Below are 57,671 nucleotides of genomic sequence, written 5' to 3'. Positions count from 1 at the left end.
CGGGTCCGCCGTGCACCTCACCGGGGACATCGTCGGGTCGAGCGGCGTCGAGGTCTGGGGGCCCCGCGGGATCACCTCGGTCACCTGGAACGGGCAGCCGGTACAGACCCGGGTGACCGTCTCGGAGAGCCTGGTCGCCCTCGCGCGGATGCCGGCGGCGCCGCGGCCGGCGCTGCCGGAACTGACCGGCTGGCGCCGGAGGACCGAGAACCCCGAGGCCGCGGCCGGCTTCGACGACTCGGCGTGGCGGACCGCCGACAAGAAGACGTCGTTCAGCACGACGGCCGTCCCGGCGGGCCGGCCGGTGCTCTTCGCCGACGACTACGGCTTCCACTACGGGGACGTCTGGTACCGGGCGCGGATCGAGGGAGGCATCGAGGACCTGGAGTCCGTCTCCCTCGCCTACAGCACCGGCACCCAGGGCATGCTGATGGCCTGGCTGGACGGGGTGCCGCTGGGCTCGCACCGGATGCCGGTGCCGGATGCGAAGACGGTGCGCAAGGGGAGCTGGACGGCCACCGCCGAGTTCTCCGCCGACGGGCTCAGGAAGAAGCTCGGGAAGAAGCAGCGCAGGAAGCCGGGGCACGTGCTGTCCGTGCTGGTGCGGCGGATGCAGCACGACATGGACGGCGGGTCGCTCGACACCCACAAGGCGGCACGCGGGCTGACCGACGTCTCCTTCAAGGGCGTCTCGCCGAAGGTGAGTTGGCGGATCCAGGGGGCGGTCGCACCGGATCCGGTGCGGGGGCCGCAGAACACCGGCGGGCTGTACGGGGAGCGGGAGGGCTGGCACCTGCCCGGGTTCGCGGACGGCGGCTGGGAGCCGGTCACGCTTCCCCGCTCCGACGAGGGGATGGGCGTCACCTGGTACCGGACCGGGTTCCGGCTGTCCGTGCCGGGCGGGGTGGACGCGTCGGTGGGGCTGGTCCTGGAGGACGATCCGGCGCGGGCCTACCGGGTGCAGATCTTCCTCAACGGGTGGAACCTCGGGCAGTACGTCAACGACGTGGGGCCGCAGCACACGTTCGTGCTGCCGAACGGGATCCTGCGGACCCGCGGGGCCAACACATTGGCGCTGGCCGTGCTTGCGGACGGGACGAGCGAGGCCGGGCCGGGGGTCGTACGGCTGGAGTTGCTGGGGAGTGCGGTCGGAGGAGTTCCAGTGACTTCGGTGGACTCCCCCGGCCGTTGACTGCGGGCCGGTGGGGGCTGGTCGCGCAGGTCCTCCCCCGGCCTTCGTCCGGGGGTACCCCCAGCGCCCCTGGCGGGGCGCTTCACCTCACGCCAGTCGAATCATGTTCCAGGAGAGAGGTTCGAGGACCGCGCTCAGCGTGCCCTCGTTCAGCGATGTGCCCCCCGCCGGACGAGGTGTCACCCGCTCCGGTTCCTCCAGGGTGTTGCGGGCGTCCGGGTCCTCGTCGGCCAGGACGCTGTGCTCCGCCACGGACGTCAGGCCGAGGCCGCTCAGGGCCACCTCCAGCGGCAGCGGCTCCGTGCGGCTGCGGTTCACGGCGAAGACGGTGACCGTGCCGTCGTCGGCCCTGACGGCGGTCGCGTGCAGCAGGTTCGTCTCGCCGTACTTCTTCGTGTCGTACGTCGGCGAGTCCACGCGTACGTCCAGGACCCGGCCCCTGCCGTACCGCGACGCCTGGGCGAAGGGGAAGAACGTCGTCTGGCGCCAGGCCGGGCCGCCGGGCTCCGTCAGGATCGGGGCGATGACGTTGACCAGCTGGGCCAGGCAGGCGACCGTGACGCGGTCGGCGTGGCGGAGCAGGGCGATGAGGAGGGAGCCGAAGACCACGGCGTCCAGGACGCTGTAGTTGTCCTCCAGGAGACGCGGGGCCTCCGGCCAGTCCCGTGCGTCGGAGTTCTCGATCTCGTGCCACCTCGACGTGTACCAGACGTTCCACTCGTCGAAGGAGAGGTTGATCTTCTTCCGGGACTTCAGCCTGGCGCCCACGTGGTCACAGGTGGCGACCACGTTCTCGATGAAGGACTCCATGTCGACGGCGGAGGCCAGGAAGGAGTCGAGATCGCCGTCCTGGGGCTCGTAGTAGGCGTGCAGGGAGATGTAGTCGACCAGGTCGTACGTCTCCGCGAGGACCGTCGCCTCCCACTCGGCGAAGGTCGGCATGGACTGGCTGGAGGAACCGCAGGCGACCAGTTCCACGGACGGGTCCATCTGGCGCATGGCGCGGGCCGTCTCGGCGGCGACCCGGCCGTACTCCTCGGCCGTCTTGTGGCCGGTCTGCCAGGGGCCGTCCATCTCGTTGCCCAGGCACCAGACCTTGATGCCGAAGGGGTCCTTGTCGCCGTGCGCGGCCCGGAGGTCGGAGAGGGCGGTGCCGGAGGGGTGGTTGGCGTACTCCTGGAGTTCCAGGGCCTCCGCCACGCCCCGCGTGCCGAGGTTGATCGCCATCATCGGCTCGGCCTGCGGGCCGACCTTCTTCAGGAAGGCGATGTACTCGGAGAGGCCGAAGCGGTTGGTCTCCGTCGACCGCCAGGCGAGGTCGAGGCGGCGGGGGCGGTCCTCGGCGGGGCCGACCGAGTCCTCCCACCGGTAGCCGGAGACGAAGTTGCCGCCCGGGTAGCGCAGGGTGGTGACGCCGAGTTCCCGGATCAGGCCGAGGACGTCCTGGCGGAGGCCGGCGGGATCAGCGGTGGGGTGCGTCGGCTCGAAGATGCCGGTGTAGACACAGCGGCCCAGGTGCTCGACGAAGGAGCCGAAGAGGCGGGGGTTGACTTCGCCGGTGGTGAAGGCGGGGTCGAGGGTGAAGCGGGCGGTGCGCAATGTTCGCCTTTCGGGGGTGGGTTGTTCTCTGTCGTGGGCGGGTGCAGGTTGTCCGTGGCCGGTCGCGCAGTTCCCCGCGCCCCTGACGCAAGCGGGGCCGTTACTGAAGAAGTCCTACCTGTTCGAAATGTCGTATGGCGCTCGTGACTTCGAACGGGACCGTAAAATCCAAGCGCTCGCGCGTCAATGGGGTGAGCAGGCTTCAACGGATTTCGGTCCGTACCCTCGCGCGCCTCCCCGACGTCGGTTTCCGGACACAGCGGTCGTTCGCGGTCCCACGACGGCCAGCGGAGGACATGACGCCGTCAGTTCCGGGCGCGTAACCTCGGACCGGCCGTGCGGCGGACGGCGGCGGACGGCCGGGGAGAGGGGGGAGCGTACGACGTGGTGATGACCTTCCTCGGCGAGCTGTACACGTCCTTCGTGTGGATTCCCACCGCGATCCTCGTCGCCGCCCTCGTGCTCAGACTGCCGAGCATCCTCCGGCTCTGGCGCGACCCGCTGCTGCGCGCGGTCGGCGGGCTGCTGCTGCTCGCCTGCGCCGTGTTCGTGTCCGTGACGCCGGCCACGATCACCTGGACCAACCGGGTCACGGGCGTGCCCAACATCTCGGCCCCCTGGGTCTACTCGCTGCTGACCGCGTTCAGCGGCTCGGGGCTGCTGCTGATCATCGCCTGGCGGGGCGGCCCCGCCGACCGCTCGGCCGCGGACCGGCGCGCCAGGCGCTGGGTGATCTCCGTCTACTCGGCCGTGATCGTGGCGCTGTGGGTGCTTTTCGCCCTCGCGGACGTACCCGTGGAGCGGGTGCGGGACCTCGACACGTACTACGCCAACACGCCATTCATGCGCGAGGAGATCCTGCTCTATCTGCTCGCCCACACGGTGGCCGTGGCGATCACCTCGTGGCTCGTGTGGAACTGGGTCCGCGCCGACGGTCTCGGCGCCCGGCTGCGCTGCGGGCTGACGTTCCTGGGGATCGGCTACGGCCTGAACCTCGTCTTCGACCTCGCCAAGTTCACTGCCGTGACGGCCCGCCTGACCGGCCACGACCTGGACCGGCTGAGCACGGACGTCGCCCCGCCGGTGGCCTGTCTGGCCGCCATCCTGATCGCCGTCGGCTTCATCCTGCCGCACGCCGGCCAGTACCTGCACGACCGCCGGCGTGTGCGCCTCGCCCACCGCGAACTGCGGCCGCTGTACCGGCTGTTGCGGACCGTCAACGGCGAGGGACTCCCCTTCCCGCCCCGCGCCACCCCCGAACTGCGCCTGGTCCGACGGGAGACGTACATCCGCGACGTACTCCTCCCGCTCGCCCGGCACCTCGACGAGGAGCTGCGCGCCAGGGCGTACCGGGCGGCGCTGCGGCTGGAGTTCCCGCCCGCCCGGGCCCGGGCCCTCGCCGCGGCGGTGGCGATCCTGGACGCCGTGGCCGACGGGGGGCGCTCCGCCCACGGCGACGGTGCGACGAGCCACCCCGACGCGACGGAGCTGCTCCAGGAGATCGGGGCGGTCTCACGGGAGTTGCGCCACCCCGACGTGATCGACGCCGTTCGCGTGGCGGCGGAGCCGGCCGGATCCGCGGAGGCGCCTCGTTCGGCGGAGGCGGCTCGTTCGGCGGAGGCGGCCGGTTCCTTCCTGCCGCGTCGACGGTGAGGTGGCTGAGGCGGATCATGTCCTGGCATATTGCAGCGGTGCGCACGAAGAAGGAGATGCGCCGGCTCGCCGGTGCCCTCGTCGAGCCCATGCGGGTTCCGGTGCCCGCCGACCCCGAGGCCCTGTTCGACGCACTGGTCGACTCCGTCTGCCGCTGGCGGGGACGTGAGGTCGTCGTCCGGCGTGAGGTGTTCCCGCCCCACACCGCGAGCGGGCTGTGGCTGGAGGGCGACACGTACGACGTCGTCGTCGTGGACAAACGGGCCGCCGTCTGGCACCAGATCGTGATCTTCTGCCACGAGGTGTGGCACATGCACCAGCGCGACGCCCGCCCCTCGCCCGCGCCGCCCGCGGACGGCGACCCGCGCCCCGTCGCCGCGCGCACCGACTTCAGCCTCGCCGACGAGCAGGAGGCCGACCGCTTCGGCATGTTGATGAGCGGGCGGCTGCGCCCCTGGCTGGAGGCCGCCGCGGGCTCCGCCGCCGAGGGCGGCGCGGCGGCCGGGGACGACGCCCAGGGCCTCGCCGGGCGCATCGGCGCCGCCCTCAACTACCGTGGCACGAGCGGCGGTCCGGGAAGCGGATCGGGAGACGGACCGGGAAGATGAACGGCCTGATCAACTACGTCAGCTGCGGTCTGCTGTGGCTGGGCCTGCTGGTGAAGGCCCCCGACCTGGTACGTCACTGGCGCGACCCCTACCTGCGCGTCATCTGCGTGGTGCTCGGCCTGGCCGGCACCTGCTTCTTCCTCGGGGCACCCCCCACCGTCGGGGCGGTCAACCACCTCAGCGGCGTCCCGAACCTCGCCGCCCCGCTGACCTACGCGTCGATCACCGCCTACAGCGCCTCCTCCCAGGTCCTGATCGTCTACTGGCGCGGCGGACCCCATGTGCACCGCACGGCCCGCCGCTGGATCGTGGGGTACGCCATCGTCCTCGTCGGCATCGCGGCGATGTTCGTGCTGGGCGACACGCCCGTGGAGCGCCGCACCGACCTGGACACCTACTACGCGACCACCCCGTTCACCGCCGAGATGATCGTGCTGTACCTGGCCGGGCACCTCGCCGCCGTCAGCGTCACCGCGGTGTCGTCGCTGCGCTGGGCCCGGCGGGTGCACGGCTGGCTGCGGGCGGGCCTGGTCATCCTCGGCGTCGGCTCGCTGTGCGGCGCCGGGTACAGCCTGCCCAAGCTCGCCGCCGTGGTGGCCCGCTGGTGCGGCCTCGACTGGTCCTGGGTCAGTACGACCGTGTCACCGGCCGCTGCCGGGGTCAGCGCGCTGCTGACCGTCATCGGCGTGCTGATCCCGCTGACCGGGCCCCGGCTGACGCAGCGGTGGCGGGCCCGGCGGACCTTCGCCCGCCTCGAACCGCTGGAACGGGAGCTGGACGAACTCCTCACCCGGCGCGCGCTGCGGCTGCCCCGGCCGCGCTGGTCCTCCGCCGCCACCCGGCTGGTGTGGCGCCAGACGAGCATCCACAACGCACTCGGCCACCTGAACGCGTTCTTCGACCGGGGCCTTTACGAACGGACGCTGGAGACCGCGGCACGGACCACGAACGACCCGGAATGGGCCGAGGCCACCGCGTGGGCGGCGGTGATCGCCGCGGCCGCGGTGGAGGAGCGCGGCCCGGGCCACCGGCTCGCGCCCGTCGGCGAACCGGACTGGTTCGCGGACCGCAACCCCGCTCCCGCCCTGCTGGTACGGGTGGCCGACGCCCTGGTGCTGTCCCCGCTCGTCGCGGCCGCCCGGCTCCGCGTCGGTACGACGGAAGGGATCAGCCGGGCATGAGCCTCGTGGTGTACCTCGCGGGCGCCGTCTTCGGGCTCTCCTGCGTCGTCCTGCTCCGCAGACCCCTGGCGGCCCCGCGCAACCCGCTCACCGTGTCCACCTGCGTCGCAATCGTCCTGGGCGCCCTGGTCTTCGTCTGCTCGGCCCCGCTGACCCTGTCCGCCGTCAACCGCCTCACGGGCATCGCGAACTTCGGCGCCCCCCTCACCTACGGCATGCTCTCCGCGTACAGCTGCTCCCTGCTGGTCCTGCTGATCAACTGGCGGGGCGGAACCCCGGCCCGGATCCGCCGCCTGGTGCTGCGCACCATGGCCGCCTACGGCGCGCTGATCGTCGCCATCGTCGTGCTGTTCACCCTGGCCGGCCCGAGCACCGAGCGGCTCACCGACCTCGACACGTACTACGCGAACACGCCGTACATGCGCGAGATGATCGTGCTCTACCTGCTCGGGCACAGCGCGGCCACCCTGGTGATGTGCGCCGTGTGCGTCACCTGGAGCCGTGAGGTCACCGGTCTGCTCAGGACCGGGCTGCGGCTGATCCTGACCGGGATCCTGCTGGACGTGGTGGGCTTCCAGCTCGCCAAGTACACGGCGCTCGTGGCCCGCTGGTCCGGGCACGACCTCGACTTCCTGTCCACCGGTGTCGCCCCGCCGATGGCCTCGCTGGGCGCCCTGACGTGCTCCCTGGGCTTCGTCCTGCCGAGGCTGCTGCCGGTGGCCCTGGCCTGCCGGCGTGACCTCGACGACCTGCGCGGCCTCGGTCCGTTGTGGTCGGAGGTGCGGTTCGCCTCCCTCGCGCCGAAGCCGCCCATGGCCGTGTGGCAGCCGCCCCGGGTACGCCTGCACTGGCGGGAGGTCTCCATCCACGACGGCCTGCTGGCACTGGCCCCCTACTTCGACGACGGGGTGCGCGAGCGCGCCCGGGACGCCGCCCTGCACGAGGGCCGCTCCGCGCACGAGGCCCGGGTCGCGGCCGAGGCGGCCATGGTGAGCGACGCGGCCCGCCGCGCCGCCGCCCACGAGGAGCCCCGCACCACCCCGAGCACGTACCGGCTCCACGCCACGGAGGTGGCCGGCACGGGCGGGCTGGTCGAGCTGGCGCAGGCGCTCACCCGGTCCCGGCTCACCGCCACGGTGCCGGAAGGTACGGTGAGGGCCACGCCGGGGTGAGGGCGGTCCCGGGGTGAACACCCCCCTGCAACAAGGGCGTCCGCCCCGGCCGTCCGCACCACAGTCCCCTGACCGCACACCCCTGACCGGACACAAGGAGCCCCATGCCGCGGAGAGCTGTCGTCATCGGTGCCGGACTGGCCGGCATGCTGGCCGCCGCCGCGCTGTCCGGTCACGTGGACGAAGTGGTCGTACTGGACCGGGACGAACTGCCCGACGGGCCCGACCACCGCCGCGGGCTCCCGCAGGGCCGCCACGCCCATCTGCTGATGTCCGGCGGACTGGCCGCGATGGAGGACCTCGTGCCCGGCGTGAGCATGCGCGAGCGGCTGCTCGCCGCCGGCGCCCACGAGATACCCCTCGGCTCGGGCATGCTGGCGCTGACCTCCGAGGGCTGGATGCACCGCTGGCGGCACGACGGCCCCCGGATGATCACCTGCAGCCGGGCACTGCTGGACTGGGTGGTCCGCACGGAGGTGCTCACCCACTCCAAGACCGAGATCCGCACGGCACAGGCCCTGTCCCTGACCGGCACCGCGCACCGTGTGACGGGCGTCCGCGTCTCCTCGAAGGCCCCGGCCGGCGACTCGGCCACCTCCGGGGAGACGGTGCTCGACGCCGACCTCGTGGTCGACGCCGGCGGTCGCGGCTCGCGCATCGTGCACTGGCTGGAGGCGCTCGGGGTGACCGGCATACCCGAACGGACCGTCGACTCCGGCCTGGTCAACGCGACCCGGATCTACCGCAGGCCCGAGGGCGCCGAGCACTTCCCCCTCACGGTGCTGCACGCCGACCCGTACGCGTCCCGGCCGGGCCGCAGCGGGATGGTCCTGCCCATCGAGGGCGACCGCTGGATGGTCAGCCTGGCCGGCACCAGGGGCGGCGAACCGCCGGCCGACCCGGACGGCTTCCTGGAGTACATCCGCCGGCTGCCGGACCCCATCCTCGGCCGCCTCGTCTCCGGCGCCGAACCCCTGACCGACGTCCACACCAGCCACAGCACGCACAACGCGCGCCGCTACCTGGAGAAGGCCCGGACCTGGCCGGAGGGCCTCGTCGTCCTCGGCGACGCCCTGGCCACCTTCAACCCCGCCTACGGACAGGGCATGTCGGTGGCGGCACAGGGCGCCCGCGCCCTCTCCCGCGAGCTGGACCGCTCCGGCCCCGCCGCACCTGGCCTGTCCCGCCGCGTGCAGCGCCGGGTCGCCACCGTCGTGGAGGGCCCCTGGGCAACCGCGGTGGGCCAGGACGTCTGGTACCCCGAAACCCGCGGCGGCGAGCCGAAAGCGGCGGACCGCCTGGTCACCCGCTACTCACGGCGCCTGCTGAAGGCGGCCACGGGTTCCTACCAGGCGGCGGCCGCCCTCTGGGACGTGAGCAGCCTCGAAACGGGCCCGTCCCGACTGCTGCGCCCCAGCGCGCTCCTGGCCGCGCTCAACGGCCCGCTGCTGCCACCGCTTTCGGGCCCGCCCCTGACTCCGGCGGAACAAAAACTGCTGGACGAGTTGAGCGCCCCGTAGGGGCGCGGGGAACTGCGCGACCAGCCACGACGGTGCCGCGGACGGTCTGCTGCCCGGGGCCGCAGGGTTGTCGTTCGCCCGCGGGCGAGTGGGGGTTGATCGCGCCGTTCCCCGCGCCCCTGACGGGGCGCTCAAGTCCGGGACGAATCCCGGGCGCTCAGCCCTGGAATGCCGGTTGGGCGACACCCTTCCCGGCGCCCGGGATCACCAGCAGCGACCCCGCCGTCGGGTGCGGCCGGTCGAGGCCCACCCGCGCCGTCGTGACGTAGAGGTCCGTCAGGTCGGTGCCCCCGAACGCGCAGGCCGTCGTCAGCGAGGCCGGCAGGCTGATCACCCGGTCCAGCTCGCCGTCGGGCGTATAGCGGCGCACCGCCGCCCCGCCCCACAGCGCCACCCACACGCAGCCGTCCGCGTCGACCGTCAGGCCGTCCGGGAAACCGGCGTCCTCCTCGATCGTCACCAGCGGGCGGCGGCCGACGGGGAGTCCGTCGGCGCAGTCGAAGACGTCCACGCGGCGGGTCGGCGTGTCGACGTAGTAGACGCGGCGGCCGTCCGGGCTCCAGCCGATGCCGTTGCTGACGGTGACGTCCGGCAGCAGCGTCGTCACCGTGCCGTCGGCTGCCACCCGGGACAGGGTGCCGCCCCCGGTCGCCTCGTCGTAGCGCATCGTGCCGGCCCACAGGGAGCCGTCGGGGGCGACGGCCGCGTCGTTGGCCCGGCGGCCCGGGACCTGCTCGCGGTGCAGCCAGCGGAACGTGCCGTCGGGGTCCAGGAGGCCGACGCCGTCCCGGAGGTTGAGGACCAGGCCGCCGCCCGCACGGGGCTTGACCGCGCCGACGTGCTGGTCCGTCGTGCGGACCGTGCGGCGTCCGGTCGCGGGGTCGTACGTGTGGATCCGGGAGCCGAGGACGTCGATCCACAGCAGGCGGCCGGTCGCCGGGTCCCAGGTGGGGCCCTCGCCGAGGGTCGCCTCCGTGGCGACCGCGACCTCGTACGCCGTCGTCGTCACCGTCGTCATGCCACACTCCGGTGGCCGAGGCGCTCGGAGAGTTCGGCGGCGCCCTTGGCGGCGAGCTGCTCCAGCTCGCCGCGGCGCTCGTCGCTCCAGCGGATCATCGGGACGGAGATGGACAGGGCCGCGACGACCTGTCCGGTGCGGTCGCGGACCGGCGCGGCGACGCAGGAGACGTCCGGGTTGGACTCCCGGCTCTCGACGGCGATCCCGCGGGCGCGGATCCCGGTGAGGGCCTCGCGCAGGGCGCCCGGCTCGGTGATGCTGTTCGGGGTCATCGCGACGAGGTCGGCGTCGTCCGGGATGCGCGCGGTCAGCTCGTGCTCGGGCAGCGAGGCCAGCAGCATCTTGCCGACCGAGGTGCAGTGGGCGGGCAGCCGGCGGCCGGCGGCGGAGACCATGCGGACCGCGTGGGTGGAGTCGACCTTGGCGATGTAGATGACGTCGGTGCCTTCGAGGATCGCCACGTGGACGGTCTCGTCGCAGGTCTCGGCGACGGACCGGGCGACCTGCTGGCCCTCGGCGGCGAGGTCGAGCTGCTCGGCGTATCTGCTGCCGAGCTGGTACGGACGGACGCCGAGCCGGTAGCGTCCGGGCTGTCCGGGTACGGGCACGATGTACGACCGGGCGGACAGCGTGGTCACCAGCTCGTGCACGGTGGTCCGCGGCAGCTGGAGTTTGCGCACTATGTCGGGGGCGGAGAGGGTCCCGTCCCCGTCCAGGAAGAGCTCAAGAATGTCGAGAGCCCGGGTCACGGCAGGCACGAGGCGTCCCACGTCCGGCCCCCTCCCTTGGGTCTAGGCGCCGGATATCGGTGCGGCGCGCGTCTCAGCTGCGGAGCCGTTCGAGATATCAACAGGCGATCGGCATGACGAACACAGGCTAGCCACCGGGGATTCCGTGGGCAATGGCCGGGAACCAGCCGGGTACCGGCGCGTGCACCATGGGAGGCATGCAACTGGACTTCCAGCTGGTGCTGCTGCGCCGCATGGCCGACCACAACCCGGACCTGGTGGACGACGCCCGGCGCACGCTGGGTGCGTCGATCGCGGACATGCGGGAGGCGAACAAGCGCTGGCAGGCGATGGCCCGCTCACCGCGGTCCCGGTCCGCGGCCGCCCGCTACCGCTCGGTCCTCGGCCCGCCCGAGTGGGAGACCAAGCGCATCGTCGGCGACCTGGAGTGCGCGGCCTGGCAGTGGCCGGTCCCCCTCTGGCCCACCCTGCGCTTCGAGGTCATGGCCGGTCCCGGCGGCGTGGTCTGGAACGAATGGCTGGTCCGTGCCCCCGACGCCCCCGCCCCGAGACTGGAGTCGTACGACGATCTCACCCCCTGGTCCTGCACGGTCGACGAGGCAGCCCGCGCCTTCGCCCCCGCCCGCCCCCTGGAGGGCACCGCCCCGACCCGCTGGGGGCTCACCTTCCGGGTGCCCGACGGCCGTCAGGTGGTCGCCGAGTTCACCTGGGGCCTGCTGCAGCGCACCGCGGTCATCGACGAGCCGCGGTGAGGATCGCCTCGGCCACCCCGGCCACCGACCCCGGGTGCAGGAACAGGAACAGGTTCGGCTCGACCAGCTCCAGCTCCATCACCTGCGGCCGCCCATCCGCGCCGTCGACCAGGTCCACCCGGGCGTACAGCAGCTCGGGCGCGTCCGGTACGGCGGCCAACGCGCGCTCCGCCACGGCGAGTTCGGCCGGAGTCGGGGTCCAGGCCGCCAGGTCCGGGTGGGCGACCTTGTCCGCGTCGTACGCCGTGCCCGGCGTGAGCACGGCCCGCTTGCGGCTGGCGTGCAGCAGCCGCCCGCCGAAGAACTGCAGCGCCCGCTCGCCGCTGACGTCGATCCCGGCGACGTACGGCTGGACCATCGCGGTCAGCCCCTCCTCGTGCATCCGGGCCAGGTGCCGTACGGCCGTCGCGTGCTCGCCGGGGGTGTAGCGGGCGGCGAACCGGGCGCCGGCGCCGAAGGTGGGCTTGACGACGAAGTCGCGGTCGGCCGGCAGGTCGGCGGCCAAGTCGCCGGGGGCCAGATACCGGGTCGGCACGACGGGCACCCCGGCCGCCGCGAGGTCACCGAGATACCGCTTGTCGGTGTTCCACCGCACGACCTCCGCCGGGTTCGCGATCCGGGTCGCCTTCCCCACCCGCTCCACCCACGGCACGAACTCGTCCGTCCGCCAGGCGTAGTCCCAGGTCGAACGGATGACGACCAGGTCGAAGCCGCCCCACTCCACTTCGGGGTCGTCCCACGGGCGGGCGACGGCCTGCGCCCCGGCGGCGGTCAGCGCCGCCAGCAGTACCGGCAGGTCCTGGTCCTTGCTGGGTTCCGTGCCGGGGTCGTAGGTGGCGAGGGCTATGCGGGGCACGGCGGGGGCTCCCTTGGCTGTCCGGGTCTGCGTTGCGTCCATTGGCAGGCTAACCCGCGAACACCGTTGACCTTCACCTTCGGTGAAGCCCCAGCATCGATGGCGGACGACGCGGAACATCAGCTCGCACCGGTAGGGAGACGGCATGGAGACGGCATGGAGTGGCTGACCATCGGGGCCTTCGCGAAGGTCAGCCGGCTGTCGCCGAAGGCGTTGCGGCTGTACGACGAGCTGGACCTGCTGAAGGCCGCCCGGGTCGACCCGGAGACCGGATACCGGTACTACGCCGGCGCGCAGCTGGAACGCGCCCGGCTGGTGGCCTGGCTGCGGCGGCTGGGCATGCCGCCGGCGCGCATCCGCGAGGTGTGCGCGCTGCCTGCGGACCGGGCCGCCCGGGAGGTGCGGGCGTACTGGGCCCGTGTCGAGGCGGACACCGCCGTACGGCGGGACCTGGCCGCGTTCCTCGTCGACCACCTGTCCGGAGAGTCGAGAAGGGATACCACGACCATGCTGGAACTGCGTTATGCCGCCCACTCGGACCGGGGGCGGGTCCGGCCGTCCAACCAGGACACCGCGTACGCGGGGCGCCGGCTGCTGGCCGTCGCCGACGGGTGCGGGCCGGCCGGGGCGTCGGCCCGTGCCGCCGCCGTGTCGGCGCTCAGGCCGCTGGAGGAGGCGGAGCCGTCCGCGGGGAACGTGCTGAACCTCCTGGAGGACACGGTGCGTTCGGCGGCCGAGGCGGCCCCGGAGGGTGGCGGCTGGTGTAGGAAGAGGCTGTCGGGGTTCCGAACGGTGAGGAGTCGTCGCGTGTCGTTTCTGTTTCCGGCCCTGGTGGACGGTCCGGGCGGGAAGGTCGCCCTGCGGTTCGGGGCGCGGTCGTTGACGTACGGGCAGCTCGCCGCCGCGGCCGGCGCTCTCGCCGGGCGGGTCGGGGACGCCGACCGGGTCGCGGTGTGGGCGACGCCGGAGCTGGAGACGGCGGTGGCCGTCGTCGGCACCCTGCTGGCCGGGCGGGCGGCCGTGCCGCTGAACCCCAGGTCGGGGGAGAAGGAGCTCGCGCACATCCTCGCCGACAGTGCGCCGGCCGCCGTGCTGGCCGCACCCGGCGCCGAACTTCCCCCTGCACTGGATGAGTTGCCGCGCATCGACGTCGACGCGGCGGCCGTGGGGCCGGTGCCCGAGGACCGTACCGACGAGTCCGACCCGGCCCTCGTCGTGTACACCTCCGGCACCACCGGGCCGCCCAAGGGCGCCGTCATCCCGCGCCGGGCGCTCGCCGCCACCCTGGACGCGCTCGCCGACGCCTGGCAGTGGACCGGGGAGGACGTCCTCGTCCACGGCCTGCCGCTGTTCCATGTGCACGGGCTCGTGCTGGGCATCCTCGGGCCGCTGCGGCGCGGCGGCTCGGTCCGGCACCTCGGCCGGTTCGACACCGACGGGGTCGCCCGCGAACTGAACGACGGCGCGACCATGTTCTTCGGCGTGCCCACCATGTACCACCGCATCGCGGAGGCGCTGCCCGCCGACCCCGGCCTGGCGAAGGCGCTCGGCCTGGCCCGGCTGCTGGTCTCCGGCTCGGCCGCGCTGCCCGTCCACGACCACGAGCGGATCGCGGCGGCGACCGGACGGCGGGTCGTCGAGCGGTACGGCATGACGGAGACCCTGATGAACACCAGTGTCAGGGCCGACGGCGAGGCCCGCGCGGGGACCGTGGGGGTGCCGCTGCCGGGGGTGGAGCTGCGGCTGGTGGAGGAGGACGGGACCGCGATCGCGGCGTACGACGGGGAGACCGTCGGGGAGATCCAGGTGCGCGGCCCGAACCTGTTCACCGAGTACCTCAACCGGCCCGACGCGACCGCCGCCGCCTTCACCGCCGACGGCTGGTTCCGCACCGGGGACATGGCGGTGCGCGAGCCGGACGGCTATGTGCGGATCGTCGGGCGCAAGGCCACCGACCTGATCAAGAGCGGGGGTTACAAGATCGGCGCCGGGGAGATCGAGAACGCGCTGCTGGAGCATCCGGGGGTGCGGGAGGCCGCGGTCACCGGAGAGCCGGACGCGGACCTGGGCGAGCGGATCGTCGCCTGGATCGTGCCTGCGGAGCCTCAGTCGCCGCCCTCGGCCGAGGAGTTGGCGGACCACGTCGCCGGGCGGCTCGCCCCGCACAAGCGGCCCCGCGTCGTCCACTACCTGGACGCCCTCCCCCGCAACGACATGGGGAAGATCATGAAGCGGGCCCTCGGTGCCTGAGCCGGTCCCGGTGCCGGCGCCCGGTCCGGCACCCGCGCGGCTCTCGGCCCGCCGCGTCCTCGCCCTCGTCGCCGACCCCGGCACCTTCGCCGAACTCCCGCACCCGGCGCGGCGGTCGCCGCCCGACGGCCCGCTCGGCTGGCAGGGGTACGACGCCTCGCGCGCCCGCGCCGCCGAGCGCACCGGCGAGGAGGAGTCCGTCGTCGTCGGCACCGCGCGGGTCGAGGGCACGGCGGCGGTGCTGATCGCCTTCGAGTTCGGTTTCCTCGGCGGCTCGCTCGGCGAGCGGACCGGCGACCGGCTGGAGGCGGCGTACGTCCATGCCCGCGCCCACCGGCTCCCGGTCGTACCGCTGGTCGCCACCGGCGGCAGCCGGATGCAGGAGGGCATGCTCGCCCTGTCCCAGCTGCAGCGGGTGGCGCGCCAGTCGGCGCTCACCCGGGAGGCGGGGCTGGCGCAGGTCGCGGTCCTGCGCGACCCGACGACCGGCGGCGGCTGGGCCACCCTGGGCGCCGGGGCCGACGTGATCCTGGCGCTGCCCGGCGCCCAGGTGGGCTTCGCCGGCTCCCGGGTCCGCCCGCCGGACGCCGACCCGGCCGCGTACACGGCCGAGGCGCAGCTCGCGGCCGGGGCGGCGGACGCCGTGGTGCCCCCGGCGGAGCTGAAGGCGTCGCTCGGGCTGTGGCTGCGGCTGCTGACCGCGCCCGCCCCGATACCCGCCGACCCGCCGCTCGCCCTCGGCGGCAGCGCGCTGCCCGCCACCGGCTGGGAGGCCGTCCGGCGCGCCCGCGCCCCGCACCGCCCGCGCGCCGAGGCCTACCTGGACGCGTACTTCACCCGCCGCGTCGCCCTGGTCGGCGACCGGTGCGGCGGGGCGGACCCGGGCGGGATGCTGTGCGGGTTCGGCGAGCGGGCGGACGGCCGTACGGTCGCCTTCGCCGCGCAGACCGGGACGGCGACCAGGCCCGCCGGATACCGCACCGCCGCCCGCCTGATACGGCTCGCGGACCGGCTGGGGATCCCCGTGCTGACGCTGGTCGACACCCCGGGCGCCGCGAACGACGCCGAGGCGGAACGGCAGGGCGCGGGCGCCGCCATCGCGGAGCTCTTCGGCGAGGTCGCGGCGGCCCGGACGCCGATCACCACCCTCGTCGTCGGGGAGGGCGGCTCGGGCGGCGCCCTCGCGCTGGCCGCGCCTGGCAACACCTGGGCCACCCCGGACAGCTACTTCTCCGTCATCGCACCGGAACTGGCGGCGGCGATCCTGAAACGCGCCCCCGAGGACGTCGAGACCACCGCCGGCCAGCTGCGGATCCGGCCCCAGGACCTGGTGGAGCTGGGGGTGGTCCGCGGCATCGTGGGCAACTCCCCGGACGGCCTCGCCGCGCCCGCGCCGCCCGCACCGCCCGGCTGACCCGCGGGCGGCCCGACGGGCCCGAAACCCCCCATTCAGCGGCGCCCCGCCCGGACCCTCCCCGCAGGCGCGCCGCTGCGATCCCCCGGAGGATGCGAAGCAGGCCGCCGACCGGCGGTGCCACCCCACACGGCCCGCGCACCGGGAGGATCTGCCGTGACCGTCAGTCTGGAGCAGTTGCGCCGCTGCCATTTCGCCGTCGATCTGGGGGCCTCCCGCACCCGGGTGTACGTGAGGGGCATGGGCCTGGTCGTCGACCAGCCCTCCGTCGCCGCGATGAACACGCGTACCGGTGCCCTGATCGCCGTCGGCGACTTCGCGGAGAGGATGACGGGCCGTACCCCCGACTACATCCGTGTCGTGCGGCCCGTCTCCGGCGGGACGATCGTCGACATCGAGATGGCCCAGCGCATGCTGCGCCAGCTGCTCGGCGACAAGATCCGCCGTTCGCTGCGCCGCAAGCCCCGGCTGCGGGCGGCGGCCTGCACCCCGCACGACGCCGACCCGCTGGCCCAGCGGGCCACCATCGAGACGCTGGTGGGGCTCGGGGCCCGGCGGGTGGAGCTCGTCGACACGCTGATCGCCGCGGCGGTGGGGTGCGGGCTGCCGGTCGAGCGGCCGGAGGCGAGCATGATCCTCGTCTGCGGGGCCGCCGCGACCCAGGTCGCCGTGCTCTCCCTCGGGTCGATCGTGTGCGCCGAGCGGATGCCCGTCGGCGGGGAGGCCGTGGACCACGCGATCGTCCAGCACCTGCGGCACGAGCACGAGCTGATGCTGCCGAACCAGGCGGTACGCCCCCTGCAGCTGGCCCTGGACGGCACCGGCCTCACCCCGGAGGGCCCCGCCTCCACCGAGATCCACGGGCGGGACGTGGTCACCGGGCTGGCCCGCAGCGTGCGGGTGGACACCGCGGCCGTCCGGGACGCCATCCAGACGCCCCTCATGTCCGTCCTGGACGGGATCGGCAAGGTGCTGCGCGACTGCCCGCCCGACCTGGTCGCCGACCTCGCCGACCGCGGGATCGTGATGGTCGGCGGCTCGGCGCTGCTGCCCGGCTTCGACCAGCTGCTGCGGGAGGCCACCGGCATGCCGGTGCACATCGCGGAGCGGCCGGACGTGTGCGCCGTCCAGGGCATCGGGGCGATGCTGGAGGGCCGGATCGAGCCGCTGGTGCTGGACCCGCTGGCCGCCTGAGCACACGTACCCGCCGACCGGCCCCGATGTGAGCCGACGCGCCCCGTGCGCGCCTCGTCACTCCTCGATTAGGGTGGACTCACCGATGGTGACGGGAGGGGACGGTCCGTGACAGCCGACATCACCGTGTTCACCGACCAGCTCGCCGAGACGGCACCGGTCCCCCGCCTCGCCGTCACCCGCGTCGGCGTGACCGGCCACCGGGTGTTCCCGCCGTCCGTCCTGCCCTACGTCCGCTCCGCCCTGCACCGGCACCTCAGCCGCACCGACGTGGCCCTGGAGGCACTCAGCTGCCTCGCCGCCGGTACGGACCAGCTCTTCGCGGACCTCGCCCTGGCGCACGGCGTCCCGGTGACGGCCGTGATCCCGGGCATGGACTACGAGGCCCACCTGGGGGACGAGGCGGCACGGGCGTCGTACCGCAGGATCCTGGGGCGCTGCGCGAACCGGGTCGAGCTCCCCGTCCAGCCCACCCACGAGCAGGCGTACTTCGCGGCGGGCCAGTGGATCGCGGAGCGCTCCGACGAACTGCTCGCCGTGTGGGACGGCCGTCCGGCACGCGGTCTGGGCGGCACGGGTGACGTGGTGGCCTACGCCCGGCACATCGGGGTGCCGGTGACCGTGCTGTGGCCGGACGGGGTACTGCGCGACTGACGGGGCGCGGCCGGCCCGCCTCAGGTGCCGAAGCGCACCAGCCACTCCGTGTGCGCCGGGGACATCAGGCGCTCCGCCTCCCCCACCGCCTCGGCCCAGCCCGCCTCCGTCACCGTGGTGGTCATGGCGATCCGGGTGGTCTCCAGATCCTGCTCGATGAGGGAGTGCGCGTACGTCAGCGGGCCGTGCCTGCGTACCTCCTGCCAGGCGACGCCCGCCGCGGCGGCCGCGCTGAGCAGCCCCGCGAGGTCGGCGCCGCCGAGCAGGTCGACGGTCCGCAGCAGGGCGGCCGCGAGGGCGCACAGGGTCAGCGCCGCGGTGACGGAGGACCAGCGGGCGGCGGCGCGGTGCGCGCGGGCGGCCCGGTTCTTGTACCAGACGGCCTGTTCCAGGAGCCGGTCGCGCAGGTAGAGGTCCCGGCGGGCCGCGTAGGACTTGGCCCGTTCCGCGCGCATCCGCGGGGTGATCTGCCCCCTGCGCCGCTCCTCGGGGTCGCGGGAGTCCTCCCAGCCGCAGGCCCGCAGCTCGCGCAGACGTTCCTCCAGCCGCTCCGCGAACACCGCGTCCGGGTCGACGACATGGGAGTGGAAGGGGCCGCCGTGCACCATGTACTGCCAGGCCAGCGACTTCAGCAGCTCGGCGGCCGCCCGGTGCGCCTGCCAGTGCGCCCGGGACCGGCGCCGGGAGGTGCTCAGGCCGAGGGCTATCGTCAGCCCGTAGAGCAGGGCCGCCAGCACCGTCATGACGTGCCCCGACGCCTGCTCGGTCAGGACGGCGGCCGCGGTGGCCAGCAGCAACAGGATCAGGTGCGTACGCACCGCCCGGAACGAGTCGCTCTGATGGCGTAACGCCCACTGGTCACTGAGTTGGAACAGCGGCGGCAGATCCTGCTCGCCCAGCGTGGTACCCGGTACAGGAGTGCTTGCGGCCCCCATGAACGCCCCCCGAATTCACCGCACGCCTCCGAAGACCTGCGCGCGCCCCCGACAAGATGGCCTAAGAACACAATGAGTGGGGAAAGCAGCCCCGTGCACAAGAGGTTCGCCGGGCATTCCTGGTATAGGGTCCGCACCATCGGGACCAGACTCGGTTCCACGCACCCGAACCGGAGCGACGAAACCATCATGAACCTCAGCACGACGCCCAAGAGGCGCGCCCCTCAGCCCGCGGGGCCGGTCGCACGGCACAAGCCCCTGTCGGAGATCGACCCGCTCGGGACCGCCGCGGCGCGCGCCGCGGGCCGCGTGACCGACGTCGCCGACCGCCGTTCGGGCCAGTCGACGTTCAACTCGGCGTTCTGACCGGGAACGACGACACGAGGACGTTCACACGGACGTGGGTGCGCCCCGGCGGACGGGCGTACCGCCCGCACCCACGTCAGTGCGCCGTTGGCGTCAACGCGCCCACCGATGAAGCGGTTTGGGGCGCCTTGGGCACGGGAAGTCTGACAGACTGCCTCCAGTGACGAGCCAGTCGCCCGACGCCCCACCTCTGAGACAGCTGGTCCTCAAGATCCACAGCAGGTGTGATCTGCTCTGCGACCACTGTTACGTGTATCAGCACGCCGACCAGAGCTGGCGGTCCCGCCCGACCTTCATCCGCCCGGAGACGGTGCGCGCCGTCGCCGCCCGACTGGCCGAATACGCCGGGTCCCGGGCCCTGGAATCCGTCTCGGTGATCCTGCACGGCGGCGAACCGCTGCTGGTCGGTCCGGCCCGGCTGCGCGACATCTGCGCGGAACTCACCCGCGCCCTCGCCCCACTGACCGCGCTCGACCTGCGCATGCACACCAACGCGGTCACCCTGAACCGGCGGCACCTGGACGTCTGCCGGGAGTTCGGGGTCCGGGTCAGCGTGTCGCTCGACGGCGACCGCGCGGCCAACGACCGGCACCGGCTCGACCGCAGGGGCCGCAGCAGCTACGACCGCGTGGTCCGCGGCATCCGGCTGCTCCAGGAGCCCGAGTACCGACACCTGTTCAGCGGAGTGCTGTGCACGGTGGACGTGGCGAACGACCCGGTCGCCGTGCACGACGCCCTCACCGAGCTGGCCCCGCCGCGGATCGACTACCTGCTTCCGCACTCCACCTGGGACAGCCCCCCGCCCAACCCGGCCGGCACCACCACCCCGTACGCCGACTGGCTGCTCGCGGTCTTCGACCGCTGGGAGCAGCAGGGCCGCCCGATGCCGGTGCGGACCTTCGACTCGGTGCTGAGCACGCTGCGCGGCGGGCCGCCCCTGACCGAGGCGCTGGGGCTGGCGCCCAGCGACCTCGCCGTGATCGAGACGGACGGGGACTTCGAGCAGGCCGACTGGCTGAAGTCCGCCTACGCCGGCGCCCCGGAGACGGGGTACGACGTCTTCCGGCACGGTTTCGCCGAGTTCGCCGCGCACCCCGGTGTGCAGGCCCGGCAGCGGGGGGTGGACGGACTCGGCGACACCTGCCGCGGCTGTCCGGTGGTGCGGTCCTGCGGCGGCGGCCTGTACGGGCACCGGTACCGCTCGGGGAACGGCTTCGACAACCCCAGTGTCTTCTGCGGTGACCTCCGCTCCCTGATCGAGGGCATCGCCGACCGGGTGACCGACCGCGCGTTCTCCCCCGCGGTCCTGGGCTCGGACCGGCTCTCGTGGGCCCAGTTGGAACTGGACCGGGTGCTGCTGCGCCGGGCACAGCAGCACCTGGCGTCCGAGCCGGACTGGGCGGACGCCTGGCGGCTGCTGCTGGCCCTGGACGCCGACGCCGCCACCGCGCCGCACCTGGACGAGGTGCTGGCGCACCCCTATGTGCGCACCAGCCTCCAGCGCTCCCTGCGCGGCCCCGCCGACACGGCCCGGTTCATGTCCCTGGCCGCCGCCGCGGCCCTGCGGGCAGGAGTACCGGCCACGCTCTCCTGGGACCAGCCCACCACCCGGCTGCACCTGCCGACCTGGGGCACCTACCGCCTCGACGCCCCCGGCCGCATCGAGGTCACCGTGACACCGGACGCCTTCCGGGTACGCGAGAACCGGGGGTCCGGCGCAGGCTGGGTACGCCTCGACGGGGTCCCCGTCTCCACGCACTGGCGCCCCGTGGACCGGCTGCCGGTCCAGGACGGTCCACTGGTCGACGACGCCGACCCCTACCGCGACTGCTACCCCGTCCCCGTCGCCCCGTCCCTGGAGTGCGGCGAGTTCGCCGAACGGATGGCGCGCGCCTACGAGCTGCTGGCCAAGGACCCCCCGGACCGGCCCTGCGCGCCGGAGGCGTTCCGCCCCACCGTCCTCACCCCGCTGACGGCGGGCAGCGGTCTGGCACTGGGCAGCCACGGGTTCGGGGCGCTGGGCGTGGCGGTCGACGTGACCCCCGAGGAGTTCGCGCGGGAACTTCCCCGCATCGGCCGCCGGGCCCGCCTCACCGCGCTGCGCGAGACGGCCGACCTGCACCGGCCCGGCAGCCCCGCCGGCGTTCTGCTGGACCGGGCGGACGACGGGCTGGGGCAGGGGGCGCACGAGGAGGCGGCACGCGCGCTCACCGCGCTCACCCTGCTGCCCGAGTCCGAACTGACGGCGACCGGGGCCGTGCTGGTGGCCCGCATGTGGTCGCAGTGGTCGAGCGTCTGCGAGGGATCATGACCGGGACGGCACAGACGTCGGCAGCTGAACTGGGCGGCCTGCTGCGCTCGTTGGGCGTCCGGCGGGGCGGGGTGCTGATGGTGCACGCCTCGCTGGGCGGCACCGGGGTCGCCCCGGAGCGGGTCCGGGACGGACTGCTCGCCGCACTCGGTCCCGGGGGCACCCTGATCGTGCCCGCGTTCACGCCCGAGAACTCCGACACCTCCCGCGCCTACCGGCAGGCCGTCGCGGGCCTGGACGAGGCCGAGGCGGCCGCGTACCGCGAGGCGATGCCGCCGTTCGAACCGGACGCCACCGGGTGCCCGACCATGGGGGCGCTCGCCGAGTGCGTGCGGTCGACGCCCGGCGCGGTGCGCAGCGCACATCCGCAGACCTCCTTCGCCGGACTCGGACCCGCGGCAGGCAGGTTGCTGCGCCGGCATGCGCTGCGCAGCCACCTGGGCAGGCTCTCCCCGATGGCGAGGCTGTACGCCGCCGACGCCCAGATCCTGCTGCTGCGGGTCGGGTTCGAGGTGTGCAGCGCGTTCCACTACGCCGAGTACCTGATGCGGCCCAGGCCGCCCCGGCGTACGTACCGGTGCGTGGTGGGCGACAAGGGGAACTGGGTCGAGTACCGGGATCTCGCCCTGGACGACAGCGACTTCGGGAAGATCGGCTCGCGGCTGCCGCGCCGCATGCTCACCGAGGCCGAGTGGGCGTCGCGGGCGGTCGTGCTCTGCGCCATGCGGGACGTGGTGGGCCACGCCAAGGGGCAGATGTCTGGATATCGACGACCTTTGGCCTGAAAGCAGTGAACCGGAAGCGGGGTCCGTCGGGCACATTGTTGAGTCCGGCGGAGGCACGCACCGTCGACGGGGGCGGTCCCGTGGCTTGCCGACGGGCAGGGGGACGTGCGGACATGGGGGAACGCGTGCAGGATCGGGCTCCGGACAACCGGCCCTATTTCTTCCTGTCGTACGCCCACACCCCGCAGTGGGGCCCGGACAGCGGGGACCCGGACCACTGGGTGCGCGTCCTGTTCAACGACCTGTGCAATCACATCGTGGCGCTCACCGACCTGCCCGCGGGGTCCCCGCCCGGCTTCATGGACCGGGAGATGCGGTCCGGGGAGGGCTGGCCGGAGAAACTGAGTGAGAACCTCGCCGTCTGCCGGGTGTTCGTACCGCTGTTCTCGCCGCGCTACTTCTCCAGCGAGATGTGCGGCCGCGAGTGGTACGCGTTCCACGAGCGGATGCTGAACGCCAGGACCACCGGAACGGCCACCGCCTCGGCCATCGTGCCCGCCCTGTGGACCCGCGTCGATCTGCGTGAACTCCCGGACTCCGTACGCCACATGCACATCGAGAGCACGTCGTCGGGCGGGCGGTACCTCAACAACGGGATCTACGGCCTGATCAAGCTCAGCAGGCTGCGCGACGAGTACGACGAGACCGTGTTCGGCCTCGCCGAACGCATCGTGCAGGCGGCCCGCGAGGCCCGGCTGCCGCCCGGCCGCCCCCGGGACTACGAGAGCACGCCGAGCGCCTTCAAACCGCGTGGCACCGGCCCCCGGCACATCCGGCTGACCGTGGCCGCCCCCACCGAGGACTCCGTCCCGCAGCACCGCGACGCCCGGCCGTACGGCGACGACGCGCTGGACTGGAACCCGTACCACACCGAGTCGACACGCGCGCTGTCCACGCACGCCGAGGAACTGATCCGCTCGCTGGACTACCGGGTGACGGTCGCCGCCTTCGACGACGAGAGCCCCGCCGAGGAGTCACGCGGGTCCGGCGAGCGGCAGCCCGGCATCCTGCTGGTGGACCAGTGGGCGCTGAGCGACGAGGAACGCCGGCGCAGACTGAAGACGTTCGACGCGTACGCCCGCCCGTGGGTGAGCGCGATCGTGCCGCGCTGCCGGGCCGACCTGCAGAACCACGGCCAGGAGGGGCGGCGGCTCGCGGAGGAGCTGGAGCGGGTGATGCCGACCATCCTGGAGCGGGCCCGGCGCAGCGACACCCGGATCGCCGTCAACGGCGTCCCCACGCTCAAGTCGTTCACCAGGGTGCTGCCCGAGGTCGTGGCCTACACGACCCGGCAGTTCCTGAAGAACGCCGAGGTCCGACTGCCACCGGGCCCACACTTCCCCAGACCCCGTCTGGCGGACCCCTACCCGCCGTCCGGCCCGGACGCGGGAGACGAACCCGGAGGAGAGGCATGACGGCCGCAAGGGACGGACGCATCATCACCTTCTACTCGTACAAGGGCGGCACCGGACGGACGATGGCGCTGGCCAACACGGCGTGGATCCTCGCCGCCAACGGCAAACGCGTCCTGGCCGTGGACTGGGACCTGGAGGCCCCGGGGCTGGATCGCTTCTTCCACCCGTTCCTGGACCCCAACGTGCTCACCGCCACCGGCGGCGTCCTCAACATCCTCCAGGACTACGCCTGGGCGGCGACCGACGGAATCAGCCGCACGGGATCCTGGCACCTGCAGTTCGCGGACGTGGAACAGCACGCCGTCTCGCTCTCCCCCGAACGGCAGGGGCTCGCCTTCGAGGACGGCGGCTCGCTCGACTTCCTCTCCGCGGGCCGCCAGTTCCGGGCCTACTCGGGCACGGCCTCCTCCCTGGAGTGGGACAACTTCTACGACCGCCTCAACGGCGGCATGTTCCTGGAGGCGCTGCGCGACAGCATGAAGGAGTCGTACGACTACGTACTGATCGACTCGCGCACCGGTCTGTCGGACACCGCGGACATCTGCACCCTCCAGATGCCCGACGTCCTCGTGGACTGCTTCACCCTCAGCGACCAGTCCATCGACGGCGCCGCCGAGGTCGCGCACAGCGTCGGCGACGACCACCGCAAGCGCCGGATCCGGGTGCTGCCCGTGCCGATGCGCGTCGACGACGGCGAGAAGGACAAGGTCGAGGCGGGCCGCGCGGTGGCCCGGATGAAGTTCGCCGGGCTGCCGAAGGGACCGGACGGGGAGCGGCTGAGCGCCGACGAGGTCACCGCCTACTGGGGCAGCGTCGAAATACCGTACAAGCCGTACTACGCCTACGAGGAGACCCTCGCCGTCGTCGGGGACAAGAAGGGCGACCCCAAGTCGCTGCTGGCCGCCTTCGAACGGCTCGCCGCGGCCGTGACCGACGACGAGGTCACCACGCTGCCGCAGATCCCGGAACCCGCGCGGCTGCGCAGCCGGGACGCCTTCATCCGGCGCCGGCCGCAGGCCAACGGGGCGCGGGTGGCCGTCGTGTACGCGGCCGAGAACCGGATGTGGGCCGACTGGATCGAGTCGCTGCTGAAGCGCGCGGGCTGCACCGTCACGCTGCGCGACGTGGCCGCCGGCCCGCTCGACAGCCCCGTCCCCGGCACCCGCGTCCTGCTCCTGTGGTCCAGGGCGCTGTACGGATCCCGGCACACGGGGAGTCTGCCGAGCCCGTCCATCAGCGGTGACGGGCTGCCCGTACCGCTGATATCGGTACGGGTGGACGAGGTCCAGCCGCCGGACTCGTACCGGCACCAGGCCGACCTCGTCGAACTCCACGGGCTCGACGAAGGAGGCTGCGAGGGCGCGCTGCTCGGCGCGCTCGAACTGCCCGGCCAGTTGCCCAAGGGCGGGCCGGCGGCGCCCCGGTTCCCCGGCCACGTACCGGACCACTGGAACGTGCCACAGCGCAACAGCACCTTCACCGGCCGGGGTTACATCCTCGAAAAGGTGCGGGAGCAGCTGCGCAGCGGCATGACCGCCGTACTGCCGCAGCAGCAGGCGCTGTTCGGAATGGGCGGGGTCGGCAAGACGCAGATCGCGCTGGAGTACGTGCACCGGTTCAGCGCCGACTACGACCTGGTGTGGTGGGTGCCGTCCGAGAACATCGACAACGTGGTGTCCACGCTCGCCGAACTCGGCTCCCGGATCGGCGCGCCCGGCGGCGAGGACATGGCGCTGGCCAGCAAGGAAACCGTCCGCATGCTCTCCCGGGGCAACCCGACCAAGCGGTGGATCCTCGTCTTCGACAACGCCGACGACCCGGACGACCTCGCCGGGTACATGCCCACCACGGGCGGCGGGCACATCCTCGTCACCTCGCGGAACCAGGCGTGGTCGGACAAGGGCGAGACGCTGCCGGTCGACGTCTTCCAGCGGCAGGAGAGCGTCGAGCACCTGTCCCGGCGCGCCCCGGGCCTCTCCCCCGCGGAGGCCGACCAGGTCGCGGACGCCGTGGGCGACCTGCCGCTCGCGGTGGAGCAGGCCGGGGCCTGGCTGGCCGAGACCGCCATGCCGACGGCCGAGTACCTGCGCCGCCTCAGCGCGGAGACGGCCGCGGTGATGGGGCTCAACCAGCCCGCCGACTACCCCGACACGGTGGCCGCCACCTGGAACATCTCCATCCGGCGGCTGAAGGAACGCTCGCCCGCCTCGGTCCGGCTGCTGCAGCTGTGCGCGTTCCTCGCCGCCGAGCCGATCTCCTCCGAACTGCTCTACGACAGCAACGAGATGGTCACCGCCCTCGGCCTGACGGAGAGCCTGCTGATCGGCCAGCTGGTGCGGGAGATCAGCCAGCTCGCCCTCGCCAAGGTCGACCAGATCTCCCGCTCGATCCAGGTGCACCGACTCGTGCAGGCGGTGATCCGCTCCCAGATGTCGGAACAGGAGCGGCGCATCGCCCGGCACGCGGTGCACAAGATCCTCAGAGGCGCCCGCCCCAAGGGCGACGAACCCACCGACAACCGCGAGAACTGGCCGCAGTTCGACATCATCTGGCCCCATCTGACCGCCTCCGACATCCGCAACTGCACCGAGTCCGAGCCGCGCAGGCTGCTCGTCGACCGCGTCCGCTACCTGTGGAAGCGCGGTGAGTTCCCGCGGGCGCAGCGCCTCGCCGAGGAACTCCTCGACCACTGGAAGGAGCCCCTCGGCGAGGACGACGAGCAGTACCTGTACCTGCGCTGCCAGCTCGCCAACGTGCTGCGCTCCCAGGGGCTGTACGTCGAGGCACGGGAGCTGGACGACGACGTGCTGCAGCGGCAGCGCCGGCTGCTCGGCAACCGGCACCCGCACACCTTCATCACCACCTCCGGCCTCTCCAGCGACCTCGCGGCACTCGGCGAGTACACCAAGGCCGTGGAGCTGGCGAAGGAGGCGCACGAGGGCTTCAGCGAACTCTTCTACGAGGCCCACCCGCGCACCCTGAACGCGGCCAACAACCTCGCCCTGGCCCTGCGCATGGTCGGCAGGTACCGGGACGCCCGGCAGATCGACGACGTCACCTTCGCCCGCCGCACGAAGGTCCACGGCGCCGATCACATCTACACCCTCTCGTCCGCCGAGAACCTGGGCCGCGACCTGCGCGAGGTCGGCGAGTACACGGCGTCGGTGGCCGTGCTGTCCCAGGCGTACGACCAGCACAAGCGCGTGCTCGGCAAGGAGTTCCCCGGCACCCTGCGGTGCGCGAAGTCGCTCGCGGTGTCGCTGCGCAGGGCGGGCCAGCTGGAGGACGCCCGGCGGCTGACCTCCGCGACCCTGGAGCAGTACCGGGCGCAGTACACGGTCTCCACCCCGGACCTCCTCGCCTGCGAACTGAACCACGCCGCGGACCTGTTCGCGGCCGAGGACCGGGAGCAGGCGCGCGACGTCGCCCAGAAGGTGCTCGCCGAGTACGTGAAGAAGCCGGGCGAGGCCCACCCCTACACCCAGGCCGCGATGAACAACCTCGGCGTCTTCCACTGGGGCTGCGGCGACAGCGAGCAGGCCGAGGACGTGTTCCTGAAGGTGCTCGCCCGCATGACCGACGTACTCGGCGCCCACCACCCGCACACCCAGTTCTGCTCCGCCAACTACGCGATCGTGCTCGCCGAGACCGGGCGGCCGGAGGAGGCCTGGGAGCGGGAGCAGCGCAGCGCCGACGCGCTCCGTGCCGACCTCGGAGCCCAGCATCCCGAGGCTCTCGCCGTCGTCAGCAACAGCGCCCTGACCCTGACCGCCCTCGGCCGCCTGGACGAGGCCCGCGCGCTGCGTGACGAGGCGGTCAGGGACCTGAAGGGGCTGCGCCGGCAACTCGGCGAGAACAACGGCATCACCCGTTTCGCGCTGGAGGAACGCAGGGTGTACCGGGACCTGGAGCCGCTCGCCGTGTGACCGCACGCGGCGGACGGCGCGCTGGGATCCCGCACCGTCAGCCCTTCGGCGTCCCCGCCAGCAGCCAGTCCAGTACGTCGGGCAGCGCGCGCAGCGACGCGAAGTGGGCCGCCTTCGGCTCGAGGACGGCCTTGGCGCGCGGAATGCGGGCGGCCAGCCAGGAGAAGTGGGAGGCGGGCGAGAACACGTCCTTCGCACCGGCCCACAGCAGCACCGGCACCCCGATCTGCGCCGGGTCGAAACCCCATGGGCTGGTCAGCGCGAACGCGTCGTCGATCCAGCCGTACGGCGAGGTGCGCAGCGCCTCGTGGTAGGTGCGCAGCAGCATGGACCGGATGCTGGTGTCGGAGACGATCAGCCGGTCCTCCTCGGTCAGATCGGCCCGCAGGTCCTCCAGCATCCGCGCCGGATTGCTGCGGATGACGGCCGAGCGCGGGATGAGCCGGGCCGCGTACCGCTCCGGGTCGGTGAAGGCGGTGTGGAACTCCTGGACGTTGAACGGTGCCATCCCGGCGAACCAGTCGAGCCCCTCGGCGTCCCGCGGCGCGAGCCCCACCAGGGCGGCCGCCCGGGTCACCCGGCCCGGCAGCAGCGCCGCACAGGCGAGGGCGTGCGGTCCGCCCCCGGAGCGGCCGGCCACCGCGAACCGGCCCAGCCCGAGGGCGTCGGCCACGGCCGCCACGTCCTCGACGACGTCCACGACCCGCCGCCCGGGGCGGCGGTCCGAGCCGCCGTAGCCCGGCCGGTCAAAGCTGATGAGGCGGGCGCCGCGCTGGTACAGGAACATCGGCCGGGGCCGCGGCCCCACCCGGCTGCCCGGCATGCCGTGCAGCAGGAACACCGGCCGCCCGCGGGGATCCCCCGACACCTCCACCCGCAGCCGCCGCCCGCCCGTCGTCCGCACCAGATCCGGCACGCCCGTGTCCCCCCTCCCGCGGCCATGGCCGGGGCCACGCCGCCCGACGACTGCCCACGAAGGGACGCGGGGAACTGCGCGACCGGCCACGACGGCGCCGCAGACGGCCGACACCACCCCGCGGCGCCCCCAGCGAAGCGCTCAGTACGGCAGGATGCGCCCGGAAGGCGTCCTGCGGTCGATCTCCTGCCCGCGGGGAGCGGGCCGACGAACAACGCGTACGCGGATCCGACCGTCCATGACGCCCTCCTCTTGCCGAGCCTGACCGGTACCTGCTGTCCGGTAGGAGGGCTCTGCCCCGCACATGACCGGTCCAAGCCTTGCGCGGGGCAGGAAAGTTGGCAGACCCCCGCCGTGGACGCCCAGCCGACGCCACAGCCGTGACGACGCCACAGCCGCTTCGCGGCCCGGTGCGGGGACGGCCTAAGGTCGTCCGGTGACGAACAGCAGCGCGACGCGTTCCCACGACCTCGACGGCATACGCCCGGCGCCGAAGTCCCCGGTGTGGCCGGACCGGCTGCGCCGGTTCGGTTACGCCGGGGCCCCGCGCGCGGACGCGCACGTCGGTGTCCGGGAACGCCTGGTCCCGCCCTTCCCCGAGCCCCCCACCCGGCTCTGGCGGCTCCTGGGCCTCGGCCCGGCCCGGGCGCGGCGGCTCGCGCGGGCGACGGAGTGGCTGGGCCCGCTGCTCGTCGCCGCCCTGGCCGGCGTCCTGCGCTTCTGGCACCTCGGCCGGCCGCGGGACCTGATCTTCGACGAGACGTACTACGCCAAGGACGCCTGGGCGCTGCTGCACCTCGGTTACGAGGGCACCTGGCCGGACCGCAAGATCGCCGACCCGCAGATCCTGGCGCACCCCCAGGTGATCTCGCTCTCCGACACCGGTTCCTTCGTCGCGCACCCGCCGACCGGCAAGTGGGTGATCTCCGTCGGCGAGTGGCTGTTCGGCCTCGACCCGGTCGGCTGGCGGTTCATGACGGCGGCCCTCGGCACCCTGTCGGTGTTCATGCTGTGCCGCATCGGCCGCCGCCTGTTCCGTTCGACGTTCCTGGGCTGTCTCGCCGGGGCGCTGCTGGCGATCGACGGCCTGCACCTGGTGATGAGCCGCACCGCGCTGCTCGACCTCGTCGTCATGTTCTTCGTGCTGGCGGCGTTCGGCTGCCTGCTGATCGACCGGGACCGGTCCCGGGCCCGGCTGGCGGCGGCCCTGCCGGCCGACGCGGAGGGCCGGGTGCGCCCGGACGCGGACACCGGCGACCGCGCCGGGACGGGCCGCCGGCCCTGGCGCCTCGCGGCCGGCGTCCTCCTGGGCCTGGCAGCCTCGACGAAGTGGAACGGCCTGTACGTCCTGGTCTTCTTCGTGGTCCTGACGCTGCTGTGGGACGTCGGCGCCCGCCGCGTCGCCGGGGCCCGCCACCCGTACCGGGCGGTCCTGCGCCGGGACCTCGGCCGGTCGGTCCTCTCCCTCGTCCCGACCGCGCTCCTGACGTACCTGCTGTCCTGGACCGGCTGGTTCCTGTCCGACGACGGCTGGGGCCGGCACTGGGCGGACGGCCGGGGCGGCACCTGGTCGTGGATACCGGCACCGCTGCGCAGCTTCTGGCACTACGAGTACCTCGTCTACCAGTTCAACGTGAACCTGCACACGCCGCACAAGTACCAGTCGAACCCGTGGAGCTGGCTGGTCCTCGGCCGTCCCGTGCTGTTCGCCTACGACTCCCCGCAGCCGGGCCAGGACGGCTGCTCCACCGCGGCCGCCTGCTCCCGCACGGTCCTCGCCCTGGGCACCCCCATGCTGTGGTGGTCGGCCTGCCTCGCTCTCGCCTACCTGCTCTACCGGTGGGCGCTGCGCCGCGACTGGCGGGCCGGCGCGATCCTCTGCGCGGTGGCGGCCGGTTACCTCCCCTGGTTCCTCTACCAGGACCGCACGGTCTTCTCCTTCTACGCCGTGGTCTTCGTGCCGTACCTGTGCCTGGCCGTGGCGATGACGGTCGGAGCCCTGCTCGGGCCGCCGGGCGCGTCGGAGCGGCGACGGCTGCGGGGCGCGGTGGCCGCGGGGGTGCTGGTGCTTCTCATCGCCTGGAACTTCGTCTACTTCTACCCGGTCTACACCGGGCAGACGATTCCCTACAGCGGCTGGCAGTCCAGGATGTGGCTCGACACCTGGATCTGAGCGCCGCGCGGATCCGCCGGTCAGCCGGTGCCGCGGCCGCCGCTCAGCGCGGTGCCGCGGCCGCCGTCTCGCCGGTGCGGACGGCGCGCAGGACCCGCTCGACGGTCTCCTGCTTCTCCCCGACGGGTGCCGTGTAGCCGATGACCTCGCGCACGGCCTCGTCGCCGAGGGTCCGGGAGATCACCCAGGCGCCGAGGTACTGGGAGGCCATGCAGCCGCCGGCCGTGGCGATGTTCCCCTCGCTGTGGAACGGCGCGTCCAGCACGGTGACCCCGCGGGCCTCGACCCAGGGCCGGCTGACGGTGTCGGTGCACGCGGGCCGGCCGTCCAGCAGGCCGAGCCGGGCCAGCACGAGCGCGCCGGAGCACTGTGCGCCGATCAGCTGGCGGGCGGGGTCGAGCGGCAGCCGGGAGACCAGCCGGTCGTCGGCGACCACGTCCCGGGCCCGCACCCCGCTGCCGACCAGCACGACGTCGGCCTCGGCGACGAACTCCAGCGGCCGCTGCCCGGTCACCTCGACGCCGTTCATGGACGTGACGACCGGGGCGGGCGTCGTGATGAACGCCTCCAGCCCCTGCTTGCGGCACCGGTTGACCAGCGCGGCCGCGATGAAGGAGTCCAGCTCGTTGAACCCGTCGAAGGTGACCACGGCTACCTGCATCGCCACTCCCCACTCCCCTGGTCCGGCACCGGCCGTCCACTCTACGGGAAGTGCGCCGGTCAGCGGTGTGCCGTGGCCGTGGGCGCCGGGCCCTCCGCGCGCAGCGAGCGGTGGCCGTGGCCGGGCACGGGGGTGGGGCTCGCAGTGGGCTTGCCCGCCGCCTCGGTCACCGGCTTCTTCGGGTGGTGCAGGGGCACGACGTCCTGCGGGAAGGTCAGCTGCTGGTTCATCCACTTCAGGGCGGCGGGCATCTCCCGCACCCAGGTGGGGAAGTTGTGACTGCCGTTCTCGGGGAGGATGGAGACGACCCGCATGGGTGCCTTGACGGCCTTGATGAAGGCCTGGGTCTCGGCGTAGCCCTTCTCGCCGTGCTTGCTGGTGGCGACCAGGACCGAGACCTGGGGCGCGGGCAGGTGCTTCAGCCGCCACATCAGGTCGTGGCCGTCGATCCGGGCCTGGCGGCCGGGACCGCTGCCGAAGAGGTCGCCGGTGGTGGGGTCGTCCTTGACCCGGTAGTCGGGCGACAGGGCGGCGGCCGCGGTGTAGACGCCGGGGTCGCGCATGGCGAGCTGGAGGGCGCAACTGGCACCGGAGGAGTACCCCATGACGCCCCAGGAGCTCGCGTCGTGGCCGGCCCGGTAGACGGACTTGATCGCGTCCGGGAGGTCCTTGGCCAGGAACGTCTCGGTCTGCGGCCCGCCGGGGACGTCCACGCACTCGGTGTCGCGCGGCGGCGCGATGGTGGGCCGGATCATCACCATGATCGTCGGCTGCATCTGTCCCCTGCGCTCGAGTTCACCGGCCGTCTGCGAGACCCGCAGGTGCTGGGCGAGGTTGTAGATGCTGCCCGGGTAGCCGCTGAGCGCGACGACCACCGGGAACCGCATCCGGTGGTACGCCTTCTGGAAGTACTGCGGCGGAAGGTAGACGAAGGCCGGGTCGACCACGCCGGTGCGCCGGCCGATGATCTTCACGGACTCCACCCGGCCGACGGCCGCGGCGGGCCCGGCGGGCAGCCCGCTGACCCTGCTCAACTGCTGGTCCCCGGCGGGCTGTACGAGAGACGCCCCGTGGACGCTGCTTATGCCGTTCACCGAGCCGCCGCCGTTCCCGCCGGCCGCCTGGGTCACGCCGACCGGGGCGGTGTCGACGTTGCCCAGCAGTTCGTTCCAGGAACCGAAGAACTGGTACGACGAGTTCACCGCGCAGGCGAACGCCGCGACGATCGTCACCTGTGTCACCGCGACGGCCCCGAGCCGACCCAGCACCTGCCACAGCCCCGTCTTGGCGAGCCGCGGCCACAGCCAGACCAGCAGCGCCACACACAGGGCGGCCAGCGCCGCCAGCGCGTATACGGTCGTTCGACTGGTCAAACCCATGTCATTCAGTCCCTGTTTTCCCTGCCCGTGTTTCGTTGCTTCCGCACAGGAGGAGGGCGGAAGAGCCTTCCGCGTTCCGTAACGAGGGATTCAGGAAGAAGACATGACCTGTTGGACCATGTCGGGCAAGGGGCGCGCCGCCGCGAGGTGACGAACGTCATTGACACACCCGATCACCCGGGGTTGTCATGAACACATGCAACTGACCGGGCGCCGAGCGCTTCTCGACGCCGCCCGGGTCCAGGCGGCGGCCCGCCCCGGACTGCTCCTCCACGGTCCCGCCGGCATCGGCAAGTCCGCGCTCGTGGCGGCCCTCGCGGCGGACCCGGCCGCCGGAACCGTCCTGCACTGCTCGCCCGCCGAGGCGGACGCCCGGCTGCCCTTCGCCGGGCTGGTCGACCTGTTCGCGCGGGTCCCGGAGAGCCGGCTGCAGAACCTGCCGCCGGAGCCACGGGCGGCGCTGCGGTCGGCCCTGCTGCGCGGCGGGGGTCCCGCGGACGTCCGCGGCCTGCTCGCCGTGCGGGTCGCCGTCCTCGACGCGCTGCGTGCCCTGGCGGCCGACGGCCCCGTCCTGCTGGTCGTCGACGGCCTGCAGTGGCTCGACGAACCGACCGCCGAGGTCCTCGCCCACGTCGTACGACGGCTCGCCGACCCGGGGATACGGATGCTCGCCGCCGAGCGGGTGCCGGACGGCGGCCGGCCCGAGCGGCTGCGCTGCTGCCCGCCGGGCACCGTCGAACTCCCGGTACCGCCCCTGACCGACGGCGAGACCGCCCACCTGGTGCGCACCGGCTTCGGCGCCGACCTGCCCCCGGCGCTGCTCCGGGCGGTCCAGCGAACCGCCGCCGGAAACCCGTACTACGCACTGGAGTTGGGGCGCGCCGCCCGGCACGCCCCGGCGCCCGCCGGGTTCGGCGCGCTGCCGCCGGTGCCCCCGGGGCTGCGCGCCCACCTGCTGGAGCGGGCGCGTGTGCTGCCGGAGCCGGTGCGGCGCACCCTCCTCGTCGCGAGCGCCGCGGCCCGCCCCAGTCTCACCCTGCTGCGGGCGGCCGGGTTCCCGGACCCGGCCGCCGGCCTCGCGCAGGCGGAGCGGCTCGGCATCGCGACCGCCGACGCCGACGGGGTCGTACTTTTCCGCCATCCCGTGCTGCGGGCCGCCGTGCACGCCGACGCCTCCGAGCAGGAGCGGCGGCAGGCGCACGCGCTGCTGGCCCGCGCGGTGCCCGAACCGGTGGAGCGGGCCCGCCATCTCGCGCTCGCCCATCCCTACGAGGACGAGGACACGGCCCGCACCCTGATGGCGGCGGCCGGTTCCGCGCGCCACGACGGCGCCTCCGGCACCGCCTTCGAACTGGCCGCCCTCGCCGCCCGCCGCACCCCGTCCGCCGATCCGGCGGAACGTGCCGAACGGCTGCTGGCCGCCGCCGAGTACGCCTGCGACGCCGGGCGCACCGAGGAGGCGGGCGAGGCCGCCGGGGCCGTGCTCACCCGGTCCGGCTCGGCGGCGCAGCGGGTGCGGGCCCGGCTGGTCCTGCTGCAATGCGCGGGGCAGGCACTGGAGGGCACCGAGGACCTGATCGCGGACGGCCTGCGGGACGCGGCCGGCGATCCGCACTCCGAGGCCCGGCTGCACCACTGGGCCGCCGTGCGGGGCCTGTTGTGCGGGGAGCTGACGGAGGCGGCCGAGCACGCCCGGCAGGCGGCCGCGACCGGCGACACCGGCACCAGGATCGACGCCCTCGCCACCCTCGCCCGGGTACGGTCCCTGGCCGGTGACCCGATCGCCGCCGACACAGCCCTGACAGAGGCACTGACCTTGCTTTCAGCGCCCCACAGGGGCACGGAGCCCTGCCCGACACGCGGCTGCCGCCCCACGAGCGCGACCACCCACGACGAAGCCACACCCGAAGCCCACCCCCGCCCGGCAGCCCCCCACAGGGGCACGGAGCCCTGCCCGACACGCGGCTGCCGCCCCACGAGCGCGACCACCCACGACGAAGCCGCACCCGAAGCCCACCCCCGCCCGGGAGCGCCCCACAGGGGCGCGGGGAACTGCGCGACCTGCCACGACGGCGCCGCAGCCGAAGTCCATCCGAGCCCGGCAGCCCCCCACAGGGGCGCGGCGCCAGATGTCCCGGCGCTCCCGGCGGAGCGTTCCCGCGGTCCGGAGAGCCGGCGGCTGATCCGCATGCGGGCGATCCTCGCCCTGGACTCCGACCGGGTGACCGAGGCCCGCGACCAGGTCGTCCCGCTGCTCGCCGCGGCCGGGGAGCCGGCCGGGGCCGAGGACACCGTCGCGACCCTGGTGGCGCTGACCCGCATCCAGGTGCGCGCCGGGCACTGCCGGGAGGCGCTGCGCACCGCGGCCCGCTGCTCGCGCGCCCTGACCGACGCGGCTCCGGCGCTGTACGCGGCGGCCCTCGCCGCGACCGCGGGCGGCACCCCCGAGGAGGCCCGCCGGCTGGCCGCACGGGCGGTCCGCGCCTCCGAGGCCGACGGCGACCGGCTGTTCCTGCTGCGCGCCCTCGCCGTCCTCGGGCAGGCCGAACTGCTCGGCGGCGATCCGCACGGCGCGGCGGCCGCCGTCGAGGCGCTGCAACGCGTCCGGGAACTCGGCGAGGCGATGTGCGCCGCCGACCCGCCGCTGCTGCACTGGTACGGCGACCTGGCCGAGGCCCTGGTCGTGCTCGGCGAGACGGAGGAGGCCGGGGCGGTGCTCCACGACGCCCGCGCGCGGGTGCCGGACGGGGCGCCCGGCAGTGTCCTGGCGGCGCTGGAACGGGCGGAGGGGCTGCGCGAGGCGGGGCTCGGCCGGGCCCGGGAGGGCGCGGTACGGCTGCGTGCCGCCGTCGACCTGCTGCGCCCGCTGCCGCTCCCGGTCGAGCTGGTGCGCACCCTGATCGCGCTCGGCGCGGTCGAGCGCCGCGCCCGCCGCCGGAACGCGGCCCGCCAGGCGCTCGCCGAGGCGCTGGAGACGGCGACCCGGATCGGCGCGGCCCCGCTCGCGGTCCGGGCCAGGGACGAACTGGCCCGGCTGGCCGCCGGGGAGCGCGGCGCCGAGGCGGGCGCGGCCGGGCCCGACCTCACGCCCACGGAGGCGCGGATCGCCGAACTGGTCGGCGGCGGGGCGACCAACAGGGAGGTCGCCGCCGAGCTGTTCATCAGCGTCAAGACGGTCGAGGGGACGCTGTCCCGGGTCTACCGCAAGGTCGGCGTCCGCTCCCGCACCGCGCTGGCGCACGCGATGGCCGTCGCCGTCATCGCCTCGGGCGCGGCCGTGGACACCGCCGAGGACGACCAACCCAGCCCCGCGGCCCAGACAGTGACGGTCAGTCAGGGCGCCCGGGCCCGGCTCCCCCGCCCGCTCGACACACGCCGTTGACATGACACCGGCCGTTAACACGTGACGCAAGGGTTCCCCCGCTTACGGGGGTGGGGCCGCAGTTCCTACGGTGATCCCGTTCCGCTTCCGGAACACTCCCCACCCCCCACTCTCCACTCTCCGGAGGAACCTCGGTGAAGTCACGCCTGAAACTGCTCGGTCTGGTCGCCGCGCCGGCGCTGATCACGGCGGTCGTTCCCGCCGCCTACGCGGCCGACGCCCCGCACACCGCCCGTGCCGCCGTCGCCGGGGACGTGCTGCCCGGCCTGAAGCACGACGCGTCCCGCACCGGCAACGTCAGCTCGGGCAAGCGCATATCGGTGGCGATCAGCCTGACGCCCAGAGGCGGCAGCGCCCTCGACACCTTCATCGCCAAGGTCAGCGACCCGCACTCGGCCGCCTACGGCCACTACCTGACGAAGGGCCAGTTCGCCGCCCGCTTCGGCCGGACCGACGCCGAGGTCAAGAAGCTGAAGGACTACCTGCGTGCGCAGGGCGTCACCGTCGGCAAGGTGCACTCCGGCAACCTGCTCGTCGACGCCAGCGGCACCGCCGCCCAGCTGCAGAAGGCGTTCGGCACCCGGCTGTCGACCTGGAAGGACTCGGCTACGGGCCGCTCCTTCTACGCCAACGACAGCGCGCCGACGCTCCCGTCCTCCCTCGCCGCCATCGTCAGCGACGTGGCCGGCCTCAACAACCGCGTCCGGCTGCACCACCAGGCGACCCCGCACACCGTCTCCCCGCACAACGGCCCCGGCGGCGGCTACACCCCGGCCCAGCTCAAGGGCGGCTACAACGTCTCCGGCACGTACACCGGCAGCGGCCAGAAGATCGCGCTCCTGGAGTTCGACGGCTTCCAGCAGTCCAACATCACCAAGTACGACACCAACTACAGCCTGGGCTCGCCCACCCCGACCGTGTCCAAGGTCGACGGCGGTTCCGGTGCGCTCGGCGACGGCCAGGTCGAGGTCGAGCTGGACATCGAGGTCCTGCACGCGATCGCCCCCAAGGCGAACGTGACGGTCTTCGAGGGCCCCAACTCGGACGCCGGCGAGGTCGACACGTACCAGGCCATCGTCGACAGCGGCATTCCGACCACCTCGATCAGCTGGGGCGCGGCCGAGTCCGCCCGCACCACCTCCAACATCAACGCGGTGGACGCGGTCTTCAAGGCGGGCGCCGCCGAGGGCCTCGGCTTCTACGCGGCCTCCGGTGACAGCGGCTCCGACGACGCGGGCGACGGCGGCACCTCCGTCGACTACCCGGCCAGCGACCCGTACGTGACCGGCGTCGGCGGCACCAAGCTGACCGTGACCTCCGCCAACGCCTTCAGCAAGGAGGTGGCCTGGTCGGGCGGCGGTGGCGGCAAGTCCTCCGTCTTCAAGATCCCGAGCTGGCAGACGGCCGTCCAGAAGAGCGCGGGCGGCGGCTACCGCCAGGTCCCGGACGTCTCGGCGCACGCCAACCCGAGCCCCGGCGTCTCCATCTACTCGCAGGGCTCCTGGTCCTCGGTCGGCGGCACCAGCGCCGCGGCCCCCGAGTGGGCGGCGTTCGCGGCCCTCTACAACCAGCAGGCCGCGGCGGCCGGCAAGGCCGACCTCGGCTTCGCCAACCCCGCCCTCTACGCGGCGAGCGGCACCGGCTTCCACGACATCACCAGCGGCAGCAACGGCGCCTACTCCGCGGCCACCGGCTGGGACTTCACCACCGGCTGGGGCTCGTACAACGCCTCGACGCTGGCGACGAAGCTGCTCGGCTGACCCACCCGCCGAACCGGCGAACCGCCCCCGCGTGGACCGGGACCACTCCCGGCCCGCGCGGGGGCGGCCGTGCTCACCTGACGTCGACGAAGTCGCCGGCCGCGGTGGCCGGGCCGGTGGTGGCGGTGCCGGCGAAGACGAACCGGAAGTAGCCGTCGGCCACGGCCCTGGTGGTGGTCCTCAGCGCTCCGGCGCCGCCGCTGGTGACGGTCTTCAGGGTGGTGTAGGTGCTGCTGCCCTTCTTGCGGAACTGCAGCCCGACCGCCTGCCCCTGGTAGCCGGTGTAGCTGCCGCTCTCCCAGTTCGCGCGACCGAGCTTGCCGGTGACGGTGATGGTCCTGCCCTTCTTCACCGGCTCGGGCGAGGCGTTCACGGTCACCCTGGCAAGCCGCTTGACCCGGGCCGTGCCCGCGGCGTCGATCTCGGTCCAGTCGTCGGTGTTGTCCTGGGCCCCGGCGAGGACCTTCCAGGTGCCGGCCAGGCCGTTGTGGTCGAGGTCCCGCGCGGCGTCCACGGCGAAGCTCACCTTGCAGGCGGAGGTGGTGGGGTCGGTGGCCGACACCGTGCAGGTACCCGGCGGCGGGTAGAGCGGCAGGATGCCGTCGGCGTCGTCGGTGTTCGGGCCGTGCCACAGGTAGGCCCAGGAGGCGGCGACGCCGTCCGGGTCGGTCGCCGTCCAGGTGATGCTGACGGTCTTCCTGGTGGTGAGGCCGAGGACGATGTCCTTGCCACCGTCGACGACGACGTGCGAGAACACGGTGTCGCTCGACGCGGCCCGGTCCGCCGCCAGGGCGGATGTCGGGGCCGCCGGCGCGGCAAGGGCGGAAAGGGCGGTGGCGAGGGACACGGCGGCGACGGCCGGACGGATGCGCATGGAATCCCCTCTCGGGATCGACGGGCCGCCGCCTGCGGACGGCGGGTCCTGATGCTGCGTCACACCGGCTGAACAGGTGGGGGACTGTCACGGTTGCCCTGTGGTTCCCACCGTGTTCACGGTGACCGGCCCAGGCGCCCGGATCAGGATCTGCGCAGGACCCGGTTGGCCCCCGCCACGACCGTGGACGCGAGCACCCAGCCCACGCTGACCAGAGCGACCACCACCCACTGCAGGGCGCCGTGGGAGCTGTACGACCGCTCCTGCCCGAAGTCGGCCACCGGAAGCAGCAGGTCGAGGGTGTACACGGCCGGCTGGAAGTCCGGGGGCGTGCCGTCGCCGTAGGGCAGCGGCGGCCAGGCCGCGAACAGCACGGTGCCGACGGTGAAGCAGACGGCGAGCAGCAGCACCGCGCGCAGCGGCCGGTACCCGTAGCCGACGGTGAGGTCCTGCAGCAGGCTCCAGATCCGGGCGGGCCAAGCCAGGGTGGCCCGCCTGCGGCGCTGTTTGGCGAGCAGGACGAGACGGGCGTCGGCGTCCCGGCCGTGGCGCCGGTAGCTGGCGGCCAGCTGCTCGTAGGGCTGCGGTGCGAAGCCGGCCGGGTCACGGTCGAGCCAGGTCAGCCGGCGGTGCCCGGGCAGCGCGGGCTTGGTGCTGTCGTAGGCGAGGCCCTCCAGGACCAGCGAGCGGGGCCAGCCGGCCGGGTCGTCGCGGAGCACGCCGACCCGGGTGTGGCTGAGGTCGACGATGCCGCGCGGTGCCTCACGGGGCTTCAGCGTCAGCTCGGCGGCCGCGGACCGCCGGCAGATCAGGGCCCGCTCCCCCGCCGGGACGTCCAGCAGGGCGTTCTCGAAACAGAGCCTGGCCCGTACGGTGATGCTGCTGAGGGAGATCCGGCCGTGCGCGGTCAGCCCGTCGCAGCAGTTGAACTCCGCGCCCACCTCTATGCCGTTGGCCCGCAGGGCGGCGGCCCCGGCGCGGCCGGTCAGCTCGGCGCCCTCGAAGAGGGCCGAGCCGCCGACCCGCGCGTCGCAGAGGTCCACGGTGCCCTCGGAGACGAAGCCGTCCCGGCAGTCGAGGTCGCCGCCGACGTGCAGCCGGTGGGCCCTGAGGGCGGTGCCGGCCGGATGGCGCAGCCGGGCCCGCCGCAGCACGACGCTGCCCCGCACCGAGGTGTCCCGCATGTCGACGCTGCCCCGCACGGCGAGTCCCGAGCCGGCCTGTATGTCGCCGCCGACCGACGCGCAGAGCAGCTGCAGGGCGGGGTCGGCGTCCTGGGCGTCGGGGCCGGTCAGGGTGGCGTCCTCCAGGTGCAGCGAACCGCCGATCGAGGCGCCGTAGAGGTTGATCCCCCCGTCGCCGGAGAACCCACGGTCGAGGTAGAGGCCGCCGCCCACGGTCAGTTCGGGAGCCTGGAGGCAGGCCCCCGCGCCCTGGAGCCGGGCGCCGCGGAAGCCGAGGGTGTCCTGCACCCGGGAGCTCATCAGCCGGACCGGCCCGGTGCACACGAGGCCGGTCGCCGAGAGGTGTTCCCCGACGGCGATCGACCGCGCGTCGACGGCCGCCGTGCCGTCGGGCGCGTGCACGGTCGAGCGGTCGAGCAGCAGATGCGTACCGACGGTCAGGGAGCGGAGGTTGAGGGTGCCGTCGAGGGTGCAGCCCACGAACTCGCACTCCTGGCCGATCCGCGCCCCGGCCGCACTCAGCCCCGGCAGGGCGCAGTCCTTCAACTGGAGCACCCCGAACTGCCCGCCGTCGAAGCAGGGCACCTCGTCGAAGCGGCAGGAGTCGAGTCGTATCGCGCCCTGGACGGCCGCCTCGGCCAGATCCAGGGTGCCGGTGATCCGGGCGCCGCGGAGCCGCAGCCGGGCCAGCCGCCCGGGCACCGGGCGCGGCGCGGCGACGAGCAGCCACCGCAGGACCTCGGCCCGCGCCTCCGGCACGTCCTCGCACCACTCGCCCCGCCGGTACGCCTCCCACAGCCGCCGCTCGTGCGCCTCCCAGCCGTCCGGCGGGCCGTCGTCCGACACCCTGTGCTCCCCCTTCACACCAGTCGCCGCGAGCGGCCGCGAAACACGACCTTGCTACCCGACCGGCGGGGAGATCACGCCTGCCGACCGCGGTCACGGTCACCCCCGTTGGGGGCGTCGGCCCTCCCCCGCGGCGGACCCGGTGCGAGGCGCCGGCTCGGCCCCCCTCCGGCACGTGTCCCACGCGCGTCCCAGCGGCCGTCCGTCCCCGCAGGTCAGCGGCGGGTGAGCGTCCCGGCGTCCCGATCCGGGGCGAGGGGCTCCGGCCCGCGGGACCGCCGCTGCCAGCATGACCGGGCCGGGGGCTCCCGGCCAACTCACATGAGGGGGAACACAGATGGGACGGAGGACGCTACTGCGGGGTCTGACCCTCGCCGTGGCAGCGGTCCTGCCCCTGTACGGACCCACGGCGGTGCACGCGGCCCAGTCCGCGACCACCGCCACCGCCACGGCCGCCGCCACCGCGGTCGCGGTCTGCGGGCACACCGGCGAACAACCCACGCTGCGGCAGGGATCGACGGGGGACCCGACGGTCGAGGCCCAGTGCGAACTCGATCTGGCGACGAAGCCGAGCCGGTACACGCCGATCGCGGCGGACGGCTCGTTCGGCCCGGCGACGGAGACGCGGGTCAAGGAGTTCCAGGCGTGTGCCGGGCTGGGCGTGGACGGCGTGCTCGGCCCGCAGACCTGGGCGGCGCTCAACACCTGGGCCGCCGCACCGCACACCTGCGCCACCCAGGGCACCTCGGCCACGGCGCAGGCGGCCGTGTGCGGTCACACCGACACGCGCCCGACCCTGCGCAAGGGCGCGAACGGCGTCGAGGTCAAGGAGCTGCAGTGCCGGCTCAACCTGGCCATGGAGCCGTTCCACTACCCGCCGCTGACGATCGACGGCGACTTCGGGGGCGGCACCGAGGGCCGGGTCGTCGAGCTCCAGCACTGCGCGGGCCTCAGCGCCGACGGCGTCGTGGGCCCCAACACCTGGGCGAAGCTGGCCGACTGGTCCGGCCGTAACACGTACTGCACGCCACCGCGCCCGGCCGGCTACCCGGTCGACGGCCTGGACACGGCCAAGTACCAGCACCCGGGCGGCGCGCCGATCGACTGGAAGGCCGTTCGGGCCTCGGGCGTCGAGTTCGCGACGATCAAGGCCACCCGCGGCCTGAACGTCACCGACGAGTACCTCGCCACCGACCTGCCGGCGGCCAGGGCGGCGGGACTCGCCGTCGCGCCCTACCACTTCTACACGGGCACCGCGGCCGACACGGGCGGCGCACAGGCCGACCGGTTCATCGCCGCGGTGCGGGCGACCGGCTACACCGGGCAGCGCGCGGGCGACCTGCCGCCGGTGTTCGACCTGGAGCGCATGGACGACGGCACCGGACGCTGTCCCACCTACGGCACGGTGGCCGACGCCAAGGCCTGGCTCGACAAGGTGGAGGCGGCCTTCGGCCGCACCCCGGTCATCTACACGCAGAAGTCCTTCCTGGACGACTGCTTCGGTTCGACCACCGCCTTCGCCCGGTATCCGCTGCAACTCGCGGACTACCGCCAGTCGATCACCCAGCCGCCGCTGCCGAACGGCTCGACGACCTGGACGATGTGGCAGTACACCGACGCCGCGCTGTTCCCGGGCGTCAAGGCCCCGGCGACCGCCGACGTGTTCAACGGCACCCAGGCCGACCTGGACCGGCTGGCCAACCGGAGCGGTACCGCGACGGCGTCCGTCTCCGCCGCGGCCGCCACGACCTGCTACGGCGGGGCGGTGACGGTGCGCTACGGGGACGTCGTCGACTTCGGTCCCTACTGGACGACCAGCCGCTGCACCGACATCAACATGCGGGTCACCGGCGGAACCGCGGACTACGTGAACGCCTGCGTGAAGTTCGCGAAGACCGGCGTCTGCAACCGCTGGACCAAGGTCGGCCGCAGCTGGACGACCATCGCCACCGACGTGCTCGACGGCACCAAGTTCACCGTCCCCAACGGCGTGCCCCTGGAGGGCGACGACGCCGTCATGCAGATCGCCTTCTGACCCCCGCCGCCCGTACGGAGACCACCATGACCCGCAACAGAACGCTCGCCTCGGCCCTGTGCACCGCGGCCGCCCTGCTGGGCCTGGGCGCCGTGCCCGCCTCGGCCCAGACCCCGGTCGCCTCGGCCGCCGCCACCAGTTGCTACGGCGGCGCGAAGACCCTGACGTACCACTACCAGTCGGCCGCCAAGGAGTACGGCACCTACACCACGTCCTCGCGGTGCAACGACATCAACCTGCGGCTCATCACGGACGAGCCGGGCGTGTACCTGGACGCTTGCGTGGTCTTCGTCGACCACACCACCAAGTGCAACAACGATGACGCGTACACCACGCACGGTACCGAGTGGGGAACCGTCGCCACCGACGTCAAGGACGGCACCCACTTCGTCCTGCGCGTGCACGCCTACGACATCGACGCGCAGAACGTGACGTTCCAGATCGCCTACTGACCGCCTCGCACGCTCGAAAGGACGACCATGACCTTCTCCTCCCGTCCCCTGGACCGCCGCACCATGCTGCGCGGCACGCTGGCCGCCGGCGCCGGCATAGCCTTCGGCCAGCTGCTGTTCTCGGGCACCGCGCAGGCCTACTCCTGGTCGCGCACCCTGACCCAGGGCGCCACCGGTGCCGACGTGACCGAACTGCAGATCCGGGTCGCGGGCTGGGCGGCGGACAGCGCCAGCCACAGCCGGGTGAGCATCGACGGGGACTTCGGCCCCGGCACGGCCGCCGCCGTACGCCGGTTCCAGGCGGCGTACGGTCTCAGCGCCGACGCCGAGGTCGGCCCCAACACCCAGGCGAAGCTCAACTCGCTGGAGCAGTCGGACGGTTCCACGCTCCACTTCAACTGGAGCGAGTTCGTGAACCAGTCGGACGGCACCTTCAACGGCGGCAAGCTGAGCGCCTCCCAGGTGAAGGAGAACGTCCGCCGCTGCATGTACAAGCTGGAGGCGCTGCGCAAGAAGCTGGGCGACAAGCCGATCACCGTCAACTCCGGCTTCCGCAGCATCGCGCACAACGCCGAGATCGGCGGGGCGAGCGACAGCATGCACCTGTACGGGACGGCGGCCGACCTGGACGTGCCCGGGGTGGCCACCAAGACCGTCTACCAGAAGGCGGAGACCTGCGGGTTCTCCGGTCTTGAGACGTACACCGTCGACCACCAGCACGTGGACAGCAGGGCCGACCTCGGCCGTGACTGGTGGTGGGAGGACGGCACGGTCTGACGCCGCTCTCGGGGGAGTGGAGCTCCGGGTACCGCCGCTTCGGTACCCGGAGCTCCGGGCTTCGGCCCGCCGGCGTGCCCTACGGCGTGCTCTTCGGTGTGCTGCTGGGGGTGCCGCTGGGCGTGCTCTTGAGCGCCGCCTCGCAGGAGGGCCAGTCGTGGAAGTCGTGCCGGACGCTCCACAGCCGGTGGGCCGCCCTGATGTTCCAGTCCGGGTCGAACGCCCGCAGCGGGGTGCCGTCGAGGTCCCGCAGCCGGGCGTCGGAGATCTGGAACACGCCCCAGTTGCGGCTGCCGTTGGTGTTCGGCAGCACGTACAGCGGGTCGAGGAACGACGCGCAGCGGGCGACGGCCACGGCGGTGCCGGGATCCTCGGTGAACACCTCACGGATCCGCTTCGCCACCCGGTCCTGCGGCCAGGTCGTCATGCTCACCCGCTGCGCGTAGAGAGCCTTCTTGGTGGCGTCGTCGACCACGTTGGTGGCCGGCAGCCCCGCCAGCACCTGGAACGCGGTCACCCTGCGCAGGGTCTCCGGCCCGAAGTCGCCGTCGACGGCGAGCTTGCCCTTCGCCCGCGCCAGCAGGGTCTGCACCTCGCGCACGCAGGCGTCGTGCTGCCCCATGCTCACGGTCTTGCAGGCCGGGGAGTCCAGCACCCTGTCACCGGACGCCGACGCGGCACCGTCGGGAGCGCTGCCGGGCAGCCACACGAAGCCGGCCACCAGCACCACCACGACCGCGGCGGCCAGGACCGCGGCCCGCGGGGACAGCTTGTCGGGCACCCGGAACCGCCGCGTCCGCCCGGTCTCCGGCACGGTGACGTCCTCCGGCGGGGTGATGTCCTCCGGTACGGCAACGTCCTTCGGTACGGCAGCATCCTCCGGTACGGCAGCCGCGGGCGCCGGCGCGTCCCGGTCGGTGTCCGCCAGCGCCCACAGCCGGTGGAGTTCGCGTAGTTCCTCCGCGTCGGCGCCGCACACCTTGGCGAAGGCGTGCACCACGCGGTAGTCCACCGGCACGCTGAGACCGGAGCAGTACCGGTGCAGACTGGAACCGCTGACGCCCGCATCCTTGCCGAGGCGGTCGTATCCCCGGCCGCTGCGGTCCTTCAGCATCCGAAGACGGGCGGCGAACTTCTCGGTATGCGGAGAGGCAACCACGCGTCCCCCGTTGCTCAGGCCTCTACTGACGGGTAGAAGCTACACCGCGGAATTGGACCGCGTACGTCGTTCCGTTGCCCTGATGCGATCGACAATGACCTTTTGAATAAAGGTATTTGACAATCCGTCAAACAAATACGCCTTGCCTTCTCCTTTGGCGGCCTACTTGCACTCGACCCGTCCCGCCGGGGCGGTTCCGGTCGTCAGCACCTCGCACGCCTTCTGCCAGGCGTAGGGGTCGGACAGGAGCTGGGTGCGCAGGTAGGCCGCGGCGAGCCGGCCGAGGGCGGCGACGCGCTCGGGGTTCTCGTCGGTGGTTTCGTCGGCGTCGTACCCCGATATGCCGCCGAGCAGGTGCTCCGCGCCGAACAGGGTGAACAGGGTCTTGGGGGCGGGGGCGAGGTGGTAGGGGTCGGCGTGCCAGCCGGGGCCGATGTCGGTGAAGTGCGCGGAGTCGTCCTTGTCGCCGGCGACGACCAGGGTGGGCGCGGTCATCGTGGAGAAGTCGGTGCCGTGGAAGAACGGCACCCTGTCGGCCATCCACCCGTTGAGGACGTCGCCGCCCCTGCCGGGCGCGGCGAGCAGCACGCCCGCCTTGATCCGGCGGTCCCGCAGGTCCACTTCCGCCCCGGTGCCGGGGTCGGTGGTCCGGGCGCCCAGCAGGAGGCTCGCGGTGTGGCCGCCGAGGGAGTGGCCGGCGACCGCTATCCGGTCGTGGTCGAGGCGCCCGGCGAGCTGCGGCACGGTGTGCGCGATCTCGTCGAGCCGGTCGAGGATGCGGCACATGTCCTCGGCGCGCGAGCGCCAGAAGAAGGGGGCGCCGGGGGCGCCGGCGAGCCGCCGGGCCAGGGTCCGCGAGCTGAGGTGGGTGGGCTGGACGACGGCGAAACCGGCGGCCGCCCAGAGGTTGGCGAGGGGCGCGTACCCGTTCAGCGAGGAGAGGTTGTTGGAGCCGCCGTGCCCGTGGGAGAGCAGGACGACGGGCAGGCCGGTCCCGGTCACGGGCACGGAGACACGGACCTGCAGGTCCACGGGGCGTCCGGGCACGGCCAGAGTCACCGGGCTGTACGAGAGGACGGGAGCGGGCGGGCCGGAGACGGCGGTGCCGCGGTCGGTGCCGCGGTCGGTGTCGGCGGTGTCGGCGGATGCACTCATGACGAGCGGTTCCCTTCTGCGTCCGGTCGCAGCCAAGCGAAACGGAACACTGTCCCGATTACTATCCGGAACAACGTCCCGCTTTGTCAAGTCGCGCCGGACGAGCCGCGTGCCGCGGAGCTGTGTCACGGCGCCCGGCCGGACGGTGAAGCAGGGCCAACAGCTCTGCGCGCCACGGGACAGCCGGTGGGACGAAGGCCGTGCACAGTGGTGGCATGCACGAGTCCTCGCTGCCCGGTGGCTTTGTCAATCACGTGGTGCGCGTCGGCGCCACCGTGCGGCGTCCCGCGTCCGCCCGCACGCGGTTCGCCGGCGACCTGCTGAAGTTGCTCGAAGCCGGCGGCTGGTCCGGTGCACCGCGGTACCACGGCATCGACGAGGAGGGCCGCGAGGTCCTCACCTACCTCGACGGGCACGTGGCCTGGAGACCACGGCAGCCGCCTGAGGTGCACTCCGACGGGAGTCTGCTGCGGGTCGCCCAACTCGTGCGCGAGTTCCACGACCTGACGGCCGGCACGGAACTCGCGGGCTCGCACGAGGTCGTCTGCCACAACGACCTCGCGCCGAGGAACACCGTCTACCGGCCCGTCGGCGGCGTCCTGCGCCCGGTGGCCTTCATCGACTGGGATCTGGCGGCGCCGGGTGCGCGCATCCATGACGTCGCCCACGTCTGCTGGCAGTACCTCGGGCTCGGGCCGGGCATTGCCGACCTCTCCGAAGCCGCCCGGCGGTTGCGGTTGATCGCCGACGCGTACGGGCTCGTGGACCGAGGCGATCTCGTCCCTGTGATCCTGTGGTGGCAGGACCGGTGCTGGCGCGGCATCGAGGCTGCCGCCGGCTCCGGAGACCCCGCGATGATCCGTCTCCGCGAGGCCGGCGCGGTGGCGGAGGTGCGGCAGGCGCATCAGTGGCTGTCCGAGCACCGGGCCCACATGGATCGCGCCTTGCGCTGACCGGCCGAGTCTTTCCAGCCGTTCAGGAGCCCTGCGTATCCGGCCGCGGATCTCCTCCGCGGTAGAGCACGCGAACGGCGCGGGCGTCGGCCGGAATTGCGTCGAGATGGCCGGTGAAGCAGCGGCGCCGCTCGGCGTACGGTCCCGGCGGAACGTTGCGCCGCTCTCCGGACAGGGTCTCGGCACCCCGGCCGCGGAGCGGATCGTCCCCGTGCCCCGGGACGTCCGCAGGGAGTCGCCGAGACGGCCGTGATGCTCGTCCGCCGTTTCGCCGACGAAGACACTCCACGCGAAGTTCCGCTCTCTTCGACGCCTCCGCCTTTACACTTTCGCCGTCACACAGCGTGAGGAATGAAGTGAGAAGCGTAAACGAAATGCTGCGCTCGCAGCGCCCCTTTGTTCTCCGCGCGGCGCTGATCACCGCGCTCGTCGTACAGTCGGCCGCACTCATCGTCCAGGACTCGGAGATCGACTCTCTTCGGGCACAGCACATGGATCTGCAGGGACACCAGGTCGAGGTCGGTCCGTCCGGTCCGCCCGGCCCCGAAGGCCCGTCCGGCCCCGCCGGCCCGCCCGGCAAGGACGGCAAGGACGGGCAGGACGGCAAGGACGGGCAGAACGGCACGAACGGACTTGACGGGAGGCAGGGCAAGGACGGCAAGGACGGCAAGGACGGCAAGGACGGGCAGAACGCCGTAGCCACTCCACGGCCGACCGAAACCCGTTGAACCCGAGTTGAACCTCCGAGGACGGGGCCCCGGGCCCCGTCCTCCACACTGCCCCGGCGCACGGCCGGACGCCGTCCCCGATGTCCCACGAGAAGGACCGCCTTCTCCGGCGCCTCGCCATCCGTACTTTTCGTCGTCACACAGCGTGAGAGACATTGTGAGAAACGTAAAGCAACTCCTGCGCAGACCGTGGCGCCCCCTGTTGGTGGGCGCCGCGCTGGGCACCGCGCTCGTCGCGCAGTCGGCCGCACTCGTCGTCCATCAGATGCAGATCGACGACATGTGGACGCAGAACACCGACCTCCAGAGCTACTACGCCGACCCCGGCCCCTCGGGCCCGCCGGGCCCCTCCGGTCCCCCCGGCCCGCGCGGCCCCTCCGGACCGCCGGGCAACAACGGCAGGCCAGGCCGCCCCGGGAGAGAAGGAATCGACGGGAGGGACGGCCACGACGGCCGCAACGGACACAGAGGGCACAGGGGAAGGACCGGGGAACCCGGCAAGGTCGTGTGACCTCGCCGCCTGCCCACGGACGGGCAGCCCGAGGACAGCGCGGCGGACCTGCGGAAGCACAGCGTCGCCGGTCCTGCCGCGGTCGGCTACCGCCGGGCGCCGATTCCGGTCAGCGCCCGGACTTCCATCTCCGCCTGCTTGTCCGGATCCGCGGGGCGCCTGCTGAACACGGTGCCGAGGTATCCGCACACGAACGAGAGCGGAATCGACACGACGCCGGGATTCATGAGCGGGAAGCAGTGGAAGTCGACGCTCTTGACGATCGACGTGGAGGTACCGGAGACCGCCGGCGAGAGGACGATGAGCACGAGGCAGGACACCAGTCCGCCGTAGATGCTCCACAGCGTCCCCGAGGTGTTGAAGCGTTTCCAGTACAGCGTGTAGAGCATCGTCGGCAGATTGGCGGACGCGGCGAGCGCCAGGGCCAGCGACACGAGGAAGGCGACGTTCTGGCCGTCGGCCACGATGCCGCCGACGATGGCCAGCAGACCGACCACGACCGCCGTCAGGCGGGCGACCCGGATCTCGGACCGGGGATCGGCCTTGCCGCGCCGTATCACGTTGGCGTAGACGTCGTGGGCGAACGAGGCCGAGGCGGCCAGGGTCAGACCGGCCACCACCGCCAGGATCGTCGCGAAGGCCACCGCCGAGACGACGCCCAGGAGCACGACCCCGCCGACACGGAAGGCGAGCAGGGGCGCCGCGGAGTTCTCCCCGCCCGGAGCGTGCACGATCGCGTCGGAGCCGACCAGGGCGGTGGCGCCGTAACCGACCACCAGGATGCCCAGGTAGAACGTGAACATCGACCAGGAGCACCACACCACCGACCTGCGCGCCTCCTTGGCGTCGGGCACGGTGTAGAAGCGCATCAGCACGTGCGGCAGGCTGGAGATGCCCAGGACCAGCGACAGAGCCAGCGAGACGAAGTCGAGCCGGCTCGTCGCGTTGTGGCCGTACAGGCTGCCCGGCTCCAGCAGCCGTTCGCCCAGCGGGCTGTTGTGGGTCGCCTGTTCGAGGAGCGCCGAGAAGCTGAATCCGAACTTGCCGATGATGAACACGCTGATGAAGGTCACACAGACCAGGAGCAGGCCGGCCTTGATGATCTGCACCCAGGTCGTGCCCTTCATCCCGCCCACCAGCACGTAGAGGAGCATGACGACGCCCACGCCGCTGATCAGCAGTGCCTGTCCGCCCCTGGTGTGCACATCCAGCAGCAGGGCGACCAGGCCGCCGGCACCGGCCATCTGGGCAAGCATGTAGAAGAACGTGATCACCAGGGTCGCGTTGGCCGCCGCGGCCCGCACCGGGCGCTGCCTCATGCGGAAGGCCATCACGTCGCCCATGGTGAACCGGCCGGTGTTGCGCAGTCGCTCCCCGATGAGCAGCAGGGCGACCAGCCAGGCGACGAGCCATCCGACGGAGTAGAGGAACCCGTCGTAACCGTGGACGGCGATCGCCCCGGAGATTCCCAGGAAGGAGGCCGCGGAGAGGAAGTCCCCGGACATCGCGATGCCGTTCTGCGCACCGGTGAAGGCGCTGCCCGCCGCGTAGTAGTCGGATGCCGTCTGGTTTCTGTTGGTGACCCTGTAGACGATGAACAGAGTGATGGCGACGAATACCAGGAAGACGCTCAGATTGAGCGCGGGGCTGCCGGTCGGGCCGGCGGCGATCTGCTGTGTCATTCCCTGTCGCCTCCTGCCAGCTCCTGGATCCTGTCCACTTCCGGATCGAGCTTCTTCCCGGCGAAACGCCGGTACGCCAGGACGATCGCGACCGTGGACGCGAACTGCATCAGCCCGAGGACGGTGCCCATGTTGATTTCGCCCGTCACCTTGTGACTCATGAACCCGTGGGCATATGCCGACAACAGAGCGAACGTCATGTACCAGCAGAAGAAGAGCGCACTCATCGGGAAGACGAACAACCGAATCCGTCTGCGCAGCCGCTGGAACTCCGCGCTCTGCTGAATCGCGGAGTAGTCGGGCCCGCCCTCGTGACGGAGCCCGGTGAACTCCCGCCCGGCAGGCCGCTCGGACGCTTCGGAGGCGGGCGCCCCTGCCGGTCTGGTCACGTTCCTCGTTCCTGGGATGCGGGCAGGAGGGCACACGGACGCTCTCCTGCGACGAGCGAGGGAAGCAGCAAACCGTGGCCCCCGGGCGGTGGAGAGTGTAGTGAGATACCGCGTACCGTCAACCAACACCCAACGGCTCGGGCGTTGAGCAGCGAAACCCACATGGGTGTCCCGAACGCACCCCGGAGAAGTCGCGAACCGAAAGCCGTTTGATCTTCTTTTTGCCCAGGAGTCACCGAACCGACCCACAGGCGCACGGCATCTCCAGCCGGCCCACGAAATCTGGAGAACATGTGAGTAACGGTTTGATTCGTCGGCAGCGCGGCCGGGGAACGGCATTGTTGCCGTTTGCTCCGCTGCCCTAAGCTCGCCTCGGTTCCACCGCGTCCCTGCAAGCAAGCTGTTCCGAGCACGGAGTTCATATCGTGACCGCGGCCGGGCATACGACCACGCCTCCAGTACGACCATCGCTGTGGGCTTCGCTCGTGCAGTGGCGGAACTGGCGGCTTCTCGTGAAACTGACGGCGGTGCTGCTCGTACCCGCCCTGCTCGCCGTCGGCCTGGGCGTCGTGCAGATCCATGACGACGTCACCCGCGCCAACTCCTACGCGGGCCTGCAACGCCTGGTCAAGATGCGCGGTCAGCTGCGGACGCTGCTGCAGGCCCTGCAGATGGAACGCACGATGTCCGTCGAACTGCTGAGCGCCGACACCGCCGACACGGTCGACGATCCCGCCGGCCTGCGGCAGCAGACGCGGAGTGTCGACAGCGCCCGGACCGCCGTCGCCCGCACGGAGAAGCAGAGCGTCTCCCTCACGGGCGTCGCGGCGAACCGTTACCGGGACGCCGTCGGTCTGCTGGCCCGCCTGCCCGCCCTGCGTACGCAGGTGGCGTCGGGCGGCATCGGTTCCTGGAGGGCGCTCGACGGCTACGGCACGATCATCACGGGGCTGCTCGATCTGGACCAGGCACTCGGCAGCGGGTTCATCAGCCCTGAACTCACCAGATCGGCAACCGCGTTGTACGGCCTGGAGCGGGCCGAGGAGCAGATCCACCTCGAACACGCCATCCTGCTGCTGGCCGCAGGCCGGGGCCGTCCGGCGGCCCCGGCACTCCTCAGGGCGTTGCAGGAGGCCGACCTGCGCCTGCGGGACAGCCTCGCCGCCTTCCGGGCCGTGGCCACCCCCGCGGAGCTCAGCGGCTACCGGCGGACGGTCACCGGACCGGCCGTCAGCCGGCGCGCGCACGTGGTGAGCGAGGCACTGGCCGCGCAGAAGGCCACCCCGTCGCTGCGTGTCCCGGTCGACAGCTGGAACCGCGACTCGGAGACCACCGGTGCTCTCGTCGACAAGGCGGCGGACGGCTTCCTGCGCACCATGCGGACCACGTCGGCCGGGATGCAGGACCGGACGAGCGACCAGGCGGGTCTGGCGTCCGTCATCCTCTTCGCGGTGCTGCTGCTCGCCCTTGCCATCGGTCTCGGGATCGGCCGGCACCTGCTGCGGTCGCTGACCGTCCTGCGCTCGACCGCACTCGACGTGGCGGAGCACCGGCTGCCCGCCGCGGTCGAGGACATGCGCGAGGGGCGGAAGGCGAACACCGTCGTCGACGCCGTGCCGGTGCACACGACGGAGGAGTTCGGCCAGCTCGCCAGAGCCTTCGACACGGTGCACGCCCAGGCGGTGCGGCTGGCGGCGGAGCAGGCCGAGCTGCGCGGTGACCTCAGGGACACCCTCGTCAACCTCTCCCGGCGCAGCCAGAGCCTGGTGGACCGGCTGCTGCGGCTGATGGAACAGCTCGAACGGCACGAGGAGGACCCGGAGCAGCTGGCCAGCCTCTTCACGCTCGATCACCTGGCGACGCGGATGCGGCGCAACAACGAGAACATGATGGTCCTGTGCGGCAGCACGCTGGTGCGCTCGGCCCAGAGTGCGGCGGTGGACACCGTGCTGAGGGGTGCGGTCTCCGAGATCGAGCACTACCGGCGCGTGCTCGTCCGGCCCGGCCCTCCCGTCGACGTCATCGGGTACGCGGCCGGTGACCTGGGGCGGCTGGTCGCCGAACTGCTCGACAACGCCACCACGTTCTCCCCGCCGCACACCCAGGTGGTCGTCGGCGGCGCCCGGGAGGACGACGGCTCGCTGCTGATCGAGATCCAGGACGAGGGAATCGGGATGAGCGCCGACGACCTCGCCAGGTCCAACCGGCGCGTGGCGACGGGCACCGCCGCGGACACGCGCGCGTCCCGGCAGCTGGGGCTGCTCGTGGTCGGCCGCCTGGCCTCCAGGCACGGCATCGCCGTCAGCCTGAGCGCGCAGCCGGGCGTCAAGGGACTGCGGGCACGGGTACGGGTACCGGCGAAGCTGGTCACGGCGCAGGCGCCTGCGGCCCGCACGGACCGGCCGGACACCGCGTCCGAGCGCCCCGCCGGCGCGCTTCCGGTACGGACGCGCGGCGGCCGCAAGGACCCCGGTGACACGGCGTCACACCCGCCGCAGCGGCCGTTCGCCACCGCCACGACGACGACAGGGGCCGCCCCGGGCACGACAGGGCCCGCCCCGGCGGACGACGACGGCGCGCCCCGGAAACCCGCGACCCCGTCGTGGTTCACCGTTCCCACGCCGACGGGGCCCGCACCCGTGCCACCGGCGGCCGGGCGCGACACGCAGGAGCCCGAGCGGCCGGCGTCCGGCGTCACGCAGGCCGGGTTGCCCAGAAGGGTTCCGCGCACCCGGTCCGCTCCGGCCGGGCCCGACCGGTCCGCCGCCGGGGACGCCGCCGGGGACGGGACAGCCGCGGGCACCGCGGGCACGAAGGCCGGCCGCGCCCAGAGCTTCCTCAGCAGCTACCAGTCGGGCATCCGTCGGACGCAGCCCGATCAGACGCACAACTCATCGGAAACGGGCAGGAAGAAGCCATGACCTCACCCCAGTCCCCGGAGGTGAGCCAGTTCGGATGGCTGGTCACCAACTTCACGCAACGCGTCCCCCATGTGGCGCACGCCGTGGTGATCTCGGCCGACGGACTGCTGCTCACCGCGTCGGACCAGCTGCCGGGCGACCGCGCCGAGCAGCTCTCCACCGTCGCGGCGGGTGCCGTCAGCCTCATCCAGGGTGCAGCCGACTGCCTGGACACGGGGAAGGCGCTGCGTACCGTGGTCCAGATGGAGCACGGCAACATGCTGATGATGTCGATCCGGGACGGGTCGTGCCTGGTCGCCCTGGCCGCTCCGGACTGCGAGATCGGCCAGATCGCCTACGAGATGACCGTGCTCGTCGACCAGGTCGGCGAGCTGCTGACCCCGGAACTGCGCACCGAGTTGCAGCAGTTGCAGCAGGCCTCGGCCCGCTAGCCCGGACGAGGAGACCATGAGCACCGGTGAAGGACCGCCCGGCCCTCGAAGAGACCAGGACGCGCAGGACGAGCAGACCTTCGCCGACGTGCTCAACGCGTTCAGTTTCGGCACGGGACGACGCCGGCGGAAGACCTCCGGCACCGGTGACACGCCGCAGCAGGCGACGGCGCGGGACGACGGCGAGGCCACCCCGCCGCCTGCCGCCGAGCCGGAGGGACCGGACGAGCCGGACGAGCCGGATGAGCCGAACGCACGGACGGACCACCGGCAGGCCACGGAGGACCCGGAGGTCCCGGAGAGCGCGGAGCCGGGAACGGCAGCGGCCTTCGTCCGCGCCTACGTGTGGACGGGCGGCCGGACCAGCTCCCACCACCACTTCGAGGTCGAGACCCTGGTCACCGCCGCCGGCCCGGAGGGCGTCCGGGGCGCTGCCGCGCAGTGGGACCGCACGGTGCTCGACCTGTGCCGGGAACCGCGGTCGGTGGCCGAGGTGGCGTCTCTCGTGGCGGTGCCGCTGGGAGTGGCCAAGGTCCTCCTCGGCGACCTGGCGGACCGCGGGATGATCACCGTCCACGAGACGGCCACCGACGCCGGCGACGTCCCGACCCAGGCACTGATGGAGAGGGTGCTGGCCGGACTGCGGCGGCTGTGACGACCGGCGCACCCGCTCACGAGTCACCGCTCGCCGCTCGCCGGCCACCGGTCACCGGCCACCGGCCACCGGCCACCGGTCAGGCCCCGGAAGCACAGAACGCGCCACCCGGCCCCCCTCCGAAACGCGCAGCGTCATGTGATGAGCCCTCAGCCTGGTCGCGCGCTGTTGCTGCAGCGCGCGACACGGAGCGGCACGAACGTCGACCGCACACAGCCGAGCGGCACCGCGCCCCGGACCTCCACACCCAGCCCGCGACCTGTCGGCTCCGGTCATCCGGCTCGCCCGAGGTCGGGGACGCCCTCCCTCTTGGGGAAAACCAGACCTGCTTGGTGAAGCCCCGACCGCCCATTCCGAGGTTGTTCACAGACGCGCCGGTTCCGGTACACGGGGCGCGACTCTGATGAGCCCGGCACTCGCAGCACGCCCCGAACACCCGGGAGGTACCAGATGTCCAGACGTCACGTCAGATCCGCAGCCATCCTCGCCGCCACCGGAGTCCTGGCCGGAGTGACCGCCGCCCAGCCCTCCGCGTTCGCCGCCCCGCACCACCGGGCCGCCGCCAGGCATGTCCTGCTGATCTCCGTCGACGGGCTGCACCAGTCGGACCTGGCCTGGTACGTCGCCAGACACCCGGAGTCCGCGCTGGCCCGGCTGGTCGGCGGCGGCGTGGAGTACACCCACGCCAGGACCACCACGCCGTCCGACTCCTTCCCCGGCATGGTCGCCCAGGCGACCGGCGGCAGCCCCGGCACCACGGGCGTCTACTACGACGACACCTACAACGCCGCGCTCCTCCCGGCCGGAACCACCAGCTGCAAGGGCGTCAAGCCCGGGGTCGAGGTGGACCTCACCGAGGACCTGGACAAGAACCAGGCCTCCATCGACGCCGGTCAGGGCCTCGCGGGCCTGCCGGACAGCATCCTGTCGATGACCGGCCACCCGGAGACCCTGATCGACGCGTCGAAGCTGCCGGTCGACCCGAAAACCTGCAAGCCGGTCTACCCGCACTCGTACCTCAAGGTGAACACGGTCTTCGAGGTGGCCCGCCAGGCAGGTCTGCGCACCGCCTGGTCGGACAAGCACGCCGCCTACGAGATCCTCAACGGCCCCTCGGGCACCGGCGTCCAGGACCTGTTCACCCCGGAGATCAACAGCGACGCCCTCGGCTACGCCACCGGCGACGACTGGACCAAGGACAACAAGGCCACCGAACAGTACGACGGCTACAAGGTGCGGGCCGTCCTCAACGAGATCGACGGCTACGACCACAGCCGCTCCCACAAGGTCGGCACCCCGGCGGTCTTCGGCCTCAACTTCCAGTCCGTCTCCACCGCGCAGAAGCTGCCCGCCTCGGACGGTCTCACCGGCGGCTACACCGCCAAGAACGTCCCGGGCCCGCTGCTGGTGAAGAACCTTGACTTCGTCAACACCGAGATCGGCGCCCTGACCGCCGAGATCCGCAAGCGGCACCTGTCCGGCAGCACCACCGTCATCCTCTCCGCCAAGCACGGCCAGTCGCCCACCGACCCGGCCGCGCTCACCCGCGTCGACGACGGCCCGCTGCTGGACGGCCTCAACGCCGCCTGGAAGAAGCTGCACCCCGGCGCCGCCGACCTGGTGACGCACGCGGTGGACGACGACGCCATGCTGCTGTGGCTCTCCGACCGCTCCGCGGCCGCCACCGCCTTCGCCAAGCAGTACCTGCTCGCGCAGAACGGCACCGGCACCGACATCAACGCCGCGCCCAAGGCCTACACCCGCAGCGGGCTCAGCAAGGTCTACGCAGGCCGGGCCGCGGCCGACTACTTCCACGTCAAGGCCGGCGACGCCCGGGTCCCCGACCTCTTCGGTGTCGCGCAGTACGGCGTCGTCTACACCGGCGGCACCAAGAAGATCGCCGAGCACGGCGGCGGCCACTCCGACGACCTCGACGTCCCCCTCGTCGTGTCCGGCGCCTCCGTCCCGGACGGCGTGCGCGACTCGGCGGACGTGCAGACCAAACAGATCGCGCCGACGATCCTGAGCCTCCTCGGTCTCGACCCCCGCTCCCTCAAGGCCGTGCGCGAGGAGCACACCGCCGTACTGCCGGTCCGCTGACCCCTTCGGTGCGTCCCGGCCGCGCACGGCGGGGCGCACGGCCTCGGTCCCACCGTCCGGCCGGGCCGTCACAGCCGACGCCCCCGGTGCGCTGCGCCCGGCGCCGGGGGCTCGGGGGCAGGTCCCGACCTCCCGCCACCGACCGGGCGTTCCCGACCGGCCACGAGCTCGCCCAGTGCCGGTCAGTCGGGCCTGGGCGGCCGGCGGCGCCCTGCACGGGGCCGCCGGGCACGCCCTGACCGGACGAAATCACATGACGTCCGGGGGGCGGACGGCGCTCTTCACCCATTGGACGATGTCGCCGGTCGGCGTGCCCGGGCTGAAGAGCGCGGCCACCCCCATGGCCCGGAGCGCCGAGGCGTCGGCCTCGGGGATGATGCCGCCGCCGAAGACGGTGATGTCCTGCGCACCCGCCTCCTTCAGCAACGCGACGACCTCGGCGAACAGCGTCATGTGGGCCCCGGAGAGCACCGACAGCCCGATCCCGTCGGCGTCCTCCTGAAGTGCCGTGTCGACGATTCGGCGCGGGGCCTGGTGGAGTCCGGTGTAGATGACCTCGACGCCTGCGTCGCGCAGGGCACGGGCGATCACCTTGGCCCCGCGGTCATGGCCGTCGAGGCCGGGCTTGGCGATCACCACGCGGATAGGCGTGGGCATGGGCGTCTCCTTCACAGCTCGTGGGGCACATAGGTGCCCCAGATCTCGCGCAGCGCGCTGCACACCTCGCCCACCGTGGCTCCGGCAGCCAGGGCGTCCTTCATGGGATAGAGGACGTTCTCGTCCCCCGCCGCCGCCTTCCGCAGCAGGACGAGGTGCGCGTCCACCCGGTGCTGGTTCCTCCAGGCGCGCAACTTGCTGATCCGTTCGGCCTGTTGGACCTCGATCGCAGGGTCGACCCGCAACGGCTCATACGGCTCCTCCGCGTCCAGCCGGAAACGGTTGACGCCCACCACGACCCGCTCACCGGAGTCGGTCTCCTGCGCGATCCGGTACGCGTT

45 protein-coding genes and 1 pseudogene (2 of these 46 cut by a window edge) are annotated in these 57,671 nt (G+C 72.9%); 30 read left to right on the top strand and 16 right to left on the bottom strand.

Going from position 1 to position 57,671, the window contains the following annotated elements:
- Positions 1-1,192 carry the final stretch of a beta-galactosidase gene (locus ACFY0K_RS06700; RefSeq protein ID WP_390638930.1) on the top strand. It extends 1,802 nt beyond the left edge of the window, so the window shows 1,192 of its 2,994 coding nt (coding positions 1,803-2,994); its start codon lies beyond the left edge, outside the window; its stop codon occupies positions 1,190-1,192.
- Between the two features lie 87 nt (positions 1,193-1,279).
- On the opposite strand, the gene ACFY0K_RS06695 is transcribed toward ACFY0K_RS06700, so the two are convergent.
- A complete protein-coding gene (locus ACFY0K_RS06695; RefSeq protein ID WP_390638929.1) occupies positions 1,280-2,791 on the bottom strand; it encodes an alpha-N-arabinofuranosidase in 1,512 nt (503 codons plus the stop codon).
- A gap of 390 nt (positions 2,792-3,181) precedes the next feature.
- On the opposite strand from ACFY0K_RS06695, the gene ACFY0K_RS06690 reads away from it, so the two are divergent.
- From ACFY0K_RS06690 to ACFY0K_RS06670, 5 genes are all read left to right on the top strand, one after another.
- A complete protein-coding gene (locus ACFY0K_RS06690) occupies positions 3,182-4,444 on the top strand; it encodes an MAB_1171c family putative transporter (protein WP_390639451.1) in 1,263 nt (420 codons plus the stop codon).
- 56 nt (positions 4,445-4,500) lie between these two features.
- Positions 4,501-5,052 carry a toxin gene (locus tag ACFY0K_RS06685; protein ID WP_351955055.1) on the top strand — a complete coding sequence of 184 codons (552 nt, stop codon included), beginning with the start codon at positions 4,501-4,503 and terminating at the stop codon, positions 5,050-5,052.
- Positions 5,049-6,233 (top strand): MAB_1171c family putative transporter, encoded by a 1,185-nt coding sequence (locus ACFY0K_RS06680; RefSeq protein WP_388596769.1) that lies wholly within the window; start codon positions 5,049-5,051, stop codon positions 6,231-6,233. The genes ACFY0K_RS06685 and ACFY0K_RS06680 overlap by 4 nt, the downstream gene beginning before the upstream one ends.
- Positions 6,230-7,405 carry an MAB_1171c family putative transporter gene (locus ACFY0K_RS06675; RefSeq protein ID WP_388596768.1) on the top strand — a complete coding sequence of 392 codons (1,176 nt, stop codon included), beginning with the start codon at positions 6,230-6,232 and terminating at the stop codon, positions 7,403-7,405. Before ACFY0K_RS06680 ends, ACFY0K_RS06675 begins: the two co-directional genes overlap by 4 nt.
- Positions 7,406-7,509: 104 nt before the next feature.
- Positions 7,510-8,925 carry an FAD-dependent monooxygenase gene (locus ACFY0K_RS06670; RefSeq protein WP_390638928.1) on the top strand — a complete coding sequence of 472 codons (1,416 nt, stop codon included), beginning with the start codon at positions 7,510-7,512 and terminating at the stop codon, positions 8,923-8,925.
- Positions 8,926-9,082: 157 nt separating this feature from the next.
- On the opposite strand, the gene ACFY0K_RS06665 is transcribed toward ACFY0K_RS06670, so the two are convergent.
- Positions 9,083-9,943 carry an SMP-30/gluconolactonase/LRE family protein gene (locus tag ACFY0K_RS06665; RefSeq protein WP_390638927.1) on the bottom strand — a complete coding sequence of 287 codons (861 nt, stop codon included), beginning with the start codon at positions 9,941-9,943 and terminating at the stop codon, positions 9,083-9,085.
- Complete coding sequence (locus ACFY0K_RS06660) at positions 9,940-10,713, bottom strand: IclR family transcriptional regulator (RefSeq protein ID WP_388596766.1); 774 nt, start codon at positions 10,711-10,713, stop codon at positions 9,940-9,942. Before ACFY0K_RS06660 ends, ACFY0K_RS06665 begins: the two co-directional genes overlap by 4 nt.
- A gap of 131 nt (positions 10,714-10,844) precedes the next feature.
- Here ACFY0K_RS06660 and ACFY0K_RS06655 point away from each other — a divergent pair, with 131 nt between their 5' ends.
- Positions 10,845-11,444, top strand: a complete 600-nt coding sequence (locus ACFY0K_RS06655; RefSeq protein WP_390638926.1) for a hypothetical protein — start codon at positions 10,845-10,847, stop codon at positions 11,442-11,444.
- On the opposite strand, the gene ACFY0K_RS06650 is transcribed toward ACFY0K_RS06655, so the two are convergent.
- A complete protein-coding gene (locus ACFY0K_RS06650; RefSeq protein ID WP_390638925.1) occupies positions 11,425-12,300 on the bottom strand; it encodes a RimK family alpha-L-glutamate ligase in 876 nt (291 codons plus the stop codon). The genes ACFY0K_RS06655 and ACFY0K_RS06650 overlap by 20 nt on opposite strands.
- 99 nt (positions 12,301-12,399) lie before the next feature.
- On the opposite strand from ACFY0K_RS06650, the pseudogene ACFY0K_RS06645 reads away from it, so the two are divergent.
- The 5 genes and pseudogenes from ACFY0K_RS06645 to ACFY0K_RS06625 all read left to right on the top strand — a co-directional run.
- Positions 12,400-12,657: pseudogene (locus tag ACFY0K_RS06645) on the top strand (MerR family transcriptional regulator); the annotation flags it as partial.
- A gap of 450 nt (positions 12,658-13,107) precedes the next feature.
- Positions 13,108-14,550, top strand: a complete 1,443-nt coding sequence (locus tag ACFY0K_RS06640; RefSeq protein ID WP_390639450.1) for an acyl-CoA synthetase — start codon at positions 13,108-13,110, stop codon at positions 14,548-14,550.
- 10 nt (positions 14,551-14,560) lie between these two features.
- Positions 14,561-15,964: a carboxyl transferase domain-containing protein gene (locus ACFY0K_RS06635; RefSeq protein WP_390639449.1), complete on the top strand. Its 1,404-nt coding sequence runs from the start codon at positions 14,561-14,563 to the stop codon at positions 15,962-15,964.
- 156 nt (positions 15,965-16,120) lie between these two features.
- A complete protein-coding gene (locus ACFY0K_RS06630; RefSeq protein ID WP_390638924.1) occupies positions 16,121-17,158 on the top strand; it encodes a rod shape-determining protein in 1,038 nt (345 codons plus the stop codon).
- A gap of 126 nt (positions 17,159-17,284) precedes the next feature.
- A complete protein-coding gene (locus tag ACFY0K_RS06625; protein WP_390639448.1) occupies positions 17,285-17,812 on the top strand; it encodes a hypothetical protein in 528 nt (175 codons plus the stop codon).
- Between the two features lie 20 nt (positions 17,813-17,832).
- Here the strand turns inward: ACFY0K_RS06625 and ACFY0K_RS06620 are convergent, their stop codons facing one another.
- Positions 17,833-18,747, bottom strand: a complete 915-nt coding sequence (locus tag ACFY0K_RS06620) for a DUF4231 domain-containing protein (protein ID WP_390638923.1) — start codon at positions 18,745-18,747, stop codon at positions 17,833-17,835.
- A 189-nt stretch (positions 18,748-18,936) separates the two neighbouring features.
- Here ACFY0K_RS06620 and ACFY0K_RS06615 point away from each other — a divergent pair, with 189 nt between their 5' ends.
- From ACFY0K_RS06615 to fxsT, 5 genes are all read left to right on the top strand, one after another.
- Entirely contained in the window at positions 18,937-19,113 is a 177-nt protein-coding gene (locus tag ACFY0K_RS06615; RefSeq protein ID WP_390638922.1) for a hypothetical protein, read from the top strand.
- A gap of 160 nt (positions 19,114-19,273) precedes the next feature.
- Positions 19,274-21,424, top strand: a complete 2,151-nt coding sequence (fxsBH, locus tag ACFY0K_RS06610) for a radical SAM/SPASM protein FxsBH, inactivated beta-hydroxylase extension form (protein ID WP_390638921.1) — start codon at positions 19,274-19,276, stop codon at positions 21,422-21,424.
- The gene (locus tag ACFY0K_RS06605) at positions 21,421-22,209 is read left to right on the top strand and encodes an aminoglycoside N(3)-acetyltransferase (protein ID WP_390638920.1); all 789 of its coding nucleotides are present in this window, start codon (positions 21,421-21,423) and stop codon (positions 22,207-22,209) included. Before fxsBH ends, ACFY0K_RS06605 begins: the two co-directional genes overlap by 4 nt.
- Before the next feature lie 125 nt (positions 22,210-22,334).
- Entirely contained in the window at positions 22,335-23,624 is a 1,290-nt protein-coding gene (locus ACFY0K_RS06600) for a TIR-like protein FxsC (protein ID WP_390638919.1), read from the top strand.
- Positions 23,621-27,550, top strand: a complete 3,930-nt coding sequence (gene fxsT, locus ACFY0K_RS06595) for an FxSxx-COOH system tetratricopeptide repeat protein (protein WP_390638918.1) — start codon at positions 23,621-23,623, stop codon at positions 27,548-27,550. Before ACFY0K_RS06600 ends, fxsT begins: the two co-directional genes overlap by 4 nt.
- A 37-nt stretch (positions 27,551-27,587) precedes the next feature.
- Here fxsT and ACFY0K_RS06590 read toward each other — a convergent pair whose 3' ends face one another.
- A complete protein-coding gene (locus tag ACFY0K_RS06590; RefSeq protein ID WP_352353450.1) occupies positions 27,588-28,466 on the bottom strand; it encodes an alpha/beta hydrolase in 879 nt (292 codons plus the stop codon).
- Positions 28,467-28,902: 436 nt separating this feature from the next.
- On the opposite strand from ACFY0K_RS06590, the gene ACFY0K_RS06585 reads away from it, so the two are divergent.
- Positions 28,903-30,639 (top strand): dolichyl-phosphate-mannose--protein mannosyltransferase, encoded by a 1,737-nt coding sequence (locus ACFY0K_RS06585; protein ID WP_390638917.1) that lies wholly within the window; start codon positions 28,903-28,905, stop codon positions 30,637-30,639.
- Positions 30,640-30,682: 43 nt separating this feature from the next.
- On the opposite strand, the gene ACFY0K_RS06580 is transcribed toward ACFY0K_RS06585, so the two are convergent.
- Both ACFY0K_RS06580 and ACFY0K_RS06575 read right to left on the bottom strand, forming a co-directional pair.
- A complete protein-coding gene (locus tag ACFY0K_RS06580) occupies positions 30,683-31,300 on the bottom strand; it encodes a DJ-1/PfpI family protein (RefSeq protein ID WP_390639447.1) in 618 nt (205 codons plus the stop codon).
- Positions 31,301-31,359: 59 nt separating this feature from the next.
- Positions 31,360-32,679: an alpha/beta hydrolase gene (locus ACFY0K_RS06575; protein ID WP_390638916.1), complete on the bottom strand. Its 1,320-nt coding sequence runs from the start codon at positions 32,677-32,679 to the stop codon at positions 31,360-31,362.
- A 196-nt stretch (positions 32,680-32,875) separates the two neighbouring features.
- On the opposite strand from ACFY0K_RS06575, the gene ACFY0K_RS06570 reads away from it, so the two are divergent.
- Entirely contained in the window at positions 32,876-36,061 is a 3,186-nt protein-coding gene (locus ACFY0K_RS06570; RefSeq protein WP_390638915.1) for an AAA family ATPase, read from the top strand.
- A 134-nt stretch (positions 36,062-36,195) separates the two neighbouring features.
- Positions 36,196-37,821 carry a protease pro-enzyme activation domain-containing protein gene (locus ACFY0K_RS06565; protein ID WP_390638914.1) on the top strand — a complete coding sequence of 542 codons (1,626 nt, stop codon included), beginning with the start codon at positions 36,196-36,198 and terminating at the stop codon, positions 37,819-37,821.
- A 73-nt stretch (positions 37,822-37,894) separates the two neighbouring features.
- Here the strand turns inward: ACFY0K_RS06565 and ACFY0K_RS06560 are convergent, their stop codons facing one another.
- Positions 37,895-38,695 carry a hypothetical protein gene (locus ACFY0K_RS06560; RefSeq protein ID WP_390638913.1) on the bottom strand — a complete coding sequence of 267 codons (801 nt, stop codon included), beginning with the start codon at positions 38,693-38,695 and terminating at the stop codon, positions 37,895-37,897.
- Between the two features lie 143 nt (positions 38,696-38,838).
- Positions 38,839-40,725: a hypothetical protein gene (locus ACFY0K_RS06555; protein ID WP_390638912.1), complete on the bottom strand. Its 1,887-nt coding sequence runs from the start codon at positions 40,723-40,725 to the stop codon at positions 38,839-38,841.
- Positions 40,726-41,062: 337 nt separating this feature from the next.
- Here ACFY0K_RS06555 and ACFY0K_RS06550 point away from each other — a divergent pair, with 337 nt between their 5' ends.
- From ACFY0K_RS06550 to ACFY0K_RS06540, 3 genes are read left to right on the top strand one after another with little or no spacing between them, the layout of a single operon-like run.
- Positions 41,063-42,760: a GH25 family lysozyme gene (locus ACFY0K_RS06550; RefSeq protein ID WP_390638911.1), complete on the top strand. Its 1,698-nt coding sequence runs from the start codon at positions 41,063-41,065 to the stop codon at positions 42,758-42,760.
- Between the two features lie 26 nt (positions 42,761-42,786).
- Positions 42,787-43,212 (top strand): hypothetical protein, encoded by a 426-nt coding sequence (locus ACFY0K_RS06545; protein ID WP_352353468.1) that lies wholly within the window; start codon positions 42,787-42,789, stop codon positions 43,210-43,212.
- 27 nt (positions 43,213-43,239) lie between these two features.
- Positions 43,240-43,989, top strand: a complete 750-nt coding sequence (locus ACFY0K_RS06540; RefSeq protein ID WP_351954880.1) for a D-Ala-D-Ala carboxypeptidase family metallohydrolase — start codon at positions 43,240-43,242, stop codon at positions 43,987-43,989.
- A gap of 79 nt (positions 43,990-44,068) precedes the next feature.
- Here the strand turns inward: ACFY0K_RS06540 and ACFY0K_RS06535 are convergent, their stop codons facing one another.
- Positions 44,069-45,148, bottom strand: coding sequence for a helix-turn-helix domain-containing protein (locus ACFY0K_RS06535; protein ID WP_390638910.1), 1,080 nt, complete (start codon positions 45,146-45,148; stop codon positions 44,069-44,071).
- A gap of 162 nt (positions 45,149-45,310) precedes the next feature.
- The gene (locus ACFY0K_RS06530; RefSeq protein WP_390638909.1) at positions 45,311-46,303 is read right to left on the bottom strand and encodes an alpha/beta hydrolase family protein; all 993 of its coding nucleotides are present in this window, start codon (positions 46,301-46,303) and stop codon (positions 45,311-45,313) included.
- Positions 46,304-46,518: 215 nt separating this feature from the next.
- On the opposite strand from ACFY0K_RS06530, the gene ACFY0K_RS06525 reads away from it, so the two are divergent.
- The 3 genes from ACFY0K_RS06525 to ACFY0K_RS06515 all read left to right on the top strand — a co-directional run bounded on the left by ACFY0K_RS06525 (position 46,519) and on the right by ACFY0K_RS06515 (position 48,495).
- Entirely contained in the window at positions 46,519-47,256 is a 738-nt protein-coding gene (locus ACFY0K_RS06525) for a phosphotransferase (protein WP_390638908.1), read from the top strand.
- A gap of 374 nt (positions 47,257-47,630) precedes the next feature.
- Complete coding sequence (locus ACFY0K_RS06520) at positions 47,631-47,984, top strand: hypothetical protein (protein WP_390638907.1); 354 nt, start codon at positions 47,631-47,633, stop codon at positions 47,982-47,984.
- Between the two features lie 157 nt (positions 47,985-48,141).
- Positions 48,142-48,495, top strand: a complete 354-nt coding sequence (locus ACFY0K_RS06515; RefSeq protein ID WP_390638906.1) for a hypothetical protein — start codon at positions 48,142-48,144, stop codon at positions 48,493-48,495.
- 86 nt (positions 48,496-48,581) lie between these two features.
- On the opposite strand, the gene ACFY0K_RS06510 is transcribed toward ACFY0K_RS06515, so the two are convergent.
- Together ACFY0K_RS06510 and ACFY0K_RS06505 are read right to left on the bottom strand one after the other, a co-directional pair.
- Positions 48,582-50,177 carry a cation acetate symporter gene (locus tag ACFY0K_RS06510; RefSeq protein ID WP_390638905.1) on the bottom strand — a complete coding sequence of 532 codons (1,596 nt, stop codon included), beginning with the start codon at positions 50,175-50,177 and terminating at the stop codon, positions 48,582-48,584.
- Positions 50,174-50,566: a DUF485 domain-containing protein gene (locus ACFY0K_RS06505; protein WP_390638904.1), complete on the bottom strand. Its 393-nt coding sequence runs from the start codon at positions 50,564-50,566 to the stop codon at positions 50,174-50,176. Before ACFY0K_RS06505 ends, ACFY0K_RS06510 begins: the two co-directional genes overlap by 4 nt.
- A 485-nt stretch (positions 50,567-51,051) precedes the next feature.
- On the opposite strand from ACFY0K_RS06505, the gene ACFY0K_RS06500 reads away from it, so the two are divergent.
- From ACFY0K_RS06500 to ACFY0K_RS06485, 4 genes are all read left to right on the top strand, one after another.
- Complete coding sequence (locus tag ACFY0K_RS06500; RefSeq protein WP_390638903.1) at positions 51,052-53,487, top strand: nitrate- and nitrite sensing domain-containing protein; 2,436 nt, start codon at positions 51,052-51,054, stop codon at positions 53,485-53,487.
- On the top strand, positions 53,484-53,918 hold the full coding sequence (locus tag ACFY0K_RS06495; RefSeq protein ID WP_390638902.1) for a roadblock/LC7 domain-containing protein: 435 nt from the start codon (positions 53,484-53,486) through the stop codon (positions 53,916-53,918). The genes ACFY0K_RS06500 and ACFY0K_RS06495 overlap by 4 nt, the downstream gene beginning before the upstream one ends.
- 16 nt (positions 53,919-53,934) lie before the next feature.
- Positions 53,935-54,573, top strand: coding sequence for a DUF742 domain-containing protein (locus tag ACFY0K_RS06490; RefSeq protein ID WP_390638901.1), 639 nt, complete (start codon positions 53,935-53,937; stop codon positions 54,571-54,573).
- A 450-nt stretch (positions 54,574-55,023) separates the two neighbouring features.
- Positions 55,024-56,673: an alkaline phosphatase family protein gene (locus ACFY0K_RS06485; RefSeq protein ID WP_390638900.1), complete on the top strand. Its 1,650-nt coding sequence runs from the start codon at positions 55,024-55,026 to the stop codon at positions 56,671-56,673.
- Positions 56,674-56,922: 249 nt separating this feature from the next.
- Here the strand turns inward: ACFY0K_RS06485 and ACFY0K_RS06480 are convergent, their stop codons facing one another.
- Both ACFY0K_RS06480 and ACFY0K_RS06475 read right to left on the bottom strand, forming a co-directional pair.
- Entirely contained in the window at positions 56,923-57,330 is a 408-nt protein-coding gene (locus tag ACFY0K_RS06480) for a cobalamin B12-binding domain-containing protein (protein ID WP_390638899.1), read from the bottom strand.
- 11 nt (positions 57,331-57,341) lie between these two features.
- Positions 57,342-57,671, bottom strand: the 3' portion of a protein-coding gene (locus tag ACFY0K_RS06475) for a methylmalonyl-CoA mutase (protein ID WP_390638898.1). The gene runs 1,254 nt beyond the window's last position; only the last 330 of its 1,584 coding nucleotides appear in the window; the start codon falls outside the window, past its right edge; the stop codon is at positions 57,342-57,344.

This window comes from Streptomyces sp. NPDC001507, assembly GCF_042894765.1.
GTDB lineage: Bacteria > Actinomycetota > Actinomycetes > Streptomycetales > Streptomycetaceae > Streptomyces.
This window is presented reverse-complemented; position numbering and strand designations above follow the sequence as displayed.

Bases quoted from the DNA above. Each gene is read 5' to 3' on its own strand.
- ACFY0K_RS06680 (WP_388596769.1), top strand. From the start codon at position 5,049: ATGAACGGCCTGATCAACTACGTCAGCTGCGGTCTGCTGTGGCTGGGC.
- ACFY0K_RS06605 (WP_390638920.1), top strand. From the start codon at position 21,421: ATGACCGGGACGGCACAGACGTCGGCAGCTGAACTGGGCGGCCTGCTG.
- ACFY0K_RS06620 (WP_390638923.1), bottom strand. From the start codon at position 18,747: ATGGGGGCCGCAAGCACTCCTGTACCGGGTACCACGCTGGGCGAGCAG.
- fxsT (WP_390638918.1), top strand. From the start codon at position 23,621: ATGACGGCCGCAAGGGACGGACGCATCATCACCTTCTACTCGTACAAG.
- ACFY0K_RS06540 (WP_351954880.1), top strand. From the start codon at position 43,240: ATGACCTTCTCCTCCCGTCCCCTGGACCGCCGCACCATGCTGCGCGGC.
- ACFY0K_RS06560 (WP_390638913.1), bottom strand. From the start codon at position 38,695: ATGCGCATCCGTCCGGCCGTCGCCGCCGTGTCCCTCGCCACCGCCCTT.
- ACFY0K_RS06545 (WP_352353468.1), top strand. From the start codon at position 42,787: ATGACCCGCAACAGAACGCTCGCCTCGGCCCTGTGCACCGCGGCCGCC.
- ACFY0K_RS06480 (WP_390638899.1), bottom strand. From the start codon at position 57,330: ATGCCCACGCCTATCCGCGTGGTGATCGCCAAGCCCGGCCTCGACGGC.
- ACFY0K_RS06655 (WP_390638926.1), top strand. From the start codon at position 10,845: ATGGCCGGGAACCAGCCGGGTACCGGCGCGTGCACCATGGGAGGCATG.
- ACFY0K_RS06490 (WP_390638901.1), top strand. From the start codon at position 53,935: ATGAGCACCGGTGAAGGACCGCCCGGCCCTCGAAGAGACCAGGACGCG.
- ACFY0K_RS06575 (WP_390638916.1), bottom strand. From the start codon at position 32,679: ATGGGTTTGACCAGTCGAACGACCGTATACGCGCTGGCGGCGCTGGCC.
- ACFY0K_RS06665 (WP_390638927.1), bottom strand. From the start codon at position 9,943: ATGACGACGGTGACGACGACGGCGTACGAGGTCGCGGTCGCCACGGAG.
- ACFY0K_RS06670 (WP_390638928.1), top strand. From the start codon at position 7,510: ATGCCGCGGAGAGCTGTCGTCATCGGTGCCGGACTGGCCGGCATGCTG.
- ACFY0K_RS06690 (WP_390639451.1), top strand. From the start codon at position 3,182: ATGACCTTCCTCGGCGAGCTGTACACGTCCTTCGTGTGGATTCCCACC.
- ACFY0K_RS06485 (WP_390638900.1), top strand. From the start codon at position 55,024: ATGTCCAGACGTCACGTCAGATCCGCAGCCATCCTCGCCGCCACCGGA.
- ACFY0K_RS06580 (WP_390639447.1), bottom strand. From the start codon at position 31,300: ATGCAGGTAGCCGTGGTCACCTTCGACGGGTTCAACGAGCTGGACTCC.
- ACFY0K_RS06570 (WP_390638915.1), top strand. From the start codon at position 32,876: ATGCAACTGACCGGGCGCCGAGCGCTTCTCGACGCCGCCCGGGTCCAG.
- ACFY0K_RS06510 (WP_390638905.1), bottom strand. From the start codon at position 50,177: ATGACACAGCAGATCGCCGCCGGCCCGACCGGCAGCCCCGCGCTCAAT.
- ACFY0K_RS06550 (WP_390638911.1), top strand. From the start codon at position 41,063: ATGGGACGGAGGACGCTACTGCGGGGTCTGACCCTCGCCGTGGCAGCG.
- ACFY0K_RS06520 (WP_390638907.1), top strand. From the start codon at position 47,631: ATGCTGCGCTCGCAGCGCCCCTTTGTTCTCCGCGCGGCGCTGATCACC.
- ACFY0K_RS06615 (WP_390638922.1), top strand. From the start codon at position 18,937: ATGAACCTCAGCACGACGCCCAAGAGGCGCGCCCCTCAGCCCGCGGGG.
- ACFY0K_RS06530 (WP_390638909.1), bottom strand. From the start codon at position 46,303: ATGAGTGCATCCGCCGACACCGCCGACACCGACCGCGGCACCGACCGC.
- ACFY0K_RS06685 (WP_351955055.1), top strand. From the start codon at position 4,501: ATGCGCCGGCTCGCCGGTGCCCTCGTCGAGCCCATGCGGGTTCCGGTG.
- ACFY0K_RS06525 (WP_390638908.1), top strand. From the start codon at position 46,519: ATGCACGAGTCCTCGCTGCCCGGTGGCTTTGTCAATCACGTGGTGCGC.
- ACFY0K_RS06495 (WP_390638902.1), top strand. From the start codon at position 53,484: ATGACCTCACCCCAGTCCCCGGAGGTGAGCCAGTTCGGATGGCTGGTC.
- ACFY0K_RS06675 (WP_388596768.1), top strand. From the start codon at position 6,230: ATGAGCCTCGTGGTGTACCTCGCGGGCGCCGTCTTCGGGCTCTCCTGC.